The following is a 53753-nucleotide window of genomic DNA, read 5'->3' on the forward strand; positions in this document are numbered from 1 at the left end:
ATACATATGGAGCGCTTGGTTTGGAACTAATACGCACTCCGTCGGGGGACACGCGCGATTACCCGCGGCAAAACGCCATCGCTCGTTCGACCCGCTCTCGGAGCGTTTCGATCCGATCTAACAGCTCCGCGACGATGGAGATGACCGGATACTCGACGCCGATCCCCTGATAGAAGTACATCGTTACGTCGGGGACGTTCGACGGGAGCCGCTGAATCCGTCGTTGATCGAAGATCGATCCTTGTCGCCGATCGGATAGTTCTTCACAGCGCTTTCGCATGACTTGGAGGCGTGCACGGTAAGCGTCGAGCGCGCCGAACGTCTCGTCATCGAACGGAACGGCGTCGAGTTCGCCGAGTTCCTCGACCAGCGGGACCAGGTCGTCTCGGGCCGCCAGTATCGATTCGCGTTCACGATCGATCACGCCGAGCAGCGATTTCCTGGCCGATTGAGAGGTCGAAACCGCCGAGAGAACCGCCCGTTTACACCGGCCGTTGAATTCGGTGCCGTCGGTCAACGCAGATGCGATGTCCGGAGAGAACTCCTCCGCAAGGCTTTCAGCGTAGGTGTCGTCGTACTCCTCGATGTAATGTGGAACGCTCATAAGCGTCGATTCGTAGGCGTCTCGAACCTGCCGCAGCCCGGTCGTCGTGTTGGCGGTCGCGACGCCGGCGAGTGGCTGCGATCGGACGGCGTTTTGCTCGGAATCGATGGAACGAACCCGATCCTCGAAGCCTCGGAGCGCCTCGAGTTCGTCGGCCGTCCGTCGTCGCTCCCGTCGAAGTTCGTCTATCGCCTCGTCCAATCGCTCGTCGGGACCGGTCGAACCCGCACACGTGGCCATATCAGTCGATTGGACCGTCGAACGGGTCATAAGCGATTGTAATAGGAATATCTACCCGACAACGTAACTATATACGTGTATGTACCGGGTGAAACCGACGGAGAGGTGTTCTCTCTCGCTCGTGATTCTACGATCCACATCCACCTGCACTCTATTGTGACATATATAGAGTTTGGGTGCTACATAGATAGATATAAATGATTCTACAGACCTCATAGCATCTCATTTATACCTACCATCGATAGTGACCGGCAATGGCCCACGGCACACCGGAACCGACAGCCCGACAGCCGGCCTCGGACCTCGAGGCCGGGCGAGGCGTTTCCATACGGGTCGACGAACAACTCGAGCACGGGATCGATCGTCCGGATCGTGGTTCCATCTGTCGGCGATCGTATCGTAAACGAACGTATCTGACACAGTAACGTATGACACGGGTCGACTATCAAGAACAACTCTCGTCGCTCCGACGTGACGTCATCGCGATGAGTGCGCTCGTCCTCGATAGGTACGACATGGCTTTGACGGCGCTGGAGACCAAAGACGAGCCGACCGCCAGCGGGGTCATCGAGGGTGACGACGATGTCAACCGCCGGTATCTCGACCTCGAGGGGACGTGTATCGACCTCTTTGTGCTCCAACAGCCGGTCGCTGGGGACCTCCGGTTCATCGCGTCGTCGTTCAAGATAGTCACCGATCTCGAACGGATCGCCGATCTCGCGGCCAATCTCGCGGGATATGCGCTCGAAGCCGAGCGGGAACGGTATCCCGAGATCGATCTGATCCACATCGGAAACGAGACGGGGCGGATGGTCACGGAGGCCATCGACAGCTACGAACGCAATGATTCGGAACTCGCCAGAGAGGTCGCTGGACGGGACGAAGAGATCGATCGTCTCTGTGCCGACGCGAGCGAGGTCGTCGTCGAAGACCTACTTCGAACGGAGTACGGCGACGAGATAGAAGACGTGATGGACGACGTCTCCCGGCTTCTGTTGACCGTGCGAGACATCGAGCGCGTTGGCGATCACGCGGTCAACATCTGTGCGCGAACGGTGTACATGACAGATCACGACACGGAGTTGCTCTACTAACAATGGCACGAACGATTTCGAACGGCAACGGCCCGATAGAGCGGAAAGTACAGGTGACTGGCGGATCGACCTATACCGTATCGATCCCGAAAGCGTGGGCGAACGCCCGCGATATCGGCTCCGGTTCGCCGCTTCACCTGTACCCGTTCGACGACCGTCTGGTCGTCGCACAACCGGACGACGAGATTCCGATCCGGCGCGCGTCGATCAACGCGGATGCCGTCGGTAACGGGGCGCTTTCCAGGTGGATCGAAGCCGCCTACGCCGCCGGGAGCGACGAGATCGTCATCGAATCCGAGACCGGGTTCGATTCCTCGGAACGGCGCGTGGTAACCGATGCGGTCACCCGGCTCGTCGGCATAGAGATCTCGACGGAGCGCGATCGAGAAATCGTCGCGCGAAGCCTGCTCGATCCCGCCGAGATATCGCTGAACGGAACGATCGACCAACTCCGGCGCATCTCGCTGTCGATGCACGAGAACGCGGTCCGAGCGGTGCTCGGAAGCGACGATGAGAGCAAAGAGCTCGCACGACACGTCGTCTCACGGGATAACGACGCGGACCGACTCTTCGCGCTCGTCAGCCGGCAGTTCTATCGAGCGTTAACGGACGTGCGAGAGATCGACAAACTGCAGACCGACAGGAAAGTCGCATTTACACGGTTTCGAACGGCGAGGCAACTCGAACGGATCGGCGACCACGCCGAACGGATCGCAGACGTCGCCATTCGGCAGGACCGACCACCGGGGACCGACCTCCAGGCGCGCTTCGAAGCGATCGCCGAAGACGCCAGACAGGTGGTTCGAACGGCGATGGACGGCGAAGCGGAGAGGGCGCTCATCCAACTCGGCGACGTCGTCGAACGGGTCCAATCGCTCGATCGAGAGCTCTACCGGAAGAACGGAGACAACGCCTACCTCCATGGACAGGCCCTCGAAAGCGTTCGGCGGACGGGCGAATACGGCGGCAACATCGCCGAGATCGTCACGCTTGCGGAGATCGTATGACAGAACACATACCATCGGATACAGCTAACTGATACACAATATGACCGACACATTCAAACTCGGGTTCGTCTGCGTTCAGAACGCGGGACGGAGCCAGATGGCGACGGCGTTTGCGGAGCGCGAACGAACACACCGCGGCCTCGAAGACCACGTCGAGATCATAACCGGTGGCACGCACCCGGCGGAAAGCGTCCACGAGGTCGTCGTGGAGATCATGAACGAGCGGGGTATCGATCTGTCCGATCGCACGCCGCGAGAGGTCTCGGCCGAGGAGCTCGACGCGTGCGACGTCGTCGCAACGATGGGGTGTTCGACGCTCGAACTCGACGCCGACGTCGAGGTTCACGATTGGGCGCTCGACGACCCCGACGGAGCCGAGATAGACGAAGCTCGGCGGATCCGGGATACGATCCAGGGGCTCGTCGAGGAACTGTTCGACGAGGTTGAAGCGTCGCTCGAAGAATCGGCGTAGCGAACCTCCCTACAGCAGCTCCTGTTCTTCGAGTTGTTCCATGACGTCGTCGACGAAATCGTCCACGGAGTCGTAGGGGAATTCGCCACCGCCGAGTTTCGTGTTGAGTTCCATCGCAGTCATCGAGAAGTCACCGGATTCGAACTTCGTGCCCGGCCCCTGCGGAAGCGCTGGAACGAGATCCATCGGGCTGTTTATCGGGTAGTCGGCACCCTCGAACGCCTCGATCATCTGTTGGCGAAGGTCGTCGTTGTCCACCATGAGTCGTTTCGAAGGTGCGACAGATAGAAATAAAAATCATTCGACGGTTATCATCGACTATTGAACGATTAGGTGGCCGATCGACGGACGACTATATCGCCAACGTCGCTCGAATCATGTCCCGCGTTCCTGGACCGAGACCGACCGCGAGAATAGCGATGAGGAGTAGATATGCATACCGGGGACTCTCGTCGAATATTTCGTCGTTGAACACCCAGACGACGAAGATGGCTGCGGCAACCTTGATAAAGAGGAAGGGCCACGCAGTACCGATCGCTTCCGAGAGCCACGCGGGCTGGAGGCCATCGGTGATCCGGACCGTCGCTTCGTTGACAACGTGTTTCGATCCATACGTGACGCCGATTCCCAACTCGTCGGTCCAGTCGAGGCTCAACACGTTCGCGATGCCGTCGACGCTGTGACCCCAGACGATCAACGCGCCGAGGTAGCCGGTCCCCTCGTTTATCACGGGGGCGTAGCGCCCGCTCGCCCACCAGAAGACCGCGGCGATGAGCGTCGCGCCACCGAGCGTGATGATCGCAACTGCCGGAAAGAATCCGACGATATCCGACGTCGCAGAGATGTACAGCAACCAGCCGATCGTCCCCGCGAGAGCGACGGCGCCGATCCCAGCGAGATACGGCTCGTATTCGTCGAACACGCCGCGCCGCGACAGGACGACCACAGATACCAGCACAGCCAGTGTGAACGCGAACATCACGAAGTAGATGAAGGGGCTTATGATGAGCGCGACCGACGGGTAGGGGATCAACATCCCGAGGTCGGCACGGATGAATGCGACGTTCGTGTCTTCGACCACTCGAAGCGCGCCGCCGAGCAACATGTAGGGTAACAATGCAACGTAGAACTTCGGTGTCAACCGGACGTTCAACGTCCGGAGCAACAGCAACACGCCGACGAGCATAAAGACCAAGACGACGGCGTAACTGGCCGTGGACACGGTCGTATATCCGGGCGCTGCGACGACCCCGTCGGCGGCCGAACAGGCCCCCTGATTATAGAGGCGTTCCGTCGTTCCGCCGGCCCTCACGGCGCACGTCGCGCCGTGGGCGTCGGCATCGACCGGGCCCCAAAAATACCGCCACAGGAACCCGTCGTACACGCGACGGGGGAAGGCGACGGCCGCGGCGACGACGAGGGCGAGCCCGGCGAGAAACGCCGCGAGCCACGCGCGAGCCGGATCGATTCCATCGGGTAGCTCCATACGAGAGTTGCCGGCCCACCGCGGTTTCACGTTTCCGGTCGACGGCGGTCGCCATGCACTATCGGACGACCGTCTCCGGCAGCCGGGCAGCCTCGAGGACGACGTCGTGTGCCGCACCGTTGGAAGCGACCACTCCCTGGCTGTCGTGTCGCCACGGGTCCCCGTGAATGTCGGTGACGGTCCCCCCCGCCGCCTCGATCAATCCGACGCCGACGATCGTATCCCACGGATGCCCGCGAACGCTCGTCACGACGGCATCGACGGCACCGCTCGCACACAGCGCGAGTTCGAACTGCGCCGAGCCGAATCGGCGCATGTCCCCGAAGCGTTCGACGATCCCGCGGCAGGCGGCCGCGTACTCCTCGCGGCGATCGAACGACCACCACAGCGTCGGGACGACGACGAACGCCTCAGGGTCGGTTCGATCGCTGACCGAGATACGCTCGCCGTTGCGGAACGCGTTCCCAGAATCGAGCACGAACGTGTCCCCCAACGAGGGACAGACGGTCGCCCCGGCGACCGGACCGCCGTCGACCGTGGCCGCGACGCTCGTCGTCCACACCTGGATCCCGCGGACGAAGTTCGTCGTCCCGTCGATCGGATCGATGATCCACGCCGGCCCGTCGTCCGGAACCGAGTTCCGCGTTTCGTCCTCCTCGCCGATGATCGGCTCGCCGGGGAAGCCCTCCCGGAGCACCTCCGTGACGCGCGTTTGGGCGTCCCGGTCGGCCTGCGTCACCACGTCAATCTTTTGCGATTTCGTTTCGACGGCGAGTTCCCCTCTGAACGACTCAGTTGCGAGGTCCGCCCCCGCCTCCGCAGCTCGAAGCGCAACGTCGGCGCGTGTGCCCGTGACCATAGTCGATGCGGTGTCCCCGGCAGCAAAGCGCCACCGATTTGTCCGCTCCACGTGTGCCCACCGGTATGCACACGCTTGCAAAGCGTATTCACAACATCACGCCCCGAAACGTGCGGCTCACCTTCGACGACGGGTCGACAGTCGTCCTCGAAATGCGCTCGGCGGAGTTCTTTCAGGAGGCCTTTCAGGCGGAGGGAACGGACGACGACGGAACGACGTATCGGCTCGTGACCGACGGAGAAGACGATCCGCTCGTCGCGGGCAAAGAGACGGGCGACGGATGGGAGACCGCCGGTGTGGTCGTCGACGTCGAACGGGCCGCCGAATAGACGCCGCGGGGCAACCATTTATATACGATGACGGGGCCATCCCGTCTCGATGCGCTACGTACTCGCCGGTGTTCTCCTCGCTGTCGTACTCGTGCTGTTCGTCGCCCTGGTGGTCACGGACTCGAAGATGGATCGAACCGTCGTCGTGGATCGACTCGGCGACGACTACGCCGTGCTGCTCGTCGCGGAATCCGGAGAGACGACCGACCAACGCGTGGTCGATCCGAACGTCATTCCGAAAGCCGGTCGTCACGAGGGCGCCGTCCTGTACCTCGACGACGGCGACTACCGCTACGACGAGACGACGACGGCACGGAGGAAAAATACGCACTCGAGGCGGTTCGACGCACTCGTTGAGCGGCTGCCATAGCCGCCAGTGCCGGGATAGATCGGCGCCGCCACAGCGACGGCTCTCGAAAACGTGAGAAGTATGCGAGGGAAGGCCGCTCCGAGAGCGGTCTTCCGCATCGCGGGGCAGACCCCCGGCGATGCGCTTTACGGCTCACTTACGTTCGCCGTTTCGCATCCGAGGCGCTCCCTTCGATCGCGCCTCGCCATGCGAGGGGAGGGATTTGAAGCACGGTCAGAGCAAGACTCTTCCCTGATTCGAATCCCTCATGCATTCGCGCGCTGTGGCGCGCTCATGCGAGGGGAGGGATTTGAACCCACGGACCTCTACAGGAGCGGATCTTGAGTCCGCCGCCGTTTCCGGGCTTGGCTACCCTCGCACGCAGTTCACATAATACCCTCATCGGATTTAAGCCACCGGTTTCGATCGAAGTCTTGGGGCGACCGAATACCCCCGGACTCTCTGCCGACACATCCAAATCGGGGGCGCTCCTGGGAACGAATAATGGATGCGGAACGGTCATCGAGCGAGACGCCACCCGGACCACGCGGGCTGCCGATCGTCGGGGCCGATCCGGCGATGATTCTCGGCAGATTGGATTTCAGAACGCGAGTGGCTCGCGAGTACGGCGACTACGTTCACTGGCAGGGGATGCGCGGTCCGGTGTATCAGTTCAACCACCCGGACGACATCGAACACGTTCTCGTGCAGAACAATCAAAATTACGTGAAAGGAGAGAGCTTCCAACAGATCCTCGAGCCGCTCACCGGGAACGGTATTCTCAACAGTCACGGCGAGGAGTGGCGACGGAATCGACGGCTCATCCAGCCGGCGTTTCACCCCGAGCGCATCGAAGTGTACGCGGGGATGATGACCGGGTTCACGGAGGGGATGTGTCGGACGTGGTCGGACGGCGAGACGCGATTGATCCACGACGACATGATGGAACTGACGCTTCAGATCGTCGCGAAGGCGTTGTTCGGCGTCGACGTTGAGGATCATCTGGCGGAGATCGGCGCGGCGCTCGATGCATACCTTCCGGCCTCGTCCAGCCTCGCGAACGTTATCCTTCCGAAGGCGATTCCCCTTCCATCGAGGCGGAAGATGCGCGATGCTCGGGATACGCTCGACGGGATCGTCGACGAGATCATTCAGGAGCGCCGACGGAATCCTGGAGACGACGTCGTCTCGAAACTCCTTTTCGCGGAGGACGGCGGCCATGAACTCAGCGAGCAACAGATACACGACGAGGTCATCACACTTCTCACGGCCGGTCACGAGACGACAGCAGTCTCGATGACGTATACGATATACCTCCTCTCACAGCATCCGCGGGTCGAACGGCAACTCGTGGCTGAACTCGATGAGGTTCTCGGCGAGCGAACACCGGAGATGGGGGACCTTCCCGGGTTGTCGTACACCGAACGGGTTATCAAAGAATCCATGCGCCTGTTCCCGCCGGTTCCGATCATCGTTCGAGAAGCGGTCGAACCGGATACGATCGGTGGATACTCCGTCCCCGCCGGAGCGACGGTCTACGCCAGCCAGTGGGTGGTCCACCGCGACTCGCGGTGGTACGACGACGCGCTCGCGTTCCGGCCCGAGCGCTGGACGGACGAGTTGGAGGCGTCGCTTCCCCGCTTGGCGTATTTCCCCTTTGCCGCCGGGCCTAGACGGTGTATCGGGGACCGCTTTGCGATGCTCGAGGCCCGTCTCATACTCGCCACGATGTATCAAAACTATCACCTCGAACTGCGCTCGGATCGCAACATAGAGGTGATACCGACCGTGACGTCGCGTCCGAAAGAAGACGTGGTGATGGCGGTACACGAACGGTAAGCCTCGGGCGACAGCGAGACGACGAAACGGATCAACAAAGTGTTCGGCCGACCAAACGCGGGTATGATCGATCACCCGCGTTTCACGCGGACCGACGGTGACGAACCGGCGCTCGAAGTCACTACAGAGCCGTCGGGCGGATACAACTTCTCCGAACCGACCCGCGAGACGTACGTCCTCTCGACGCGGGCTATCGGACTCGTCGTCGACGAGCTCGATTACAGCGAGCGCGAGGAGGTCGCACCGGTGACCACAAAAATACTGTTTCTCACCGGCGGCGCGTACGTTCCGGACGAAACGCTCGACGTCGTCGAGACCGTCCAACGACTCCGCTTTCCGGACGGGGGAAAGCATCCGACCGACGCTGAGGTAGAGCGTGTCGCGGCGCATCTCAAACGTGCGGAAATCGAGCAAGGCGCCCGGTGGATCGTCGAGAAACTCGTCGAGAACGGTCGGTTAGCTGACGTGATGGGCGTCGACGAAATACGCACGCAACGCGAACGAATGAACGGACTTCGGGGAATCGCCAAGGATCTATAGGCAAAATAGAACCCGATCGCCTACTCGAGGCCGTCTGCGTACTCGTAATGGACATCCCGTGCAGTCGGTTGCGCCTCGTCGAGTGTGATCGACCAGTTGTCGATGACCGTCGGGTCCTGAAGCGCGTTCGTGAGCTTCGTTCGAACGTCCAACAGATCGACGCCGTAGAACGTCGCCGGAACGCCGTGAAGGTACTGCAACGCCGTCTCGAACAGCGACCGCATTCCGTCGTCGTTTTCGAAGTCGACGTGCTTGTACGCCCCGGCGGCGACCTGAACCATCCCGTGGAGAAAGGCGCTTTCGGTCGTCCCGCGGCCGTAGTTGTACCACTCCGCCTCGAAACAATCGTGGGCCGGGTGATACGCCCCGGAGTTGTACAGCCGAACCCCGTTGATGGTCGCCCGGCGGAGGGTACCGTGTTCCCAGCGTTTCACATCGGGTAGCCAACCGGCTGGTTCCCCGACGCTAGGTGGCCCGACGGTATCGTCACGTGTGTGCTCGTCCATACGTTCGATGTTCACTCACGCCACCTAAACGGCGTCGGCTGTGTCGCTCCATCGGTCAGCCGCGACCGTGCCTCTGTGGGTTTCGAGTGTACCGACCGCCGACAACCCTTTTATACAAGCCGGAGAAGCCGGACGTATGCGGGAACTCGACGAGACCGACCGGGAACTGCTCCGGCTCCTGCTTGACGACGGTCGGGCATCCTACAAAGATCTCGCAGCCGCCGTCGACCTCTCATCCCCGGCGGTGAGCGATCGCGTCGACAGGCTTCGAGAATTGGGTATCATCGAGCGGTTCACGGTGAACGTCGATCGATCGCGACTTCGGGAGGGCGTTCGTGTCCTTGTGACGCTCGATTTAAGCCCCGGTGAGACGACGACCGCCAGGAAAGCGCTGGGCGACGTCTCGGGTGTCGAACACGTGTTCGCGACTGCCGACAGTCAACTGTTCGTCGTGGCCACCTTCGCGAACAACGGTCTCGAGTCGGCGTTGGCCCCGGTGTTCGGAACGGACGTCGTCGAAAGGGTCCACGTGGCACCGCTCGTCGCGTCCGACTGGCATCCCGCCTTGGGCGAGGCGACGCTCGGGCTCGAGTGCGTTGAGTGCGGCAACAGCGTCACTGCCGAAGGCGTTAGCGCCACCATCGACGGTGAACGATACGAGTTCTGCTGTGGGTCCTGTCGGGCACGCTTCGAGGAGCGGTACGACGAACTCAAAGAAGGCGCGTGAGTCTCGGCGCTATGCAGTCGCTTCGTAGCCCGCCTCGTCTATGGCCGAAACCAGCGCGTCGACATCTGCGTCGCCCTCGACGGTAACGTGCCCCGCTTCGTGGTCCGCCTCGACCCGCTCTACCCCCGGAACCGCTTCGATCGCCTCCTCGACGTTTCGTTCACAGCCGTCACAGGCCATCCCGCTGACGGTTAGTGTCGTGGACATACCGAACCGTACGCGGTGGACGGTTTAGTCGATTTTGCTTTCGATACTACAGTCAATGTTCAAATCGAGTTTGAAAGATAAAATATCGATTGAGTATTTCTCCGAAAATAAAGGGCAAACCCAATCAACGTGGGGACCGTATCCGTATCTATGACCAGACGCGAGCGCATCGGGGTCGGCGGGATGCACTGTTCGACGTGTTCGGAAACCGTTGCGGGAGCGGTCGAATCGCTCGACGGGGTCGTCGACGCGTCGGGGAACTACGCGACCGACGAGGCGACCGTCGAGTACGACCCCGAGCGGGTGACGCTTTCGGAGATTTACACGGCGATCGAGGAGTCGGGGTACGACCCACGACGCGAAACGCGAACGATCGCTATCTCTGGTATGCACTGTTCGACGTGCTCGAAAACGGTGTCCGATGCCCTCTCAGAACTCCCCGGTGTGCTCCGCGCCGACGTCAACTACGCTACCGACGAGGCGACCGTCGAGTACAATCCGGAGTTGTTCTCGCTCGACGACGCGTACGACGCGATCGAGGAATCGGGGTACGAACCGATGAGTCGAGGCGAAGGCGAAACCAGCGACTCCGAAGGCGAGACTGCAGCCGAGCGTGAGCTGCGAAAACAACGACGGCTCGTCGTCGGGGGCGGACTGCTCGCGCTTCCGTTCATCTATTTGATGGCGGCGATGTTCAGCCCGCTTCCGCATCCCGATACGGTCGGCGGCGTCTCCTTCGATTGGATCCAGTTCCTCCTCGCGACGGTTCTGATGGCGACACTCGGTCGGGAGTTCCTCGGCGGCGCGTACAAAGCCGCGAAGAATCGGACGGCAAACATGGACACGCTCGTGGCCATCGGAACGAGCTCCGGCTATCTGTTCAGCACGGCGGTCGTCCTCGGGCTGATCACCGGTGATCTCTACTTCGAGGCCGTCGCGTTCATCCTCTGGTTTATCACGGTCGGAAACTGGCTTGAGGCCCGCTCGAAGGCACGAGCGTCCGATGCGCTTCGGGAACTGCTCCGGATGGAAGCCGACGAAGCGGTCGTCATCCGCGGCGGCGAGGAGCGGGCGATTCCGCTCTCCGAGGTCGAGGTCGGCGACGTGATGAGAATCCGTCCCGGAGAGCGGATCCCGACGGACGGGGTAGTCACGGAGGGCGAATCAGCGGTCGACGAATCGATGCTCACCGGGGAGTCCGTCCCGGTCGAGAAGTCGCCCGGCGATGAAGTCGTCGGGTCGACGGTGAACGAAAACGGCGTGTTACTCGTCGAAGCGACGAAAGTCGGATCTGACACCGCGATCCAACAGATCGTTCGTCGGGTCAAAGAGGCCCAATCGCGTCAACCGGACATCCAACGACTCGTCGATCGCGTCAGCGGCTACTTCGTTCCGGCAGTTATCCTCAACGCGATCGTCTGGAGCGTGCTCTGGTATTTCTTCCCGAGTCAGTTGTACTCGATCGTCGGACAGTTGCCGGTCGGACAGGTCGGTGGCGGACCAATCGTCGGCGGCGTTCCCATCCTCGAGTTCTCGATGATCGTCTTCGCGTCGGCCGTCCTGATCGCGTGTCCCTGCGCGCTGGGACTCGCGACGCCAGCCGCGACGATGGTCGGATCGACGATCTCGGCGAAAAACGGTGTCCTGTTCAAGGGCGGAGACATACTGGAACGGGTCCGCGAAACCGACGCCGTCGTCTTCGATAAGACGGGAACGCTCACCGAGGGAGAGATGCAGTTGACCGACGTCGAACCCGTCGAACGTGGCGTGCGAGCCGACGGGGGTGCGGTCGCGGCACAAGAACTCGACGAATCGTTCGTGTTGGCGGTCGCGGCCAGCGCCGAAGCCGGGTCCGAACACCCGCTCGGAGAGGCAATCGTGCGCGGTGCCGAAGAACGCGGTCTCGACCTCGCATCCGTCGAGGCGTTCGAAAACGTCCCCGGTAAAGGAGTCGAAGCGACCACCGACCACGGCGACGTGCTCGTCGGAAATCGGGCATTGCTCGAGGCAGACGGCGTCGACGCGGAGCCCGCAGCGGAGCTCATGGAGCGCCTCGAGCGCGAGGGAAAAACGGCCATGCTCGTCGCCCTCAACGGGGATGTGATCGGGGTCGTCGCGACGGCGGATACCGTTCGAGAAAGTGCAAAATCGACAGTCTCGACGCTCCACGATCGAGGGTACGACGTGTACATGCTGACGGGCGACAACGACCGAACCGCGTCGGCCGTCGCTTCGGAGGTCGGTATTCCGACCGGTCACGTTCGATCAGAGGTGCTGCCGGACGAGAAGGCGGACGCGATCGAGTCGATACAATCCGACGGAATCCAAGCGATGATGATCGGGGACGGCGTCAACGACGCGCCCGCGCTGACGACGGCTCACATCGGCGTCGCCATCGGCTCGGGAACCGACGTGGCGATGGAGGCCGCCGATGTAACGTTGATGCGCTCGGATCCCGCCGACGTGCTGAAGGCGATCCGGATTTCGGAAGCGACGATCTCGAAGGTGCGCCAAAACCTCTTTTGGGCGCTCGCCTACAATACGACGCTCATTCCGATCGCGTCGCTCGGACTTCTCAACCCGGCGCTTGCCGGCGCGGCAATGGCCGCATCGAGCGTCTCCGTCATGTCAAACAGTCTCGCGTTCGCGGCGTACGACCCGAACGACGAGTACGTTCCGCTCCCGCTTCGCCCTCTCGTGGCGCTGGGACGGTAAATCGGAGCGGAGCACTCAGAGCACCGTCGCCACAGCGATTAATACACCGCGACCGAAGGCATTCACATGGGAGACTCGACAGCGGCCTCGCCGACGGATATCTCGGCAGATAAGTTGAAGCGGCTCATCGACGACGGGGAGACGTTCTGGCTCGTCGACACCCGTGACGACGAGAGCTTCGAGGGGTGGCGACTGGCAGACGCGATGCAGTTCGTGTACAAACCGGACCACGAGTTCGACGCCGAGGCGTTCAGCGCCGCGACCGGTCTCGACCGCGACGATCCGATCGTGACGATCTGCGCGAAGGGAGAGTCGTCTCGCTTCCTCGCCGACGAACTCATCGACGCGGGGTTCACCGACATCCGACACGTCGACGGTGGCATGCGCGCGTGGAGTGCCGTGTACGATGTGGTCGAGGTCGAAAGCGACGCCAACGTCGATATCGTTCAGTTGCAGCGTCGCGCGAAGGGATGTATGGGATATCTGATCGCCGATCCGGACACCGGGGCAGCAGCGGCGATCGATCCGACCCGCCACACGGAAGAATTTCGAGACGCGGCGGCCGCACGCGGCCTTCGCATCGAGCGCGTCCTCGATACGCACATTCACGCCGATCATATAAGTGGCGGTCGCCGCCTCGCCGAAGGACTCGATGTCCCGTACCACCTCGGTGAACGTGTCGACGAGCGCGATCCGGGATTCGAGTACGAACCGCTTGGGCGAAACGAGGTCGTCACCGTCGGCGATGTCGAGATAAAAGCGGTGTTCACGCCCGGTCACACGTCCGGAATGGCGAGCTATCTGGTCGACGGGATGGCGATTTTGACCGGCGATACCGTGTTCGTCGATAGCGTCGGGCGGACGGAACTCCAGTTCGGGGACGCGGACGCGGCCTCGGGGGCGGAGCTTCTGTACGATTCGCTCCACGGGAGCGTCCTCGCCGAGCCGGATCCGATCACCGTCCTCCCCGGACACTTCTCCGTGACGGACGACGGAAAGTACGGCGTCGAGCCCGGGACGGAGGTTTCGACGACGATCCGAGCGCTTCGGACCGAACTGCCGCTCCTTCGTCGCGACCGCGACGGCTTCGTCGAATACATCCTCGAGACGGCACCGGAAAAGCCGCCGAACTACGAGCGAATCATCGCGATCAACCGCGGTCGATCGACCGCCGAGGAGGGCGAAGCGATCGAGTTGGAACTCGGACCGAATCGCTGTGCGGCCGAATAGCGTCTATCGCTGTCGGCGGTGCGCGAGTCTGGCGACGTACGTAAGACTCTCGCGGTGGTCGTCAACATCGAGCGTCCGTCCGGTAGCCTGTGGCGCGGTCAGTCCGGCGACGACGTTCTCCAGTTCCCCCCGGCTTTGCTCGGAGAGCCACCCGATCGATTCGTAGTACGCGAGGGCCGACAGAGTCCCATCGTGGCCGGAGGCCGCGAGCATCCATTCGAGCCACTCGAAGATCTGGAGTTGGGCCGTGTACGCGTCCGGAAGCCGATCGAGATACGGCTTCGAAACCGCCGGCCCCGAGAGTTCGGCCAACAACGTCGCGGCGTTCGGGGGTCGTCGTTCGGACCCGAGTCCGACTTCGACGTGTTCGCGTTCCGCCGTCCGCTCACTCCCGCGGACCGCGGGGGGGTCTGTCGTGTGGACGCCACTCCGTTCGGGAGCGTGTGGGTCGGCCCGACGTTGGTGACGTGAGCGGAGATACGACTCGACGTCGTCGGCCGTCCGGGAGCGCTCTCGATCAGATCCCGTGTCGGCGCTCCGTTCCGGCGTCTCATCGGACCGCGGATCGAACGGTTGCTCGGCATCGCGGGCATTCGCCCCGCTCCGTGCAGCATCGGCAGTGGAAGTCGGAGAATCGGACGACACACCTCGGTCACCGATCGTATCTTTGATCCGTTCGACCGGAACCGCTCGATCCCGATCCTCGATCCTCGGTCCGCCGCGGTGAGCACCGACGGAATCGCCGTCGAGTTCCGGCGCGTCTTCGCCGACCGCACGCTCGTGTGGTGGCCCTCGAACCGCGTCTCGAAGCTCACCCAGATCGTATCGGCGGGGGTTCATCCGGCCCGTCATGCTGCGCTGGTTTGTAGACAGCGTATATAACTACGGGGTCGGTTTCGAGCGGTGTATTCAGTCGATTTCAGCGCTCGAAACAGATTCAAACATCGTGAGTACCGTTTTTAAATGCGGTGTCGAACGACCCGATATGGCAACGCAGGACGCCCGGTCGACGACGCTCCGGGATTTCGATGTCGACCCGGCTGTTGTCGCCCGTGGCCACACGCCCTCTCTGTATTCGCGCGAGCGCTTCGTTCGGTGTGAGTCCTGTGGCGTGACCGTCCCATACTCGGTTACGGCGGAAGGACCGGTCCGACGGGCGTTGGACGAACTCGCATCGATCCCGTGCGGACGGTACGAACTACCTGACGTCTCCGTCGGCGACCACATCCCGACGGTCACTCCGGAGCATCCGACGAAGGGCCGAAGCGTCGTCTGTGAGTCCTGCGGTCGGAGCGCGAGACTCGGCGAAAACCGGCGACGGGTACTGAAAGAACTCGCCACGATTCCGTGTGCCCCGGGACTTACTGGGGTCGAACTGGTCGATCTCGTGTTCTCCCCGACTGCGTTTACGCCTCTGCTGTCGGACCTCGGTATCGACCGATGGTACGGACGGTTCGGCGGTAGTCATGATGAGGAGATCGTTCGGCAGTTCCGCCACGAACGGTTCCAGTACACCGCCTACGTGCGTGTAAAGTCCGACGGAACGCACGCCGTAGCCCTCTCGATCTCCCCGAACGGCGCCGTCGAACCGCTCGACAAACATCGGTTTCCGAGCGCAGATTCGACCGATCCGGCCGCGAGGAGAGCCGCAGTCACGTTCGTGACGTTCCTCTCGGCGACCGATCCGCTTACCGCCGGGGAGTTCGAAACGCTACACTCCGCATACGAGGACGCGTACCGAAACCACAGGGAGCGCTGGATCGGAGACGCCTACGATGACGCACGGGACGCGTTCGAGAATCGGTTCGGCGACACGCCGGAAGCGTTCACCGACGCTTTCGCGGACAGTTCGGCCGGGATCGACGAAGTACTGCGTCGAATGATCGGCTCCGGCGGATTCTCCGACCAGTCCGAGGTCGCGTTCGCGGCCGAGACCCTCGGCCACGAACACGAGTTCCCCGGGTTCATCGATTTCGTCGCCGAGCGTCACGGGTGGTCGCCGCCGATTTCAGATGAATAGACGGTTCACTCGGCGCCGTCGTCGACCCGACCGACGAAACGGTCGGGCGCGTCAGACGGCTCGAAGCGCTCGATACACGGAACTTCGTAGGGGCGCAACGCATCGACTCCCGGCGCGAGAGCCGCGTACCGATCCGCGGTCGTTTTGATCAAAAGACGACTTCCTCATTTTCGACGACCTCGCCGTCTCACCGGTACGTTGTGTGACACGTAAATCGGTTGGCGCAAGCCGAGAGTCGCTCTTCGACCAGCGTCTCGGCGAGTTCGGAGGCGGACCCGGATGGGGCGGTCACGCATACCGTCGTAATCGCGTCCATGATGAATCGGTGATATTTCCGGCTGTTCGGTGAGACGTTCGATCACCCGTAGAGCCGTCGCATGGAACCCCGCCGGTTGAATTTAGTTTCCCAGTTCAAGTGTCGTCAGATTGTCCGGTAACAGGATTGTATCGACCGTTGATGTCCCACTCGTGTATGCAGTGAATGTTTCCGACCAGACGGTCCCCGTTTTCCTCGGTGATAACCCAGTTATCCGTCTCCTCATTCCACTCGTCCGTCCGACCGCATCGTTCACAGCTCCGCCGCGTCGGCGGAACGATTTTTACGCTCATACTCACCCGATCGTTCCCCATCGTATTCAACCATGCGCCGTCGAATCGCGGACGGCTAGAAGTCGGGGAGATCGTCCGGCGCCTCGTACTCGGCTTCCCAATCGATGTACTCCTCTTTGAGCGTCCGACTCACCATCTCGCCGAACTCGGCCATCGCGGCGTTAATCCCGGAAACCGTGTTCCACGACGTGAGTTCCGGATGGAGGTCCCGTTCCTTCCAATCTTCGGGAATCCCGGGAGCGTGGTAGCCGACGCGGTCCGCGAAGTCGTCCCAGAAGAAATCGAACGCGTCGAACATACCGAGGTCCTCGGCGATCGCGAACTCCTCGGCGTCGAGATCGGTCTCCTCGGTCCACGCCTCGAACGCCTCGACCCAAGCCCCCTCTTCGAGAAACGCTTCCAGTTCCGCACGGCGGTAGTCCGTGCCGTGAACCTCTACATCGTCGTACTCGTCCGCGTCGTGGCGCGGGAGCTTCGGTGGATCCGTTGGATCGACGTTCAGTGTCATACCGAAACGTATCCACCCCGGAGATAAAACCCCTCACGTTGTGCGCGTCGCCTCGTCGAACCAGTCTGGCCGACCGACATCCGTGTTCCCGACGTCCGAATACGAGATCCTACGGGTTACGACGACCGGTTCGCCGTCCAACTGCCCGCGGTATTCGAGTTGGAGGTGTCGAACCAACCCGGTTCCATCGACCTCCGCGGTGAGCGCGACATCACTGGCCGGATCAGCATCCGAAAAGGAGAGATTGGAGGCCTCCGATTCGGTTCCTGACAGTCGATATTGCGGGACACCGGCTTCCGTCCGTCGTTCGTCGATTCGCGTTGGGATCGCATCGAAACTCGATTCGATCATGACGCCCGCATTCATTCGGGAATCGAACGCCCCCGATCCCGCCCAAAAGTACCACGTCCCCACGCCCGAGGAGGTCGGGGAGAACTCGTTGTACTGCGGTTCGTTCTCCCCGAACGCCCGAAGATACGTCTCTCGATCGGACCAAAACTCCGCGTACGCGGGCGGTTCACCCATCAGCTTCGGTCCGTCGATGCCGCCGGTGCGGACGGTGGCGTGGTACGTCCGGTTTTCCGCGAGGCGGAGCTGAACCGTATACTGGGAGAGCACGGTTCCGTTCTCGTGGCGAATGGTTTGATTCGAAACGAAGGTGTAGGACCGATCCGCGAGCCACTGATTGTGCGCGCGGGCGAGCGCCCCCGGATCGCTAATGCCGTCGTCGTCGATTCCCGATGACCGAAGCGTAGCGGGATCCGCCTCCGGCACCGGAACGGGCGTGACCGTCTCGGCTGACTCGCTCGTCGGATTACCGGTGTCGACTCCGAGACCCGAACAACCGGCGAGAACGACGAGAAGAATCACACACGTCCTGTACACGTGCCACCGTACGTTCCCTGTTCGCATAAAATAGCGGACTGTTTTGGGTAAAAGCGTAACTGCGACGCTCGGAGTACCACATCCCGGGACTGGCTGTAACACTTAAACGGATAGCGAAACATCGTGACCCATGCGAATACTGGTTCCCTACGATGGCTCCGAACAGGCCGACGCGGCGCTGCAGTACGCGGCAACCCGGCACGCCGACGGCGAGTTCGTTCTGTTACACGTACTCGACTTCGTCGAGGCCGGATACAGTGCGGCACCGGAGGCTGCACTCGCCGGCTACTGGGAGGAGTGGTACGAGCAAGCGGAATCGTCCGCGGAGGAGATGCTCGAAAACGCAAGCGCGACACTCGAAGCGGACATCGATATCGAAACGGAAATCATCACCGGGCCGCCCGCCAAGGCGATCGTCGAATACGTCGAAACGGAGGATATCGACGCGATCGTCATCGGGAGCCACGGGCGCGATGGCCTCTCGCGTATCCTTCTCGGCAGCGTCGCCGAGACGGTCGTCCGTCGCTCTCCGGTTCCGGTGACAGTCGTCAGATAGACCGACCGATACGGACTATCGTGACTCGCCGATCCGATCCGTGACTTGTTGAAGCTGTTCGTGACGAGCTTCGATCGCTTCTTCACGGAGTTCCGTTTCGGTCTCCGTCGGACATTCGAGGTCCGGAACGGGCGTCGGCTTCCCCTCCGAATCGAGCGCGACGAACGTGAAGAAGGAGGTCGTCGCCAAGCGTCGGTTCCGGGCGATCGGATCCTCGGCGTGAACGTCGACGCGGACGTCGATACTCGTCCGCCCGGTGCCGAACACGTACCCCTCGATAACGGCGACTTCACCCAGATCGATCGGAGTAACGAAATCGACGTGATCCATCGACGCCGTCACGCACTGGTGGCCCGCAAATCGCATGCTCGCGACGGCCGCACAGATGTCCATCCAGTGGAGAACCGTTCCCCCGAGCGCTCGACCGAGGGTGTTCGTCTCGTTCGGGAGCAGTATCTCCGTCATTTCCGTCTTGGAGTCAGCCAACGTTGCCATAGATCCCACGTGACCGCCGGAGGCCAATATTCTTCGGTCGCCAATACCCGGGACGCGTCCCGATACACGTAAACCGCTCGCCCGACTCGTGCCGACAATGAGTAACGACGCCGAGTCGGGAACAGTGCGGGTCGTCGGGACGGCGCACGTTTCGTCGGCCAGCGTCGAGGAGGTCGAATCGGTGATCGAGGCCGAGCGGCCGGACATCGTCGCCGTCGAACTCGACGAGGGGCGGTACCGTCAGATCCGCGGCGAGGCTCCCGAAGATCTGGACGCAGGCGATCTGCTGAAGGGTAACACCGTCTATCAGTTCCTCGCGTATTGGATGCTCTCATACGTTCAGGCACGTCTCGGTGATCGGTTCGATATCGAACCGGGGGCGGACATGAAAGCCGCGATAGACAAGGCGGAGGGCCTCGGTCTCAACGTCGCGTTGGTCGATCGCGATATACAAGTCACGATTCAGCGATTCTGGGCGCGGCTCTCGTTCATCGAGAAAATCAAGCTCGCCGCGAGCCTCGCCGTCGGACTGGGCGATCCCCGCGAGATAGGCATGGGCGTCGGCCTCGGTATCGGTCTCGTTCTCTCGATACTCGCCGGCGCGGTCGCAGGCCCGTTCGTCGTACCCGACGCGCTCGGCACTGGGTTTTTGATCGGGATCGTCGATACCCTCATCGTCGCGTTGACGCTCGGTCTACTGATCGGCGGGGCGATCGTCCTCGCGCTGGAGTGGCTCGCCCCCGCAGACGACGACCTCCAAGAGATCGATATCGAACGGATGACCGACACCGACGTCGTGGGCGCGATGATGGAGGAGTTCCGGCGATTCTCCCCCGGCGGTGCGGAAGCGCTCATCGACGAGCGCGACGCCTACATCGCCCACCGACTCGTCTCGCTCCGGGATCAGGGATACGACGTCGTCGCGGTTGTGGGCGCTGGGCACCGAGATGGTATCGAACGGTACCTGGAAACGCCGTCGCTGTTGCCCCCGATAGAATCGATTACGGGACGTTCCTCCGGGAGCCGAATCTCGTTGTACAAGGTGTTCGGCTACCTGTTTACCCTCGGGTTTCTCGCGTTCTTCGTGTTGTTGGCGATTGCGACGTACACTGGCGTCGAAGGGGCATCCAGCGAACTGCTCTTCAGACTGTTCGCCGCGTGGTTCCTGATAAACGGCATTCTCGCCTTCGGCCTCGCTAAACTCGCCGGCGCACACTGGCGCTCGGCGGGCGTCGGGGGGGCGATCGCCTGGTTGACGAGCGTCAATCCGCTCTTGGCCCCAGGGTGGTTCGCCGGATACGTCGAGTTGCGCTATCTAGACGTCAACGTGAGCGATATCGCCACGCTCAACGAGATCATGTCCGACGAGGAAGCGCCACTGCGAAAGTTGTGGAGAGACCTCACCGCCGTTCCGCTGTTCAAACTCATCATGATCGTCGCGTTGACCAACGTGGGGAGTTTCATCGGAAGCGTCGTATTCGCGACGGTGTTGTTGCCGTACCTCTTCGCAGGCTCCGGGATCGAGGGGGCCGGGGGCGTCGCTCGTCTCATGATCGAAGCCGCACGAAACAGCATCGAGATCATCGCGGAGGCGCTTCGATGAGTTCGATTCGAATAGACGGGATCAGATTTTATCCCGACGAGATTCGGGACCTAGCAGTTGCGTGGATCGCCCTCGGAATCGCGTTCGGCGTGTTCATTCTCGTCTCGACCGGACGAAGCGTGTTTCCGAATATCGTCGGAGCGATGCTCACTCCACTTTTCGCCCGCGTATTCGTCGTCAGTATGTTGACCGTCGGCGTCGGATTCTTGCTCCACGAACTCGCTCACAAGATCGTAGCGGTTCGATTCGGCCAAGTCGCCTCGTTCAAAGCCGACTACAAGATGCTTGCACTCTGCATCGGCGCCGCATTCGCCGGATTTCTGTTTGCCGCGCCGGGAGCGGTGTACCACCGAGGACGGATCACGCGCCGACAGAGCGGGTTAGTCTCGATTGCCGGACCACTGGCGAACGTCGCTCTCGTCGCGGTGTTTCTCCCGTTGATCGTTTTCCACGGATTTCTCGGGCAGGTCGGGCAACTCGGCGTGATAATCAACGCCTTCCTCGCGGCGTTCAACATGCTTCCGTTCGGGCCGCTGGACGGGAAATCAGTCATGTCGTGGAGCAAGCCGGTTTTCGCAGTCACGTTCGTTGGATCGGCGCTCATAGCGATCGGATCGATCCTCGTTATCGGCTTTCCGAGCTTTTGATCATCGGGGTACCAACCGACGCGTTTTTGCCCCGTTCGGCCACCGGATGAGATATGAGCGACGATGACCCCGAAGAGGGGCTAACCTACGCCGAGACCGGCGTCGACATCGACGAGAGCGAGGCCGCGACTACGGCGCTGATCGGCGCGATCGGCGAATTCGAAGGGGACTACGCCGGACTCATCGACATCGGCGACCGATATCTGGCGCTCGCGACCGATGGAGTCGGGACGAAGTTGCTCGTTGCGGAGGCGCTCGGCGACTACTCGACTATCGGCATCGACTGCATCGCCATGAACGCGAACGACCTCATCGCGGCCGGCGTGACGCCGGTTGCGTTCGTCGACTACTTGGCGGTCGAAACGCCCGACGACGTGACCGCGGAGCGAGTCGGCGACGGTCTCGCTATCGGTGCCGAACGCGCCGAAGTCGCGCTCGTCGGCGGCGAAACGGCCGTCATGCCCGAGGTAATCCGCGGGTTAGATCTCGCGGGAGCCTGCGCCGGATTGGCCACCGGAGCCGAGCTATTCGACGGCGAAGCCGAGGATGGCGACCGCCTAGTCGGGATTCCGTCGTCAGGGATCCACTCGAACGGATTGACGCTCGCACGGGAGGCGGCGACGCGAAATCACGAGTACACGGATCCGTTCCCGTACGATGAGGGTCGGACGATCGGAGAAGTGTTGCTCGAACCCACGCGGATCTACCGGGACGTACTCGGTCCGCTCCACGCGGTCGATACACACGCGACTGCACACATCACCGGCGGCGGCTGGACGAACCTAGAGCGGTTGGGTGAGCACCGCTACGTCATCGAAGAGGCCTTCGAGCCTCACCCGGTGTTCGACTTTATTCAGGAAGAGGGCAGCGTCACCGACGAGGAGATGCACCGCACGTTCAACATGGGCACCGGATTTGTCGCCGCGCTCCCCGAAGCGGACGCCGAATCCGTCGTCGGCGAACTCGACGATGCGCGACTCATCGGTCGGGTCGAATCAGGTATCGGGGTCTCGATCCGCGGACTGGAACTGTAGCGAACAGACGGGGCGTCGGGTCGGTCGACCCTCCCCCGTACTCCCGTCTCGGGGGCCGACCGCAGTTCGTCACGTCACGGGACGTCTGGCCCCGGAATAGTTTATAAACGTACGGTCGGGGGAAGGCTTTTATATAACTCAAAGTAATCCCCAGACATGGGAATGGACCTGCCGACGCCCGCCGATCTCAAGGAGCGTCGGACGGATTTGGAGTTGACGCAGAGCGAGCTAGCCGATCGCGCGGACGTGTCCCAGCCGCTCATCGCCCGCATCGAAGGTGGGGACGTGGATCCGAGACTCTCGACGCTTCGACGCATCGTCAATGCTCTCGACGAGGCCGAAAGCGCGGTGATACACGTCGGTGACATCATGCACGAGGGCGTAATCGACGTGGCACCGGACGACAGCGTCCGGGAGGCGATCGACGTGATGATAAAAGAAGGATACTCGCAACTGCCAGTCGTTCGGGACGGCCGACCGCAGGGAATAATCTCCAATTCGGATATTCGACAACTCGATCGGGATAACGCCGGAGAACTACCGGTCGCCGACGCCATGCGAGAGGCGATCACGACCGTCGAACCGGACGCGACGTTGGACGAAGTGAACGCTCATCTCAACCATCAGGATGCGGTGATGGTCGTCGCCGACGGTCAGTTACGGGGCATTATCACCGAAGCCGACGTCGCTGCACACGTGTCGTGAGAACAGTCGTCTGTTTTACGCGTCTACGTCCTCGTCTCCGTCCCCGGTTTCGAACGTCTGGATGACTTTCAAGGGGATGTCTCGCAACGCACCGCCGATCTCGCTCTTTGCGATCCGCGAGGCGTGCTGTTCGCTGTCAGCGTTGAACACCTTCATTTCGAGTCCCAACCCGACGAGCGCCGTATCGGCGGCGATAAACGCCGAATCGAACGGTTCACCGCAGGCCGGACACGGCGTCGAACCGACCTCGACTTCAACGTAGTCCATATCGGCCTGATTGAGTCGCTTACCGGCCTCACTTACTGCGACCCCGATCGCATCGTCGATCGCTTCGACATCACGGACCAACCACGCGGCTTCCATCGCAACGAGATAGTTACTCATGTTCCAACGAAGCGAAGCGCAACGGATATCCCTATTGTTTCCGCGTTGCCGTGTGGGAGCGTCGCAGAGCGTATCGAGGAGCCAGGCCGCGCACGTGATCACCATTATCCCCATAACTTATCAGTATCGACGCCGGGACGTACCGGCGTAATTCGGGATCCTATCGTCGGATCCAAGACTGGTTTGTACGAATTACAACTAAATGCGGAATTGGCGTTACAGGGCCCATACTGACACATAGTTGGATAATTGTGTCCCTCCTCTCGAACAAAAGGTATATATACCACCGCTCGCTTCCAACGCGGTACGATGGCAGCAAGCCTGTACCGGGCATCGGTGTTCGCTCTGTATCAATTCAGCATCGTCCTCGGCATAGCTCTCCTACCGGTCGCTATCGTGGCGAACCGCGCCGGAGTCCCGCTCCCAGTCGGGAGGCTCGTCGACCGGTTCGACGAGGCCTATCAGCGAGCGTCCGAGAAGTAACCGGAAGGTTTTATCAGCGTCGGTCTGTACGATAGGACAATGCGTCAACCCGATTCCTCCCTGCCACGTACCGGACAGGATCATACGCTCTCGCCGTACGAGCCCGAACTCGGAGAAGTGCCCTCGAACGACCTCTCGGTCGACGACCTCGACACCGTCAACAAGACGGGGACGACGACCATCGGCATTTCGACCTCTGAAGGCGTCGTCATCGCGACCGACATGCGCGCGTCCCTGGGGGGCCGATTCGTCTCCAACAAGGACGTACAGAAGGTCGAACAGATCCACCCCACCGGTGCGTTGACGCTTGTCGGTAGCGTCGGCGGTGCCCAATCGTTCATCCGCTCGCTCCGCGCGGAGGTTAACCTGTACGAGGCCCGACGTGGCGAGGACATCTCGATCAGCGCGCTCGCGACGCTCGCGGGGAACTTCGCCCGGGGCGGCCCGTTCTTCGCGATTAACCCGATCCTGGGTGGCGTCGACGAGGAGGGGCACCACGTCTACTCGATCGACCCCGCTGGCGGCGTGATGAAAGACGATTACACGATCACCGGATCAGGGCTCACGGTCGCGTACGGAACGCTCGAACGGGAGTACGAGGACGACATGACCAACGAGGAGGCGAAGCGGGTCGCTGCCTCTGGTATCAAGGCAGCCGTCGAACGGGACACCGGCTCCGGCAACGGCGTTTTCCTCGCGACGATCACGGACGAGGGCGTCGACATCAAGGGTCACAAGGACTTCGACGACGTACTGTAACGCCTGGCGTCCGGCACTCGATTCGCATCATTTAATCACGGGCTATCGGTATCAAACAGACATGACCATGGAGTTCGCGGAGTTCGCCGACCGGGCCGCAGCGATCGAGGCGGAGTCGGCGGATCTGGAGACCGTCGAACTCGTGGCCGATCTTTTCGAGCAGGCGGGGGAATCACTCGGCGTCGCGACGCGGTTCATACAGGGTCGGGTGTTTCCCGCCAACGATGGGACGAAACTCGACATCGGGCCGTCTCTTTGTTATGCGGCGCTCGCGAAGGGTGCGGGACCGAACGTGACCACCGACGATATCGAATCGCGACTGGCGACCGTCGGCGAAATCGGGGCGGTCGCGGAGGACGTAGACTTGGGTGGCCAACAGGGGTTGGCGGCGTTCGGCAGTGGCGGCGGCGGCACGTTAACCGTCGAACGCGTCGATGCGGGCCTGCGGAGCCTCGCGGCTGTCGAGGGAAGCGGCAGTACCGACACCAAACTCGACACCCTGTTCGGCCTCTTCAACCGTTGTAATCCGATCGAAGCTCGCTTTCTCGCTCGTCTCGTGTTGGGCGACATGCGGATCGGCGTCGGCGAGGGGATGGTACGCGATGGAATCGCCGCGGCCTTCGACGTGCCGGCCGAGACCGTCGAGCGCGCACTGCAGGTTTCGAACGACTGTGGGCTCGTGGCCGAGAACGCGCGCGATCGCGGTGCGGACGGACTGGACGAGATTCGGCTGGTCGTCGGCCGCCCTGTCAAGGCGATGCTGGCACAGGCCGGCACCGCCGTCGATGCCCTCGACGAATGGGAGCAAGCGGCCGTCGAGACGAAGTTCGACGGAGCGCGGGTACAAGTCCACTACGACGGCGAGACGGTTCGGCTGTTCTCGCGGAATCTGGAAGACGTCACGGAACCACTCCCCGAGGTCGTCCGAGCCGTCGAACGGGGACTCTCGGCGCCGGCGATCCTCGACGGTGAAGTCGTGGCGATCGACGACAACGGGACTCCGAGACCGTTTCAGGACGTCCTCCGACGGTTTCGACGCAAATACGATATCCAGGCGGCGCGCGAGAAGGTGACCGTCGAACTCCGGGCGTTCGATTGTCTACACGCGGACGGCGAGGATCTACTCGACGCACCGCTCGTCGATCGCCGCGAGCGGCTTCGAGAGGGCTTCGATGGCGGTATCTCGTCGCTGCGAGTGACCGACGATCCCGAAACGATCGCTGATCTCGAAACGTCCTCCCTGGAAGCCGGCCACGAGGGGATCATGCTGAAGAATCCGAATTCGACGTACACGCCCGGAAACCGCGGGAGGAACTGGCTGAAGCGAAAGCCCGACGTCGAAACGCTCGACGTCGTCGTCACAGGGGCGGAGTGGGGAGAGGGACGTCGGGCGAACCTCCTGGGGACGTTCTTGCTCTCGGTTCGTGACGACGGGGCGTACCGAACGATCGGCAAGGTCGCGACGGGAATCACGGACGAAGAACTCGAGGAACTCCACGGACGGTTCGAACCGTACGTTCGCTCCGAGACCGGAACCGAGGTCGACATCGAACCGGCGCTCGTCTTCGAGGTCGGCTACGAGGAGATACAGCGCTCCCCGACGTACTCCTCCGGGTACGCGCTTCGATTCCCGCGCTTCGTGAGCGTCCGGGAGGACAAAGACCCCGCGGACGCGGACAGCCTCGAACGGATCGAGCGGCTCGCGGAGTGACCGGCGGATTTGTACCGAGCGCGGATTTATATCTGGTATGATCGAGTACGACGGGATCACGATCGAGTGGCTCGGCCACGCGACGCTTCGAGTCGCATCGGACGAGATCGTCGTGTACACCGACCCGGGGCGGTACGGCGTTTTGGACGGCCACGACGGAACTGACGGCGACGTCGTCTGCATCACGCACGATCACCACTACGACACGAACGGTGTCCGGACCGTCGCCGCCGCCGACGCCACGGTCGTCGCATTCGACGGGATCAATCCTCACCGAATCGACCGCGACGTCGAACGCTTGGCCGACCTGCCGTACGACGTTCGGCGCGTCGACGTCGACTCCGATATCGCGGTCGACGAGGCGATCGTCAGGACGACTGCCGCGTACAACGAGCCGGATGGCCCACACGTTCGCGAGAACGGCGAGCCGTATCACCCGAAGGGGCTGGGCTGTGGGTTCCACCTCACCATCGACGGTGTGTCGGTCTACTGCCCGGGCGATACCGACGTGTTGGACGGACACGATCGACTCGACGTCGACGTCTTCTGTCCGCCGATCGGCGGCACGTTCACCATGGACCGTCACGAGGCGGCCGGCCTCGCGGCGGCGCTCGATCCAGGACTCGCTGTCCCGATTCACTACGACACGTTCGAGGCGATCGAGACCGACGCCGAGGCGTTCGCCGAGGAACTCGAAGAGCGCGGCATCGACGTTCACCTCGATTGAGTGGGTTTAAAAGCGGTCAGCGCGGCCCCTCGGTCCCCCACACGTCGAGCGCCGTTTGGAGTTCCGGAACCGATTTCGCTCGCGACTGCAGGGACTCCCCGTCGCAGTACGCCTCGACGCTCGCTCGGAGCGCGCGTGCGCCTGCCTCGGTGCCGTCGGGGTGGCCGTGAATGCCGCCGCCGGCTTGGACCATGATATCCGAACCGAGCGCGTCGAGTAGCTGATCGACGACGCCGGGATGCAGTCCGCCCGAGGCGACCGGAAGCACGTCATTGAGCCCGTAGAGATCCGATCGAAGCCAGGCGTTGATCCCCGCCGTGTCCTCGTTTTCGAGTTTCCCGAGCCCGGCGGTTCCAGTGTGGATGTGATCGACGCCCGCTAGACGGGCGAACTGGGCCAGACAACGCATCGAAACGCCGTGTTGCGGCAGTCGGTCGAAGGCCGCATGCATCGCGCGATGCGCGTGAATCGCCACGCCGAGATCCTCGGTTCGACGACGGACCGTCTGCAGGGCGCTCCAGCCGGCCGTGACGATGTCGACCATCACGAACGAGCCGTCGTGGTCGGCGACGAACTCGGCGCGCCGAACCATCTCGTCCGTCTCGGCGGTGATGTTTATCAGATACTCCTTTCGCTCGCCGGTTTCGGCCTCAGCACGGTCCCTCGCTTCGAGCGATTCGACGACCCGCTGTTCGAAGGGATTGAACGACTGGTCGGTGAGGTTCTCGTCGTCCTTCAGGAGATCGACCCCCCCGAGCCACGCCTCGTGGCCGACCCGGGCGTGTTCGGCGCTCGAGAGACCGACTTTCGGCTTCGGAACGGTCGCGACCGGCGGTCTGTCGACCGCATCGAGCAGTTCGCTCCGGACGTCGGAACCGAACTGCGGACCGGGGAACGATCGAACGAGCGCTCCGGGCCACTCACAGTCGAGGAGCCGAATCGTCTCGACCGCCTTCATGCCCAAGATGTTGCCGGCGATACAGGAGAGTATCTGTGGAAGGCTTCCCTCCTCGAACAGTTCGAACGGGTACGCGACGCGGACGTCGAACCCGTGCTCGCCGACACCGGAGATATCGAACGCGATCGCGGAATATCGTCGCACGTCCGATTCGGGCGAAAGCGCTGCCCACGTCCCGTTCGAACTCTCCGATGCGACTCGCGCCGCCGCGTCGGCCGCCGTTAACCCCTCACCCGGAACCAGACGGAACGCGCACACGAGGTCGTCCTCTGTCGGTTCGTACGACTCGTTGAGGAAGTCGTCGTACTCCATAAGGAAGGTGTTCGTCGCGCTATCCCTTAAATTCGCCCCGGCCGTCGGTGGCGACCGAAACGGGGACCGGCGTTCGGCCGGCCCGCATCGTCACTTCGTCTCGATCTTCGCGTAACTCCTGTAGCTCATCGTCGCCCCATCGACGATAACCATGTCCGCACCGTGTTGCTGTTCGTGCGGGGGGTTCTCACCGATGGCCCCCAGTTCGACATCTCCGTACTCGTAGGGTGTGTGATGTTCCACCATGACTAGTGGTGGGACGGCATGGAATATAAATCCTTGCTAGAGAGTAACACTCAATCTCGGTCGGTTCGAGAGAACAGTTCGGTCAGTGAGAGATACGTTTCGGAGAGTCCGCCGTCTGGGAGGGGTGCGAATCGACGAAGTGCTTCGCTATCGCTCCCTCGGCTCTGTGGAGATGACCGCTACGGATCGACTCCCCAACGCCGAGTTCCGCCCGGGTGCAACCGCGCGGTGTATCCTAATACCCGAAGTCGACACCGGCGGGGAACAACTTCCGTTGCGTATCGGCGAGCACCCCGTTGGGCTCTCGGTGTCGCTGGAGCTATTCGATCTCGTATTTCACCCCTTCTCGCTCTCAAGGTGATTGTTGATAACCATCGGGAGAACCGCTGCTGTAAAAACCAGGACGGTCGTCGACACGAGTGGCGGAGCGTCTAACCCGTCATCAACCAACGTGGCAAGGACAATTCCCACGATGAGACACACGAACACGATCTCATTTTTTCGGGAGATCATATAATGTCGGGATTTTTTTCAGATATAATATTTTTTGCGAAGTAAATAGAATAGCGGTCGAGCAGGACACCAGTTCCACCATCTGTATTGACCGATACCGGGTCTCACTCCAGAGCGGTCCACATTCAACTCTACGCTCTCTCTATGCAGCAGTACCGCTGAGATCTATCACGTGGTGAGAATTTCAGTAGAGTCAGAGATTCGTGATTTCCGGTGAGTATGGCGAGGGGGGTGATGAATGCAGCGCGCGTATCTCCTGGATGTAATTATTGTCCGGTACCGGTATTCGCGGCGACAATGCCGCCGATAGCGCCGAAGACGGCAGGGAACACGATCCCGGCCAAAAGAATCGCTGGTAGGGGTTCTGGTTGGCCACTGAAGCTGCTGCCGAGCGCCTCCGTCGAGACGCGGAACACCACCGTGCCAACGGCTGAGAGCACCAGGTACGGCGGGAGTACGAACACGCCGGCTACCGCGCCGTCAGCTGTCTCGGTGACACCTTGCGACCGACCGACCGCCAGCCCGGAACCGACCAACAACGCCACAGGAATCAGGTACAAAAGCGGCGTGAACCCGTCACCACCGATGAACGACACCGTGGACGACCCACCGAATCCGAGGACGTCAGCCTCGAGGACGGTATCGACGAGGTGACTGTTGAAGAACACCCATCCGACGAAGTCGATGCCGCTGCCACCGTCGCCGACATTTTCAGAGATCTCGCCCAGTTCGGAATTCTCGATCTGGGCGAGAACGACTACGGCTGTGAGTAAGTAGCTGGCTATCCAAGCGACGGCGCCAGCGATGGCACCTTCTATGAGCGGGAAGTCGTCGGCGTCGAGTGACGATGAGATAGTAATTCACCTCGCGCATAGTAAAAGACGCTTTCGACACGCCGATCGTACCTCGGCGTCGCTTCGATATCGATTACACGGCTACCGGATGGTGTCTCGTGTACCCAGCCGAGTGATTCTTCGTAGCCATTTGGCCGGTCCGGAGCCGTATCCGCGTCAACTCTCGCCCCACCCATCTCGTCGGCGACACCGTATCGGCCTCTGGAAGTCCAGTTCCGTATGTCGGTAATACACAACTCGTCCTCTGTGTTCAGCGGGCGATACCTAGCAGCTGTTGAGGATCTCAACAGAGCCAACCCTCCGTACCGCTAGTGGAATCCGCGCCCCACGTCGTCGTCGATGAGGTCGTCGAGTTCCTTCGACAGGAGCGTTTCGGCCTCCTCGAAGGTGTCGGAGAGTTCTTCGAGCGCGTCGGGGCGGTCGTACATGTCGTACTCCATCGGCCCGAACGCCGGGCTATCGAGGGCGTTCATCACGTCCTCGAAGAGGGCATCGCCGGTCGTCGGTGCGTCCGCGTGGGTCTCGAGGACGGTTTCGAGACGTTTGGCGCGCGCTTTCGCCTCGTCGGAGTCCTCGACGCCCTGGTTGACGCCGAAGCGGCCGGCGCTGTCGGATTCGGGGAACAGGGGTTCGAGTTCGTCGTCGAGCTTTCGGGCCACGCGGGTGCCGACTCCCTGTGTCTCGTAGGGGTTCTTCGCGAACGTCTTGAGGTGGAAGACGCCGACCGAAGGGTGTCCGATGAAAAGATCTTCGCCGATACCACCGCGTCGGTCCCCGGACACGGCCCGCCAGTCGCTCGATTCGGCGCCCGATTCTACGACGTCTCCGAGTATGTCCTGCCAGTCGCGGACGCGCATAACCACAAGTTGGGGGAACGCGGAAAAGAAACTATCGGCTCCGTCGTCCGTCGCGTCCCGACCGATAGCGGTGACCGACAGCGTTTTTCCCCCGAAGACGGAGGAGTAGGTGTGAACCTACGCGGACCGGTGGTCGAGGTCGGAGCGCCCCGAACGGTCGAGACGAGCCGTGGTAGCAGCGACCTCGCCGAGATCACGCTCCGCCCCGACCGGGGTGCGGGTGACCCGACACAGCTGACGCTGTGGGGTAAGTGGACCGAGACGGCGACGAACATCGAAGCGGGGATGGAACTGCTCGCCACGGACCTGAAAGAGCGGGAGTTCAACGGCGAGACGCAGTACTCGACGACCGGCGCGTCCGCGGTCGTCGTCGAGCCCGACTTCCTCGTCGACGTGACGGACATTCGCGGATGGGTCCAGTGTCCCCGGATCTACTATCTGAACAAGATCACGGGACTGCCGTTGAAGTACCCCGTCGTCAAGGGGACGGTCGTCCACGACGTGTTCGGCGACCTGCTTCGCGGCCGCGATATCGACGACAGCATCGACGAACGCGTGGCGGAGGCAGCGTTGGACCTCGGATTGCTCGGCGAGACGGCCGAGGGTGTCGCCGACGACGTCAGACAGAACGCCGCGGCGATCGAGGGGTGGCTCCAGCAGGGCCGATTCGGGGAGGATTCGTGGCGATCCGAACAGACGCTAATCTCCGAGCGCTTCGGCATCAAGGGCCGGGCCGACGCGGTCCGTCGGGGGATGCCGGTCGAGTTGAAGACCGGCAAGAACCTCAAACGCGATCCTCGCTTTCAGGACAAGGTGCAGGCGACCTGTTATGCCCTGCTGTTGGCTGATACCATCGAGGGCGCGCCGGATACGGGAACGCTCCTGTATACGAAAAACACCGCGTTGGATCGAAGCGACGCGTCGGGCGATCTCTCGCCCGCCAAGGAGTTCTCGATCAGCCCCGGATTTTTGAAGTACGTCCTTCGGATTAGAAACGAAATCGCCGCCGCCGAGCACGATCTGTCGGTCCCGACCGGATTCGAAGCCGGAGCGAACTGCGAGTACTGCTTCGAACGGGACACGTGTATGGTCGTCGCCGGACGGCTCAATCAGGAGTCGAAAGCAGGGCGGCTGGGCGAACCGCTACCGGAAGGCGAACGGGCGTACTTCGAGCGCTTCTACCGTGCGATCGAGGAGGAGCGACGCGAGGTCCACGCCCAGTATCGAAAGCTCTGGGAGCAATCCGCCGCCGAGCGAGCCGACGACGACCGGGCGCTGATCGATCTCGAGGCGGTCGATAAGACGCCGATTTCGGGCGGCCGCTGGGAGCTTCGCGCTCGCCAAACCACCGATGCGGTTTCGAAGCTTCGGGAGGGTGATCGGGTACTCGCGAGCGATGGTCATCCGACGCGGGGAAGGGCGGAACTCGCGACGATCACCGAACTCGGCGGGGAGATCGTCGTCGTCGCCGACGAGCCGATCGAACTCGAACGGCTCGATCAGTATCCCTCCGAGATCGGCGTCGATCGCCAACTGACCGCGTTACACGACGCCATTCTCCAGGGGAGCAGTGAGAGAAAAGACGTCCTCTTCGGTCGCCGCGAACCGGCGTTTTCCGGCGAGCGATGCGAGTACATCGACAACAACGAAGCCCAAAACGACGCGGTGAACGCCGCGCTCACCGCCGACGATTTCGCGCTGATTCACGGACCGCCCGGAACCGGAAAAACGTATACACTCGCACGGACCGTTCGAGCCCTCGTCGAGCGCGGCGATCGGGTGCTCCTTTCGGCGTTTACCAATCGCGCCGTCGACAACGCCATCGAAGCGCTCGAATCGCAGGGATTCACCGACCTGGTCCGATGGGGATCGGAAACGGGCGTCCGCGACGACATGCTGAACTATCGGCTCGAGCGGAGCGGCGATCCAGAGGAACGTGCGGCAACGCTCTCGAACGCGACGGTGATCGCGGCGACGACCGCCGCCTGTGGCTCGCGGGTGCTCAAATCGCAGTCGTTCGACGTCGCGGTCGTCGATGAAGCGGGCCAACTTACCGAGCCGGGAACCTACCTGCCAGCGACACTCGCCGATCGCTTCGTCCTCGTCGGAGATCACCAACAGCTCCCACCGGTCGTCAGGGCCGAAAACGCCCTCCAGCGGTCGCTGTTCGAGCGCTTGATCGAGCAGGCACCGGAGGCGGCGGTGATGCTCGATCGGCAGTACCGGATGAGCCAGCGGATTCAGTACTTTTCCAGCCAGGAGTTCTACGACGGGAAACTGCGACCCGCGAACGCCGAGGTCGCCGCCCAGCGGCTCGACGATCTCGACGGCGTCGACGCGTATTCGCTCCCGACGGAACTGTCGAACGGTGTCGCCTTCGTCGATCCGGACGGAACCGCGACGGGGAACACCAACGCGATCGAGGCCGACCGCGTCGCCTCGATCGTCGAATCGTTCGTCGCTTCAGGCGTCGACCGCGACGACATCGGCGTCATCGCCCCGTTCCGGGCGCAAGTCGCCGAGATCTCCAGACGCCTGTCGGACGTCGCCGTCGACACCGTCGATCGGTTTCAGGGATCCGCGAAGGAGGTCATCGTCGTCTCGTTCGTGTCGACGGGCGAGCTATCGAGTCCGATCTTCGAGGATCACCGTCGAGTTAACGTCGCGCTCACCCGGGCGAAGAAATCGCTCGTTCTCGTGGGTGACCGACGCGCCCTGGAAAGCGTTCCGTTTTATCGACGGATGCTCGAGTGGGCAGAGTGAGCCGAGAGAGCGTCCCCATCCCGATCGAAACGACTCGGGTCACTTCCCGGTACGACCCGTCCACGCCGGCGTTGAATCGTCGAGGAACGCCCCGATTCCGGCTTCTGCATCGTCGCTCATCGAGGTGATCGTGACGACCTCGTACACGTATTCGAGCGCCCCCCGAAAGCCCATTTCGCCTGATTGTGGAACGGTTCCTTGCCGAGCGCGATCAACGCTGGTGAGGGAGTGGTGAGATCGTCGACGATCGAATCGAGGCCGTCCTCGAACCGGGAATCGGGGACGAAATCCGTGACGAAGCCGATATCGTGGGCGGTCGCCGCGTCGATTTGCTCGCCCGTAAACAGCAGTCTGAGCGCCCGCTTCTCCGTGACGGTTCGCATCATCGGAACGAGTGCCTGCGCCGGAAACAGTCCGATCTCGAAGCCGCCGTGCCGAACGTGGCGTCCTCGCTCGCAACGATCACGTCGCAGGCCGCCGCGAGCCCCGCTCCACCGGTGAGACAGCAGCCCTGGATAGCTGCGACGCTCAACGCCGCAGTGTCGGTCGGTCCCTCGATCAGTCGTTTCATCCCACCGAGCTCCCGTCGATGTGCCCGCGACCCCTCGCCGGTCGCGCTCGCGATGGGTTCGATATCGCCGCCTGCGCAAAAGACGCCGTCCGTCCCGCGAACGACGACGACCCGGACGAGCCCATCGTCGGCGAACTCGAACCCCGAGAGCAGTCCGTCGATCACCTGCTCGCTCAGCGCGTTTCGCCGCTCGGGGCGGTCGATTCGCGCTCGGACGACGAGGTCGTCGGGGGCGATTCGAACGTCGAGGTGATCGTTCGAGAGTCCCGCGTGTCGCTCCATACGGCCACCGCTTCGGGGTTAGATAGCACCGTTAGGGACACTGCAACGGTGCAACGAAACCAGAACTCGAAACAACCGAAGACGCGTGAACCAAGCCTTTTGTCACCGTACCGCAAACTCCGATCATGAGCGCTGATCCAATCGAGTACGGCGAACTGGAGCAAGGGCGCGACTGTAACTACTGGGAACTGGATCCGACGTTACAGTTCGAGGCGCGGCGCGTCTACCCTGACGACGAGTTCGAGTGGGCCGAGACCGTGCTCTCGGGGTACGGCGAGGCGCTCGGTAACCGGATGGCGGACAACGCCGACCGGATCGACAAAGAGGGCCACGAACTACGCTCGTTCGGCAAGTACGGCGAGCGCTGCAACGAGGTGGTCTACCACCCGTTGATCGAGGAGCAAGAGCGGATCACCTACGAGGAGTTCGGCCTCACGCACGACGCGTTTCACGCGCCGCCCGGTCGAGACGACCCCGTCGGCCTCGCACACACGCTGATGATGCAGGCGCTCCTCTCGTACGTCGACAGCGGCTTCTGTTGTCCCGTCTCGATGACGACCGGTGCGGCGATCGTCCTCGACAAGTTCGACGACGGGGCACTAGAGGAGTACTTCCAGGGGTTGACCGCACGGGATCTGGACGACCACATCGAGGGGGCGATGTTCCTGACTGAGGAGCAGGGCGGTTCGGACGTCGGCGCGAACGAGGTCCGAGCCGAACGAACCGACGAGGGGGACGTCTACGAACTCTACGGCGAGAAGTGGTTCTGCTCGAACATCGACGCGCAGGGCGCGCTGGCGTTGGCCCGAACCCCGAACGCCCCCGACGGCGTCGAGGGACTCTCGCTGTTTCTCGTCCCGCGGGTCAAACCCGACGGCGAGATCAACGAGTCGCACTTTCGACGACTGAAGGACAAACTCGGCACGATCGCGGTCCCGACGGGCGAGATCGAGTTCCAGGGCGCGGAGGCGTATCTGGTCGGGGAGGAGGAGCGCGGGTTTAAGTATATGGCCGAGATGATGAACTTCGAACGGCTGACGAACGCGACCGGCTCCGTGGGCGTGATGGGACGCGCGCTGCTCGAAGCGAAGATCCGCGCCGCACGTCGGGAAGCGTTCGGGGACACCATCGACCAGTATCCGCTCATGCGCCGTGATCTGGTGGATATGTCGGTCGATTACGAAGCCGCAGCGACCTTCTCGTTCGAAGGAGCGCGACTGCTGGACGAGCGCGAACGCGTCGGCGACGACTCGGATGCCTACACACTGATGCGACTGTTGATTCCCGTCGCGAAGTACAAGACCGCCCGAATGGCCGTCGAGACGGCGTCGTACGCGATGGAGGTTCTCGGCGGCAACGGCTACGTCCGCGAGCACGTGACCCACCGACTCCTCCGCGATGCACAGGTATTACCGATCTGGGAGGGCCCCTCGAACATCCTCTCGTTGGACGTGCTGCGCGTGTTCGAGCGCGAGAACGCGCACGAAGCGCTCATTCCGTATGTGGACGAGATGCTCGACGGAATCGAACACCCGGCGCTCGAAGGCCCCGCGAACGAGACCGACTCACGGTTTCGGGAGCTTCAGACGGCGCTCGGGACGCTCGCGACCGAAGACGGCGACTACGCGCAGTACCACGCGAAACGGCTCACCGATCTCGTCTTCGACGTGGTGACGGCGGCGCTGTTACTGGAGGAAGCCCAGTGGGCCATCGACGAGGAGAACGACGGTCGGAAGGCGCTCGTCGCGATGCGGTTCGTCGATACTCGTTTCGGCGACGGGGAGGCCTACGGCGTCACCTCCGGTGACCGGTTCGCGATGGAGGGCGAGATCTTCGATTCGATCGCAAGGTACGCCAGCGTCGATCCCGACGCTCTCGTCGAAGCCGTACCTGTGGCCGACTGATGGGGAGTATGGTAGCTACTCGGGGATGATAACGCCTGCTTTTCGGCGATGTCTCCCGATTCGTCGTCGACCCGTCGAGCATCTATCGACTCCTACGGCAATCCGCATGAGTGCGCTCGACGGTCTCCGCCACCCAGTAGCGGTAAGTTCGAGCGCCTCGAAGCCGGGGTATGGACGCCGAGACGACCGTCAGGGCATACTACGATGCGCTTCGTGCCGGCGAGCCACTCGACCCGTTTTTCGCCCGCGACGAGTCGGTCGTGAAGTTCGGGATCGGCGAGCGGCTGACCGGCTACTCGGAGATACGGGAGGGTCTCACGGCACAGACCGAGACGACGGCGGACTGGCACGTCGGGAGCGAGCGACTCGCCGTGACCGAGCGCGGTGACCACGCGTGGTTCTCCGACGACGTGTTCATCGCGTGGACAGATCTGGAACGGCAAATCGATTACGAGTTCGAGAGCCGGTGGAGCGGGACCCTCGAACGCCAACCGGACGCTGGTTCGAGAATCGATGGGATCGACACTCCGTGGCGATTCGTCGGGATGCACGTTTCGGCTCCAGGAGGGACTCGATAGTGGTCGATCCGATCACGAACGACGACCGGAAACGGACGCTCAGATGGGCGAAACTCGCGACCGTCTGTCTCGTCGGCCTGTCGGCAGGGCTCATTTCGATCCAGGGTGAAGCAGCGGTTGAACTCGTTGCAGGCTCCGTCCTCGCAGGGCTGCTCGTCGGCACGGGCCTGGTCTGGTACCTGTTCCCGGGCGCTGACGAACTCGCTCCGGGGGCGGGGCAACGCTACCGGAAGTGACCGGCGCGAATCTCGATTTGAGGCGTTCGAATCCGTGCCGATTATAACCGCGGATGTCCACGTGTACACATGGCACGAGCAGCCGTGGTTGGCGCCGGCATGACGAAGTTCGGCGTCCACGACACACCGATGCAAGAACTCTTCGACGAGGCCGCGTTCGCGGCGCTCGACGACGCGGGCGTTTCTTCGCCGGATATCGACGCCCTGTACTTCGGCAACGCGATGGGCGGCTCCACCGAGAACGAGACCCACCTCGGGCCGAAGATCGCCGCTCACGTCGGCATGTCCGGAATCCCGGTCCAGCGATTCGAGGACGCGTGTGCGACCTCCTCGAACGCGTTTAAGAACGCCGTCGAGGCCGTCGAAGCGGGCGTCCACGACGTCGTTCTCGTCGGCGGGACGGAGCGATGCACCCCCAAAACCGGAAAGGATACCCCGGAGATGACCCGAATCTTCGGCTCCGCCTCCCATAGACAGTACGAACAGCCGACGGGACTCACCTTCCCCGGCGTCTTCGCGCTGTTGACGAAGCGGCACATGCACGTCCACGGGACGACGGAGGAACAACTCGCTCACATCGCGGTGAAAAACCACGGCAACGGCGCGTTGAACCCAAACGCCCACTTCGGTAAAGAGGTGACCGTCGAGGACGCCCTCGACAGCCCCGTGATCGCCGACCCGTTCCGGCTCATGGACTGCTGTCCGTTCTCCGACGGTGCGAGCGCAGTCGTCGTCGTCTCGGACGACGCCGCGACGTCCTACGACGCGCCCGTCGACGTTTCGGGCGTCGGTCATGCGACCGACGTGATCCCGATCGGCGACAAGGCGGAGATCGGCGTCACGCAGGCGGCCCGCGACGCGGCCGCGCAGGCGTACGAGCAGGCCGGCACGACCGCCGACGCGATGGAGTTCGCCGAGGTCCACGACTGCTTCACCGGAGCGGAGATCCTCGCGAGCGAGGCGCTCGGCCTCGTCGAGGACGGCCAGGGCGGTGTCGCCGCCGAGGAGGGCCGGACGGCCCGCGACGGCGACATCCCGATCAATCCGTCGGGCGGCCTGAAGGCGAAGGGTCACCCGATCGGCGCGACCGGGACCGCTCAGATCGTCGAACTCACCGAACAGATCCGCGGCGACGCGGGCGAGCGCCAGTTGGACGGCGTCGAGCGCGGCGTCGCACACAACCTCGGCGGCGATTCGGCGACGACCGTCGTCAGCGTCATGGAGGCACGACAATGAGCGATCTGACACACGCGGCCTGGAGCGACGCGCTCGAAAACGGGGAACTGCTCGGACAGACATGTGGCGGGTGCGACGCGACGCTCGGCACGCCGAAGGCGGCGTGTCCGCACTGCGGATCGAGGGACCTCGAAACGGTCGAGTTGCCGACGAGCGGCACCGTCTACACCGAGACGACGATCAACGTCCCGCCGATCGGGGTCGACCAGCGCGGCTACCAGGTCGCGGTCGTCCAGTTGGGCGACGCCCGGGTGATGGGTCGGCTCGTCGATCAGGACGTCGAGATCGGCTCGCGCGTCAGACTCGCCGGATACGACGAGGACGACGACGGTTACATCACGCCGCACTTCGAGGCCGAGTGATCGGTTCGCGCAGTATAAGATCGTATCTTTATCCGACCCGGCGAAGCCACACGTCGGGATCGTCCAACTCCTCGTTGGTCGGCAGATTCTCTTGGCGTTCCCAGACGGCGGCGGCCCCGGCGACGCCGCGCTCGTCGGCGACCGCGTCGAAGAAAGCCTTGCCGCGCTCGTACTGACGGCGTTTCATTCCGAACCCGAGCAGTCGGCGAATGAGTTGCGAGACGGGACCGACGTTTCGCCGCCGTTCGTCGAGTTTCTCGCGGAGGTCGGCGTACTCCTCGTCGAACGCCCGGTCCATGACGAGCTCGGCGTACCCCTCTACGGCGGTCATGGTGACGTTGAGATCGTCGAGTGCTCCGCGATCGAACCGACCCGCGGCGAGCTCCGAGACGGCGTGTTCCATGCTCGATTCGAGATGCGATGCGAGCCACGGCGCGCTGTCGAACTCCGCCGCGTGTGCCACCTCGTGGAAGGCGATCCATCGCCGGAATCGATCGCGGTCGACATCCAACGCTTCCGCGACCGCGACGATGTTCGGATGAACGAAGTACAGTCCGTGGTCGTGCTCGCCCTCGCCGAGCAGCAGGGGATCGTACTGACCGAGGACGTTGTTGGACAAAAATCCGAGCGTCACGGCCATCGAGCCGGTGTTCGCGGTTCGGGCCAGCGAGGGAACGAGCGTCGCTTGCCCCTCGAGGGGTGCGAGTAACCGCCGGAACGTCTCGACGTTCGCGTCGATCCAGTGGTGGCGGTTCTGGACCTCGATCGTGTCGGGGAGGTCGAAACCGACGCCCGCCGCGTCCCGGATACCGGCCCTCGCATCCGAGACGTCGTCCGCGTAGCCGTCGCGTTCGGCCAGCGAGAGCGACAGGTCGCCGGGGTCGGTCGCGGCGTGGGCTGCGGCTCCGACGGCGGTCCAATCGACCGGACCGTCGCCGTCAGATCCGGCGACGGCGCGGGCAGCGCGAAACAGATTCACAATCGGAGTAGCCGACCGCGGGTGAAAGCTCTTCCGGCGCTCGAAGTTAGCGTCGACTCGACTCACGGCGGGAGATCGAGGGGACGTACGCCTACGCAGGAATCACTTCATCCTCGTCGTCCTCCTCGCCCGCGAGTACACGCTTTCGGACGACGTACGCGACGGCGATGCTGAAAGACAGTCCGACCAAGACCGCGAGTATCGCTCCCTTCTTCGACCCCGAGCCGGCCTCGTCGGCGGCCGGTTCGTCGCTCGCGTCCACGTCCTTTTCGCCGTGGCTGTAGGGGGCATTCGCGGTCAGATCCGAGTCCTCGAAGTGGAGTTCGAGGAATGTGAACTCGACCATACGGCGCGTTCGTCCCGGAGCGTGTTATATGAATCGACGGTTCTCGGCGCGTGGGGGCGAACGTCGGGACGTTCATGTATCCGGCCACCGATCCTTCGGCATGGACGAAATGCAGCGGTCGTTTTTGACGGATCTTCTTTCGGTATCGACTCCCTCGGGGTTCGAAACTGCGGGCCAACGGCGCTGGTTGTCGTACGTCGACGAGCACGCCGACGAGACGCGTACCGACGCCTACGGGAACGCCGTCGCGATCCACGAGGGACCGGAGGAATCGCCGAGCATCGCGATCACGGGCCATGGCGACGAGATCGGGATGATGATCAGAGCGATCACCGACGAGGGGTACCTGCAGCTCTCGCGGATCGGCGGCTCGGATCGAACCGTCACTCGTGGCCAACACGTAACCGTACACACCGACGACGGCCCTGTCGACGGCGTCATCGGGCAGGTCGCGATCCACCTCCGGGATTCCGAGGACGAAACGTATGACGAGATCGCCGAACAACACGTCGACATCGGCGTCGAGGAGGGCGACGACGCCCGGGAACTCGTCGATATCGGTGATCCGGTGACGCTCGCCACCGAGATCACGGATCTCGCCGACGGTCGTCTCGCGGCGCGCGGGATGGACAACCGGGTCGGCATCTGGACGGCCGCGGAGGCGTTTCGCCGGGCAGTCGAGTCCGATCCGGACGTGACGATCTACGCGGTTTCGACCGTTCAAGAGGAACTCGGCCTCCGCGGAGCGGAGATGGTCGGCTTCGAGTTGGATCCGGACGCCGTCGTCGCGATCGACGTCACCCACGCGACCGATCACCCGGACACACCGAGCATTCGGGGAAGCGACGTCGAGTTGGGGAGCGGACCGGTCGTCGCCCGTGGGAGTGCGAACCACCCGTCACTCGTCGACGCCGTTCGGACGGTCGCCGCCGAGTCGGAATTCGACCTCCAGTTGGCGGCCGCGGGCAGTCGAACCGGAACCGACGCCGACGCCTTTTATACGGCCCGCGGTGGAATCCCGTCGCTCAACGTGGGGATTCCGAACCGGTACATGCACACGCCCGTCGAGGTGATCGATCGATCCGACCTCGACTCCGCGGCGGCGTTGCTCGCGGCGACGGCGATTCGGCTCGACGAGTTCGCACCGTTCGGTGTCGATCTGTAACTGGCGTAATCGTCCAGGACGGGTCGGTGCGTTTATACGGTTCGCGCGTGCCGGGATTTGTATGACAAGCCGTCCGCTCGACGTTCTCGAAGAGACGCTCGGAGACGACGTACGCGTCACGCTGAAGGGCGACACCGTGTACGAAGGCGTGCTCTCGGGCTACGATCAGCACATGAACCTCGTCCTCGAGGAGGACGACAACGTAACCATTATCCGCGGCGATAACGTCGTCTCGATACAACCATGACTGGCGCCGGGACCCCAAGCCAAGGGAAGAAGAACAAGACGACGCACGTCAAGTGTCGACGCTGCGGCGAGAAGTCCTACCACTCGAGAAAGAAGGTCTGTGCGTCCTGCGGATTCGGCAAGACCGCCAAACGCCGCGGGTACGCCTGGCAGTCCAAACAGGGCGAATAACGCTTCTGCCGTCGGACTTCGCGCTCGATCTCTGATCGAAGCGTGGAAGCGCTGTCGATCGGTTTCGAACAGTATGCACATATGTGCATAAACAAGCGTATTTCGAGCGCGGCATCACGCACGATGGAGTGGGTTTTTGTCGTTGGGACTCCCAGCGCTAGGTATGCCAGACGGGCGGCACTCGGATGGGCCGACGGAGAAATGCGGCGTGGTCGGCGTCTCGTTGGACGGGCGAGACGCGGCCCAGCCGCTGTACTACGCGCTGTATGCGCTGCAACATCGGGGCCAAGAATCCGCGGGAATCGTCACCCACGACGGGTTCCAACAGCACAGCCACGTCGAGATGGGGCTCGTCGGCGACGCCTTCGGGGAGGCGGATCTCGAGTCGCTGAAGGGTTCGACCGGCGTCGGACACGTCCGATACCCGACAGCGGGTAGCGTCAACGCCAGTTGCGCACAGCCGTTTTCGGTGTCGTTCAAATCCGGATCGCTCGGGTTGAGCCACAACGGCAACCTCGTCAACACGGACGAACTGCGCGACGAACTCGCCGCGAACGGTCACGCGTTCACGAGCGACGGGGACACGGAGGTCATCGCACACGACCTCGCGCGGAACTTGCTCGAAGCCGATCTCATCCGGGCTGTCAAGCGGACGATGGACCGAATCCACGGCTCGTACGCGCTCACGATCGCCCACGACGATACGGTTCTCGGCGTCCGCGATCCGCAGGGCAATCGGCCGCTCTGCATCGGCGAACTCGACGACGGTTACATCCTCGCCTCCGAATCGGCCGCGATCGACGTTCTCGACGGCGAACTGGTCCGCGACGTTCGCCCCGGCGAACTCGTCGTCTTGGAGGAAGACGGCGCAGGCTTCGACTCCTACCAACTCGTCGAACGGGAGAACACCGCCCACTGTTTCTTCGAACACGTCTACTTCGCCCGGCCGGACTCGCGCATCGACGGAAGTCTCGTCTACGACGTTCGCCGCGAACTCGGGCGTAAGCTCTGGGAGGAATCGGGCGTCGAAAGCGACGTCGTGTTACCGGTCCCCGACTCGGGACGGGCGTTCGCGTCGGGATACGCCGAAGCCGCCCAAAGCGAGGGCGCGGACGTGGAGTTCGCCGAGGGGCTGATGAAGAACAGGTACGTGGGCCGGACGTTCATCATGCCGACACAGGACGCTCGCGAGCGTGCCGTCCGCCTCAAACTCAATCCGATCAAAGACGTCGTCGAGGGACGGACCGTAACCGTCATCGACGACTCGATCGTCCGCGGCACGACCTCGACGCAGCTGGTCGATCTGCTCAACGACGAGGGGGCCGAGGAGGTCCACATGCGGATTGGCGCGCCCGCGATCGTCGCCCCCTGTTATATGGGCATCGACATGGCCTCCCGCGATGAGCTGATCGCCGCCGGACAGGACACCGAGGCGATACGCGAGACCGTCTCGGCCGATTCGCTCGCGTACCTCTCAATCGACGCCATCGCCGAGGCGTTAGACGAGTCGCGGGCCAATCTCTGTCTCGGCTGCGTTACCGGCGAGTACCCGTACGATATAGAGGGTGAATCGACGGATCGAGACGTCGTTCGCCCCGAGATCGGCGACGTACGAGCCGGCGTCGCCGACGATTGATCGGGTCGGAGAAGCGCCGTCCCGACCCCCGATCAGATCGCCCAAACGGTGTCGTTTCGCATGTCGAAGACGAGTTCGCCGTCGACCGTCGCGGTTCGACGGGTCGTGACCACGCCTCGACCGTCGTTTCGGACGGACGTTCGCTTATCCAGTACGTCGAGCGAGACGGCGAGCGTCTCGCCGGGGCGAACCGGGGCCGGAAACCGGAGTTCCTCGAGGTGGCCGGCCGCGACCAGATCCGAATTCCCGTAGAAGTGCTCGACGACCGGGGGTTGCGTCAACGCGAACGTGTGGATTCCACTGGCGATGACGTCGCCGAACGGTGACTCGGCAGCCGAATCCGGATCTGTGTGGATGTCCAGCGGGTCATACCGCGCGCCGAACTCGATGATCTCCTCTCGGGTGACGGAGGCCGCCCCGCAGTCGATGGTGTCGCCGACCGTCACGTCGGCGAACGTTCGATGACTCATAGGCATCGTCAGGGAACCGGTTCGAATAGCGGTTGTGGTCCGTGCGTCGAGGACACAGCTTATTAAGCGGCCGAGGCTACATGGCGTCGTATGGCCTTCCGACGACTTCTTCGATCGAGTGTCCCGGAGTCACAACTTTCGGCCGTCGCAGCGGAGGTCACCCGCCGCTTCGGGGAGCCCACAGAAGACGTCGAGTGGGAGCGGCTCGATGCGAACAACTGGCTGTCGGTTCCCTGCGTCGTGAACAGGCGGTGGTTCGTGAAGGTCATCACGGAACAGCACACGTTCGTCCACGCGCTGTTGACCGCCGGCCGAAACATCGGCGCGTTCTCTTCGGGGACAGAGGGATTTTTCGAACGCTTTTCCACGCCGATCGAAATGGCCGAGCACGAACTCGATGCCACGAAGCGGATCCGTGAACTCGGGATCGCCGCGCCCGAACCGATCGAGGCGTTCGAGTACGAAGGGGTCGGCGTGTTGGTGCTCGAGTATCTATCCGCGTTCCGGACGCTCGACGAGTTGCCGTCCGAGGAGATTCGTTCGTTCGCCCCAACGGTGTTTTCGAACCTCGCGTCGATGCACGCCGCCGGGCTCGCACACGGCGATCTACGCGCGGAAAACGTGTTGGTGGCCCCGGACGCCGAGGGCGTCGAAACGCTGTACTTCATCGACGCGACCCGCGTGCAGGATGGAACCATCGACGACGCGAAGGCCTACGACGTCGCCTGTGCACTCGCCTCCATGGAGCCACGTATCGGCGCGGGCTCCGCGACCGACGCCGCGCTCGAGTCCTACTCGATCGATGAGCTCCTCGCAGCACGCGATTTTCTGGATTTCGTCGGACTCCGGCCCGATCACGATTTCGACACTGCGGGTCTCAAAGGCGAGATCGAAAAAGTCGCATCCTGATCGGTGGGACCGGCGGCGGCGAACGATCGTCAAACGCCCACGAACCATCGCCAGTGCTGTTCGAGCGGACCCTCAATACCGTCGAGGAGGGATCGAGCCCGCTCGACACGCTCGTCCGTGTCGAGGCGCGGATAGAGTCGCGCTGCCATCGCGGGAATCGAGTGAAGGGATCGAAGCTCCTCGGCGGTCGTCTCGAACGTCCACCGACCACGCTCGACGGAAAAAGACGCACGAAGGGCGTCGCCGACCGCCTCAGCGCTCGTGGGCGATCGCGACTGACGGGCGAGCGATGCGAACACGTCGGTGCCGTCGGGCGTCATCCAGCCGATCGGGGCGACGGCACCGACGACGCCATCGGGACGAAGCACCCGACTCGCCTCGCTGGCGGCTCGATCCGGCTTAGGCGTCAAAAACAGCGACGCGGTGAACGCGACGGAGTCGAACGTGTCCGCCACGAACGGAAGGTGATCGAAATCACCCTGAACGCGGTCGTTGGCCCGGTTCTCCTCAAGCATCGATCGGCTTAGATCCAGCGCGATGGGAGTAACGCCGTGGGCTTGGAGCCGCCGGGTGCTAATTCCGGATCCGGCACCCGCGTCGAGACAGGTTTCGATCGGGAACGCACACCGATCGGACATCGCGCGGTACAGTCGATCGGCGAGCGTTCCGAACCGCCCGCTCATGCGTTCGTACGCCTCGTAGGCGTCCGGGCTCGCGTCGAAGTTGTTTCGGATGGCGTCTTTCATGCTTGGCTGGGATCCTACGCCGATACACACGGCCGAGGAAAAAGAGCGTATCCCCGAACCGGCGTCGGCCGCGGTTCGATCAGGGCCACAGGCCACGGGATTCGTGCGCCGCGACGATCCGCGAGAGCGCGACGATGTAGGTGGCCTCGCGCCACGTCACGTCGCGTTCTTCGAAGGTGTCCCGAATGGCGCGCCACGCCTCCAACATCTCGACCTCGAGTTCCTCGTTGACTCGTTCGAGCGACCACGAGCGACGATTGATGTCCTGGAGCCACTCGAAGTAACTGACCGTGACGCCACCCGCGTTCGCCAAGATGTCGGGGATCACCGCGACGTCCCGGTCGGCGAGTATCTCGTCGCCGCGCGAGGTGACCGGACCGTTCGCGCCCTCGACGACGATAGGAGCTTCTACCGCGTCGGCGTTTTCGGCGTCGATGACGTTGCCGATCGCGGCTGGGATCAACACATCCGCGTCGAGTTCGAGCAGTTCGTCGTTCGTGATGACGGTGTCGGCGTATCGCGTGACGGCCTCCGGCTCCTCGTCGTGTGACGGAACCGAGGCCACGTCGATCCCGTCGGGATCGTACATGGCCCCGTTCACGTCGCTTATCGCCACCACGGAGGCGTCCCACTCGTCCAGTTGGTGAGCGGCGTTCGCCCCGACGCTTCCGTAGCCCTGGATAGCGACGGTCGTCTCATCCAACGGCATGCCGTAGTATTCACACACCGCGCGGGTGACGATGGCGACGCTTCGTCCGGGAGCCTCCTCGCGACCTTCGCTTCCGCCGACGATCGGCGGCTTGCCGGTGACGACGCCCGGAATCGTCTCGGCCTCCTGCATCGAATAGGCGTCCATCAACCACGCCATCGTCTGTGCGTCTGTTCCCATGTCGGGAGCCGGTATGTCACGTGTCGGACCGATTACCCCTCGTATTTCGTTTGTAAACCGTCTCGTCAACCGTTCTTTCTCGCCGTCGGACAGTTGTTTCGGGTCGACCGCGATGCCGCCCTTGGCCCCACCGAACGGGAGGTCCATAACCGCGCACTTCCACGTCATCCACATCCCGAGGCCGACGCATTCGTCTCGGGTAACGTCTGGGTGATACCGCAGTCCGCCCTTGTAGGGACCCCTGACGCTGTCGTGTTGTGCGCGATACCCGGTAAAGACCTCGACAGTTCCGTCGTCGCGCTTGATGGGTACCGTCACCTCCTGGACCTTGGTCGGGTGGCGGAGTCGTTCGACCACGTTCGGGTCCAAATCGAGATGGTCAGCCGCTCCGTCGAGCTGTCGGCGAGCGGTTTCGAGCGCCGACTCCGGTTCCGCTCCGCGAGTGGATCCCGATTCGGACGTGGTGTCATCGCTCTTCGACCGCTCGGATCCGGTATGTGCGTCCATTGTTATTCGACCGTTATGAGATGGTTTCTCATCTCCCCACCACAGTTCGGACACGAGTCCGAGTTGTTCCGCGCTCCGAGTACCATTCCACACGTGAAACACTCGTATGGCCTCTCCGCGTTCGAGTCGTATTCAGGGTCTATCATGACTGTATCGAGCGCCCCGCTCCGCTGCACTCACTATATTGTAATAAGAATATTAAGAAATAGCTTGTGGTTACCCTTGCGGTGGTACAACGCGCTGAGGGGGGATCTTTGTCGATATGTCACGTCGTCTCGACAGAATGCGTCCTTTCGTAAGCACAAAGCTTTATACAATCATGTGTCATTATCACAAACAAAATGGATAGCCAACAAGTCAACGAAGGGGACGGTAATCGGGGGGACGCTGACCGACGAGCGACCGCCAGGGAGATGGCGATCGGGTTGGCCCACGTGTTCAGAGCGCACGACGAGGGGGAAAGACAGAGAGCGATCGACGCGTGTCGTCGGGTGGACGAACTGCAGTTTCCCCACCTCGACGACGAAGACGTCGAACTCGCTGCAACGGCACTCGTCGAAGCGCTCTGGGCGAAAGACGAAGTCGAGTTTCGGTGTCTGACCGGCGGCGAGATCGACGAGGAGCGGATATTGGACGCGGATTACAGTCGAGTTTCCTCACGCCTTCGACAGCGGGCGCTTCTCGTCGGAGCCGATCAACGATACGCGACGAACAAGGTCGAAGCGTGGCGACAGCACAAGGCCGGCGGGGACTACTGGACGCCGTATCAGCGCGCCCAGATGTACGAGATCCGCGCGGCGATACAGGACCCGGAGTACCCCAAAAAACAGCGAGGGGGACGATCGGGACCGGGGCCCGAACCGATGCGATACGTGCTCGCCTCGGAACTGCACGATATGAACACGAAACGCCACTGGGAACAGGGTATCGAGGTGTTGGTGCCGTACTACGACTTCATCCTGGGACGGACGAGGAAATGAAGAACGTATATAAAACGATGGAGGTTGACGGAAACGGCGTCGAGGACGAACTCACGCCCCTCATTATCGGGATCGGATCCGAAGTCGAGATCACGGTCCTCGTCATCGACGACGATCCGGATCTCCTCGATCTGACGGCCTCGTTCCTCAAGCGGGAACGTGACGAGTTCTCCGTCAAGTCCGAGCCGAACCCCGAAGACGCGCTCGAACGGCTGCGCGAGAACCCCGTCGACGTGATCGTCAGCGATTACGATATGCCAGGGATGAACGGCCTCGAATTCCTCGAAGCCGTCCGCGAGGAACACGAGGATATCCCCTTCATCCTCTTCACCGGGAAGGGATCGGAAGAGATCGCGAGCAAAGCGATCTCGAAGGGGGTGACGGATTACCTCCAGAAGGGGACCGATTCCAGCCAGTACTCGCTTCTCGCGAACCGCATCGCCAACGCGTTCGAGCAATACGAGTCGCGAAAGCGCCTCGTACAGTCCCAGCAGAAATTCAGCAAGCTGGTGATGAACTCGACGGACATGCTGGGTATCGTCAACGCGCAGGGCCGATTCGAGTATATTTCGCCGGTCTGCAAGGATATTCTCGGCTACGAGCAAGAAGAGCTCATCGGCGAATGCGCCTTCGATTATCAGCCGGTCGAAGATCGAAAGCACGTGATGGAGCTGTTCTTCGACGCCATCGAGGACCCGACCCAAGAGCCGGTCATCGAGCACCGCTTCAAAACGGCCGACGACGATTACGTACTTCTCGAGACCCGTGGGAAGAACATGTTCGACGACGATCTCATCGACGGATTCGTCGTCAACGCCCGGGACATCTCGGGGTTAAAAAAGCGCGAGCGCGAGCTCGAACAGCAAAACGAACAGCTCAAAGACATGCGGAAGGTCATCGCCCACGACATCAGAAACCCGCTCAGCCTCGCGGCAAACTCGATGGTCCTGTACGAGGAGACCGACGACGAGGAGCACTTAGAGCGAACCAAACGCGCCATCGAACGCATCGACTCGCTGGTCGATCGTGTGCTTATGATGGCAAAGCACGAGCGCACGGTCGAAGGAACCGAACAGGTACCGCTCAAAGATATCGCGGAGCGCGCCTGGGAGATGGTCGGAACGGAGACCGACCGGGCGGAGTTACACGTCGTCGATTCGCGCGAACTCGAAGCCGATCCGAACGCGCTTCAACAGGCGTTCGAGAACCTCTTTGCGAACGCGATCGAGCACACGAGCGGCGATTTGACGGTCCGGGTCGGGACGATGGAGGATGGCATTTACGTCGAGGACACGGGACAAGGCATTCCGAAGGATTCACGAGAGAGGGTGTTCGAATCGGGATACACCACGAACGCGAACAACACCGGCTTCGGATTGAACATCGTCAAACAGATCTTCGTGGGTCACGGCTGGGAAATCGACCTCACAGAGGGTGCGGACGGCGGCGCGCGCTTCGAAATCACGGGCATCACGTTCCGACCGACCGTCTACTGACACGGATCGTTCGTGGACTCGGTTAGTTCGACGCGATGACCGTCTCACCCGCGCGGACACGCTGACCTTTGTGGACCCGAACGTCGTCGGGATCGTACGACGGTGAGAGGAGAACGTCGGCTCGTGAGCCGAACGAGATGTGCCCGATCCGATCGCCGCGGTCGAGTTCGTCGCCCGGTTCGACATACGGATGAATACGGCGAGCGACCGCGCCCGCGATGAGCGTCACTTCGTACTCGCCGCAATCGATACGGACACGCTCGTTTCGCTCGGACTCCTTGCTGAACGCGGGAAGATGTCGTCCAGGGGTGTGTTCGACCGCTTCGACGGTGCCAGCGTCGGGGGCGCGGTTCACGTGCACGTCGGTCACGTTCATAAAGACCGCGACGCGGACCCGATCGTCCTCCCGGCGAACGACCGAGACCCGACCGTCGGCCGGTGCGACGACCCCGGCCGGCGGGGGCGAGCGTCGTGGGTCGCGGTGAAACCACAGTGTGATCGCCGCCGCGAGGAGACACGCGACGCCGAGCGGCGGAGTGACGACGAGAAGCGGGACGGCCGCGAGGAGCGGGACACGAGCGAGCCGCCACGCACCGGGGGCGACGGCCGGACGCGCCGTGATCGATGGAAGCGATAGGACCACTGTATACACACTCCGTGTGAATCATCAAGGCCGTTTTGGTCGCGCCGCTGTCTATCCGGCGGTTTGTTATCACTGTTCCAGCGATATTTAAGCTCCGAGGGCGCCTTAATACGGGCGAACAGCCATGAAACGAATGACCGTATTCGACGAGATGAACCGCCTGTTCGACGAGATGAGAGACACCATGTTCGATAGTCGCTTCGACGTCGGCTACGGACGCTCGGAGATCCCTGTCCGAACCGAGACCGACGACGACGGCTACGTCGTCCACGCCGACCTCCCGGGCTTTGAGAAGTCCGAGATCGAGCTCCGGTTCGACGAGGGCGCCCTGACGATCGACGCCCACCACGAGGGCTCCGACGGTGGCGAAACGTGGGCCCGAAGCGTTCACGAGGGGCTCAAACTCCCCGGCAACGTCGACGAGGAGGAAATCGAAGCCAGCTACCACAACGGGGTTCTCGAAGTTCGCCTCCCAGCCGAGGACGCGGCCGAGGAATCCGGCCGCAGGATCGATATCGAGTGAGTTCGACGGGAACCGTTTGTCAAACCAACCAATCGGTACTTAAATCCAAGAGTCGTGAAAGATAAACGACCGGCGGACTTGAGTATGCCGCGTTGAGCGAACGACGCGCTGACGATGGAGAAAGCGTAGGAATCAGTTTACAAGAGATGTCGGTCCACTATTTACGAACGCTACGCTGCTCCGGGGACGCACCTACTCGATCGTCAACTCGCCGCCACCGTCCGACCCGTCCTCGTCCCACTCGAGTTCGAATTCGATGCTCAGTTCTCCCGGGCGGTCGGTGGGCCCTTCCCGCTCGGCTTTGACCTCGAACGTCGGGCGGGCGGGCGGTTCCATCGTAACCGACTGCCCACCCGCCTTCAGGGTGATCTGTTCACCGGCATCGAGGGAGTCCGCGACGGTTCGCAGATAGGACGCGATCTCGGCGCGGGTCATCGTGCTTTCGGATTCGAATAGGACTTCCTCCGGCATGTTAGTGCGTACGACCGCCGAAAAAATAAGGGCTCCCCGTAACCCCCTCCGAGTTGGGGTCGATCGAAACACCCTATAGCGCTGCCGAAACCGTTGCATAAAAGCGGACAGAGGGCCCATATCCCGACAATGACGAAGTCTATCGTCGGCGAACTTCGGAGCCAAGAGATCCTCCGGGCCCGGGTCGAATCCGGTGTGGCTCCCGAGTGGGTTCGAGACCACTGGACCACCTTCCGCGAAGGGCTGTTGGGCGAGCGAAACGGATCGCCGTTCCCGTGCTTTTTCGGCGCCGAATCGGTCGCCAACGGCGATCCGCTGTACACCGCCGTCCCGTCGATGACCGACAAGGACGCGCTCCTCGATCTCGGCCGAACGCTCCTCGAATACCTCGATCGGTGGCAAGACCACAGCGAGCGGGCGTCGCTCGTGACCTTCTTCAAGCCGCCCGAACGTCCGCTCACGGAGTCCGAGTACCACGATTCGCTCTGGCACATCCTGCAGTTCCTCCACGTCCACGACCCGGAGCCGTGGCCCGAAGATATTCCGACCGATCCGGACGACTCCCGATGGGAGTTCTCCTTTGGCGGCGAGCCGATGTTTCCGACCTGTCGAGCGCCGTTTTATCGGACCCGCAAGAGCCGATACTGCCCGGTCGGCCTCGAAATCACGTTCCAACCGCGCAAACTCTTTGAGACGCTGAACGTGACCGCCGACACCGACGCCGGCCAACACGCCAGAGACGTCATTCAGGGCCGACTCGAGGAGTACGACGGCGTCTGCCCCCATGCCGACCTCGGCGATTGGGGTGTCGAAGGCGACCGCGAGTGGCCACAGTATATGCTTTCGGAAGACGAGTCACAGGCACCGGAGGAATGCCCGATCAACGTGACGCGTGAGCATCCGAAATCGGACCTCATTTCGGACGTTCGCCGACCGATACCGTCCGTCCGTCATGCCAGATAGGAATACGAACCGCGACCCCGACGAGAACCGGCCGGTTCTCGTCTTGATCGATTTTCAGAGCGGATTCGACGATCCGATCTGGGGTGAACGCAACAACCCTGACGCCGAATCGAACGCTAACGCACTCCTCACGGCGTGGCGCGACCGCGACCTCCCGATCGTTCACGTCAGACACGATTCGGTGGAAGCCGACTCGCCGCTTCGGGGCGACGAGCCGGGCTTCGAGTTCAAGCCCGCACTCCGGCCGACCGAGGACGAACCGGTGTTCGTCAAACGGGTCAACGGCGCGTTCGTCGACACCGACCTCGGGGCGTGGCTCCGCGAGTGGGGACACGACTCACTCGTCCTCTGTGGACTCACGACCGACCACTGCGTGTCTACGACGACGCGGATGGCCGAGAATCGGGGGTTCGACGTGACCGTCGTCGCCGACGGGACCGCGACCTTCCCACGAACGCTCGACGGGGAGACCTTCGACGCCTCGACGGTCCACAGGACCGCCTTGGCACACCTGAACGGCGAGTTCGCGACCATCGAAACGACCGGCGGAGTGCTCGACTCGATCGACTAACCGAGCGTCGTCTACCGAGTCGCCCCCTACCGTTCGTATAACCGGCTGCCGTCCCGTGGGCAGTACTCGAACGTCGGGTTGCGCGTGGCGAAATCGCATCGTGAACACTCCCTGATCGGTGGTCTCTCGCTCGCTGCGTCGTCCGAACCCCGACTCGCGAACAGAAACGGGACGAAGGGGACGAACAGGAAGAACAGAAACGAGCCGGTGTAGACGTAAAACAGGACGCTCACGGCGAGACTCGCGAGGAGACCGGCGAGCGCTGTCAGTGTTCGGGAGCCGACCATCGACGCTCGCTACGTCGCGAACGCCGTTGATCGTTTCGACCGAGACCGCAGCCGATCTATTTCCCCTCGAACTCCGGCTCTTCGTCGCTCATGAACGCCGTGATCCCCTCCATGAGGTCGTCGGTGTTCATCAGGTGACCGAACGCCTGCGCTTCGAGTTCGAGGCCGGCGTCGATATCCTCCCAGCCGTAGATCATCGCGCGTTTCGTGAGCTTTTGGGAGATCGGCGGCCCGGCTGCGATGTCGGCGGCGAACTCGTGGACGCGCTCCTCGAAGGAATCGTTCTCGACGACCTCCGTCACGACGCCGTAGTCGTACATCGTCTCGGGGTCGTATCGTTCGGCGGTGAAGACGATCTCCTTCGCGCGGCCGAAGCCGGCGATGCGCATCAGCCGCTGGGTGCCGCCCCACCCAGGCAACAGACCCAGATTGTGTTCGGGGGTGCCGAGTTCGGAGCGTTCGGAGGCGAGACGGAAGTCACAGGCGAGTGCCAGTTCGAAGCCGCCACCGAGTGCGTAGCCGTCGATCCCGGCGACGACCGGTACATCGCACTCTTCCAGTTTGCCGAACGTTTGTTGACCCTTCCGGGAGAGTTCGATCGCGTCTATCGGGTCGGCGTTTCCGGCCATCGACGTGACGTCGGCCCCGGCCGAGAACGCGCGGTCGCCCTTGCCCGTGATGAGGATAGATCGGACCCCATCGTCCGCTTCGAGCATATCGACGGCCGCCTCGAACTCGTCGAGCAGGTCGGCG

66 protein-coding genes, 1 tRNA gene and 1 pseudogene (1 of these 68 cut by a window edge) are annotated in these 53753 nt (G+C 62.6%); 37 read left to right on the top strand and 31 right to left on the bottom strand.

Features of this window, described 5'->3' with window-relative positions:
- Positions 1 to 58: 58 nt before the first annotated feature.
- Entirely contained in the window at positions 59 to 844 is a 786-nt protein-coding gene (locus R6U53_RS14720) for a hypothetical protein (protein ID WP_410323128.1), read from the bottom strand.
- A 428-nt stretch (positions 845 to 1272) separates the two neighbouring features.
- On the opposite strand from R6U53_RS14720, the gene phoU reads away from it, so the two are divergent.
- Genes phoU through R6U53_RS14735 form a run of 3 tightly spaced genes read left to right on the top strand, consistent with a single transcriptional unit; the run spans position 1273 to position 3417 of the window.
- Entirely contained in the window at positions 1273 to 1938 is a 666-nt protein-coding gene (phoU, locus tag R6U53_RS14725) for a phosphate signaling complex protein PhoU (protein WP_410323129.1), read from the top strand.
- Between the two features lie 2 nt (positions 1939 to 1940).
- A complete protein-coding gene (locus R6U53_RS14730; RefSeq protein ID WP_410323130.1) occupies positions 1941 to 2945 on the top strand; it encodes a PhoU domain-containing protein in 1005 nt (334 codons plus the stop codon).
- Between the two features lie 40 nt (positions 2946 to 2985).
- Positions 2986 to 3417: a low molecular weight phosphatase family protein gene (locus tag R6U53_RS14735; RefSeq protein ID WP_410323131.1), complete on the top strand. Its 432-nt coding sequence runs from the start codon at positions 2986 to 2988 to the stop codon at positions 3415 to 3417.
- Between the two features lie 9 nt (positions 3418 to 3426).
- Here R6U53_RS14735 and R6U53_RS14740 read toward each other — a convergent pair whose 3' ends face one another.
- The 3 genes from R6U53_RS14740 to R6U53_RS14750 all read right to left on the bottom strand — a co-directional run bounded on the left by R6U53_RS14740 (position 3427) and on the right by R6U53_RS14750 (position 5762).
- A complete protein-coding gene (locus R6U53_RS14740; RefSeq protein WP_410323132.1) occupies positions 3427 to 3678 on the bottom strand; it encodes an MTH865 family protein in 252 nt (83 codons plus the stop codon).
- A gap of 91 nt (positions 3679 to 3769) precedes the next feature.
- Positions 3770 to 4903, bottom strand: a complete 1134-nt coding sequence (locus R6U53_RS14745; protein WP_410323133.1) for a DUF63 family protein — start codon at positions 4901 to 4903, stop codon at positions 3770 to 3772.
- A 58-nt stretch (positions 4904 to 4961) separates the two neighbouring features.
- A complete protein-coding gene (locus R6U53_RS14750; RefSeq protein WP_410323134.1) occupies positions 4962 to 5762 on the bottom strand; it encodes an inositol monophosphatase family protein in 801 nt (266 codons plus the stop codon).
- A 65-nt stretch (positions 5763 to 5827) separates the two neighbouring features.
- Between R6U53_RS14750 and R6U53_RS14755 the strand changes: the two genes are divergently transcribed.
- Together R6U53_RS14755 and R6U53_RS14760 are read left to right on the top strand one after the other, a co-directional pair.
- Positions 5828 to 6091: a hypothetical protein gene (locus tag R6U53_RS14755; protein WP_410323135.1), complete on the top strand. Its 264-nt coding sequence runs from the start codon at positions 5828 to 5830 to the stop codon at positions 6089 to 6091.
- 49 nt (positions 6092 to 6140) lie between these two features.
- On the top strand, positions 6141 to 6461 hold the full coding sequence (locus R6U53_RS14760; RefSeq protein ID WP_410323136.1) for a DUF3006 domain-containing protein: 321 nt from the start codon (positions 6141 to 6143) through the stop codon (positions 6459 to 6461).
- Between the two features lie 274 nt (positions 6462 to 6735).
- Here R6U53_RS14760 and R6U53_RS14765 read toward each other — a convergent pair.
- Positions 6736 to 6819 (bottom strand) — tRNA-Leu (locus R6U53_RS14765).
- 125 nt (positions 6820 to 6944) lie between these two features.
- On the opposite strand from R6U53_RS14765, the gene R6U53_RS14770 reads away from it, so the two are divergent.
- The gene (locus R6U53_RS14770) at positions 6945 to 8279 is read left to right on the top strand and encodes a cytochrome P450 (protein WP_410323137.1); all 1335 of its coding nucleotides are present in this window, start codon (positions 6945 to 6947) and stop codon (positions 8277 to 8279) included.
- Between the two features lie 63 nt (positions 8280 to 8342).
- A complete protein-coding gene (locus R6U53_RS14775; RefSeq protein ID WP_410323138.1) occupies positions 8343 to 8819 on the top strand; it encodes a hypothetical protein in 477 nt (158 codons plus the stop codon).
- Between the two features lie 20 nt (positions 8820 to 8839).
- Here the strand turns inward: R6U53_RS14775 and R6U53_RS14780 are convergent, their stop codons facing one another.
- A complete protein-coding gene (locus R6U53_RS14780) occupies positions 8840 to 9325 on the bottom strand; it encodes a DUF309 domain-containing protein (protein ID WP_410323139.1) in 486 nt (161 codons plus the stop codon).
- A 136-nt stretch (positions 9326 to 9461) separates the two neighbouring features.
- Between R6U53_RS14780 and R6U53_RS14785 the strand changes: the two genes are divergently transcribed.
- Positions 9462 to 10052, top strand: coding sequence for a winged helix-turn-helix transcriptional regulator (locus R6U53_RS14785; RefSeq protein ID WP_410323140.1), 591 nt, complete (start codon positions 9462 to 9464; stop codon positions 10050 to 10052).
- A gap of 9 nt (positions 10053 to 10061) precedes the next feature.
- Here R6U53_RS14785 and R6U53_RS14790 read toward each other — a convergent pair whose 3' ends face one another.
- Positions 10062 to 10259, bottom strand: a complete 198-nt coding sequence (locus tag R6U53_RS14790) for a heavy-metal-associated domain-containing protein (RefSeq protein ID WP_410323141.1) — start codon at positions 10257 to 10259, stop codon at positions 10062 to 10064.
- Between the two features lie 150 nt (positions 10260 to 10409).
- On the opposite strand from R6U53_RS14790, the gene R6U53_RS14795 reads away from it, so the two are divergent.
- Positions 10410 to 12974 carry a heavy metal translocating P-type ATPase gene (locus tag R6U53_RS14795; protein ID WP_410323142.1) on the top strand — a complete coding sequence of 855 codons (2565 nt, stop codon included), beginning with the start codon at positions 10410 to 10412 and terminating at the stop codon, positions 12972 to 12974.
- 66 nt (positions 12975 to 13040) lie between these two features.
- The gene (locus tag R6U53_RS14800) at positions 13041 to 14204 is read left to right on the top strand and encodes an MBL fold metallo-hydrolase (protein WP_410323143.1); all 1164 of its coding nucleotides are present in this window, start codon (positions 13041 to 13043) and stop codon (positions 14202 to 14204) included.
- A 3-nt stretch (positions 14205 to 14207) separates the two neighbouring features.
- Here the strand turns inward: R6U53_RS14800 and R6U53_RS14805 are convergent, their stop codons facing one another.
- The gene (locus R6U53_RS14805; protein WP_410323144.1) at positions 14208 to 15056 is read right to left on the bottom strand and encodes a FlaD/FlaE family flagellar protein; all 849 of its coding nucleotides are present in this window, start codon (positions 15054 to 15056) and stop codon (positions 14208 to 14210) included.
- A 133-nt stretch (positions 15057 to 15189) separates the two neighbouring features.
- Between R6U53_RS14805 and R6U53_RS14810 the strand changes: the two genes are divergently transcribed.
- Positions 15190 to 16224: a hypothetical protein gene (locus tag R6U53_RS14810; RefSeq protein WP_410323145.1), complete on the top strand. Its 1035-nt coding sequence runs from the start codon at positions 15190 to 15192 to the stop codon at positions 16222 to 16224.
- Between the two features lie 5 nt (positions 16225 to 16229).
- Here R6U53_RS14810 and R6U53_RS14815 read toward each other — a convergent pair whose 3' ends face one another.
- From R6U53_RS14815 to R6U53_RS14835, 5 genes are all read right to left on the bottom strand, one after another.
- Positions 16230 to 16376, bottom strand: coding sequence for a hypothetical protein (locus R6U53_RS14815; protein ID WP_410323146.1), 147 nt, complete (start codon positions 16374 to 16376; stop codon positions 16230 to 16232).
- Positions 16377 to 16411: 35 nt separating this feature from the next.
- On the bottom strand, positions 16412 to 16540 hold the full coding sequence (gene cutA, locus R6U53_RS14820; protein WP_410323147.1) for a divalent cation tolerance protein CutA: 129 nt from the start codon (positions 16538 to 16540) through the stop codon (positions 16412 to 16414).
- 95 nt (positions 16541 to 16635) lie between these two features.
- Positions 16636 to 16854 (bottom strand): HEWD family protein, encoded by a 219-nt coding sequence (locus R6U53_RS14825; RefSeq protein WP_410323148.1) that lies wholly within the window; start codon positions 16852 to 16854, stop codon positions 16636 to 16638.
- Positions 16855 to 16888: 34 nt separating this feature from the next.
- Positions 16889 to 17341 carry a hypothetical protein gene (locus R6U53_RS14830; RefSeq protein WP_410323149.1) on the bottom strand — a complete coding sequence of 151 codons (453 nt, stop codon included), beginning with the start codon at positions 17339 to 17341 and terminating at the stop codon, positions 16889 to 16891.
- Positions 17342 to 17374: 33 nt separating this feature from the next.
- The gene (locus R6U53_RS14835; RefSeq protein WP_410323150.1) at positions 17375 to 18211 is read right to left on the bottom strand and encodes a hypothetical protein; all 837 of its coding nucleotides are present in this window, start codon (positions 18209 to 18211) and stop codon (positions 17375 to 17377) included.
- Between the two features lie 145 nt (positions 18212 to 18356).
- On the opposite strand from R6U53_RS14835, the gene R6U53_RS14840 reads away from it, so the two are divergent.
- Positions 18357 to 18782 carry a universal stress protein gene (locus R6U53_RS14840; RefSeq protein ID WP_410323151.1) on the top strand — a complete coding sequence of 142 codons (426 nt, stop codon included), beginning with the start codon at positions 18357 to 18359 and terminating at the stop codon, positions 18780 to 18782.
- Between the two features lie 15 nt (positions 18783 to 18797).
- On the opposite strand, the gene R6U53_RS14845 is transcribed toward R6U53_RS14840, so the two are convergent.
- Entirely contained in the window at positions 18798 to 19277 is a 480-nt protein-coding gene (locus R6U53_RS14845; protein WP_410323152.1) for an acyl-CoA thioesterase, read from the bottom strand.
- Between the two features lie 97 nt (positions 19278 to 19374).
- Between R6U53_RS14845 and R6U53_RS14850 the strand changes: the two genes are divergently transcribed.
- The 4 genes from R6U53_RS14850 (at position 19375) to R6U53_RS14865 (ending at position 23266) form a co-directional block, all read left to right on the top strand.
- Complete coding sequence (locus tag R6U53_RS14850; RefSeq protein WP_410323153.1) at positions 19375 to 20880, top strand: TraB/GumN family protein; 1506 nt, start codon at positions 19375 to 19377, stop codon at positions 20878 to 20880.
- On the top strand, positions 20877 to 21527 hold the full coding sequence (locus R6U53_RS14855; RefSeq protein WP_410323154.1) for a metalloprotease: 651 nt from the start codon (positions 20877 to 20879) through the stop codon (positions 21525 to 21527). Before R6U53_RS14850 ends, R6U53_RS14855 begins: the two co-directional genes overlap by 4 nt.
- A 53-nt stretch (positions 21528 to 21580) precedes the next feature.
- Entirely contained in the window at positions 21581 to 22561 is a 981-nt protein-coding gene (gene purM / locus R6U53_RS14860; RefSeq protein WP_410323155.1) for a phosphoribosylformylglycinamidine cyclo-ligase, read from the top strand.
- 162 nt (positions 22562 to 22723) lie between these two features.
- The gene (locus R6U53_RS14865) at positions 22724 to 23266 is read left to right on the top strand and encodes a CBS domain-containing protein (protein WP_410323197.1); all 543 of its coding nucleotides are present in this window, start codon (positions 22724 to 22726) and stop codon (positions 23264 to 23266) included.
- Between the two features lie 15 nt (positions 23267 to 23281).
- Here the strand turns inward: R6U53_RS14865 and R6U53_RS14870 are convergent, their stop codons facing one another.
- Positions 23282 to 23650, bottom strand: coding sequence for a DUF555 domain-containing protein (locus R6U53_RS14870; RefSeq protein ID WP_410323156.1), 369 nt, complete (start codon positions 23648 to 23650; stop codon positions 23282 to 23284).
- A gap of 309 nt (positions 23651 to 23959) precedes the next feature.
- Between R6U53_RS14870 and R6U53_RS14875 the strand changes: the two genes are divergently transcribed.
- The 4 genes from R6U53_RS14875 to R6U53_RS14890 all read left to right on the top strand — a co-directional run bounded on the left by R6U53_RS14875 (position 23960) and on the right by R6U53_RS14890 (position 27330).
- Positions 23960 to 24133 (top strand): hypothetical protein, encoded by a 174-nt coding sequence (locus R6U53_RS14875; RefSeq protein WP_410323157.1) that lies wholly within the window; start codon positions 23960 to 23962, stop codon positions 24131 to 24133.
- A 39-nt stretch (positions 24134 to 24172) separates the two neighbouring features.
- A complete protein-coding gene (gene psmB, locus R6U53_RS14880; RefSeq protein ID WP_410323158.1) occupies positions 24173 to 24892 on the top strand; it encodes an archaeal proteasome endopeptidase complex subunit beta in 720 nt (239 codons plus the stop codon).
- Between the two features lie 67 nt (positions 24893 to 24959).
- A complete protein-coding gene (gene ligA / locus R6U53_RS14885; protein WP_410323198.1) occupies positions 24960 to 26603 on the top strand; it encodes an ATP-dependent DNA ligase LigA in 1644 nt (547 codons plus the stop codon).
- A gap of 37 nt (positions 26604 to 26640) precedes the next feature.
- Positions 26641 to 27330, top strand: a complete 690-nt coding sequence (locus R6U53_RS14890) for an MBL fold metallo-hydrolase (RefSeq protein ID WP_410323159.1) — start codon at positions 26641 to 26643, stop codon at positions 27328 to 27330.
- Positions 27331 to 27346: 16 nt separating this feature from the next.
- Here R6U53_RS14890 and rbcL read toward each other — a convergent pair whose 3' ends face one another.
- From rbcL to R6U53_RS14910, 4 genes are all read right to left on the bottom strand, one after another.
- Positions 27347 to 28600 carry a type III ribulose-bisphosphate carboxylase gene (gene rbcL, locus R6U53_RS14895; RefSeq protein ID WP_410323160.1) on the bottom strand — a complete coding sequence of 418 codons (1254 nt, stop codon included), beginning with the start codon at positions 28598 to 28600 and terminating at the stop codon, positions 27347 to 27349.
- A gap of 90 nt (positions 28601 to 28690) precedes the next feature.
- Complete coding sequence (locus R6U53_RS14900) at positions 28691 to 28846, bottom strand: hypothetical protein (protein WP_410323161.1); 156 nt, start codon at positions 28844 to 28846, stop codon at positions 28691 to 28693.
- A gap of 336 nt (positions 28847 to 29182) precedes the next feature.
- Positions 29183 to 29359 carry a hypothetical protein gene (locus tag R6U53_RS14905; protein ID WP_410323162.1) on the bottom strand — a complete coding sequence of 59 codons (177 nt, stop codon included), beginning with the start codon at positions 29357 to 29359 and terminating at the stop codon, positions 29183 to 29185.
- A 266-nt stretch (positions 29360 to 29625) separates the two neighbouring features.
- The gene (locus R6U53_RS14910) at positions 29626 to 30027 is read right to left on the bottom strand and encodes a hypothetical protein (protein ID WP_410323163.1); all 402 of its coding nucleotides are present in this window, start codon (positions 30025 to 30027) and stop codon (positions 29626 to 29628) included.
- On the opposite strand from R6U53_RS14910, the gene R6U53_RS14915 reads away from it, so the two are divergent.
- Positions 30010 to 30132 carry a hypothetical protein gene (locus R6U53_RS14915; protein ID WP_410323164.1) on the top strand — a complete coding sequence of 41 codons (123 nt, stop codon included), beginning with the start codon at positions 30010 to 30012 and terminating at the stop codon, positions 30130 to 30132. The genes R6U53_RS14910 and R6U53_RS14915 overlap by 18 nt on opposite strands.
- A 389-nt stretch (positions 30133 to 30521) precedes the next feature.
- Here R6U53_RS14915 and R6U53_RS14920 read toward each other — a convergent pair whose 3' ends face one another.
- Positions 30522 to 31070 (bottom strand): hypothetical protein, encoded by a 549-nt coding sequence (locus R6U53_RS14920; RefSeq protein ID WP_410323165.1) that lies wholly within the window; start codon positions 31068 to 31070, stop codon positions 30522 to 30524.
- A 111-nt stretch (positions 31071 to 31181) separates the two neighbouring features.
- On the opposite strand from R6U53_RS14920, the gene R6U53_RS14925 reads away from it, so the two are divergent.
- The gene (locus R6U53_RS14925) at positions 31182 to 33833 is read left to right on the top strand and encodes an AAA domain-containing protein (protein ID WP_410323166.1); all 2652 of its coding nucleotides are present in this window, start codon (positions 31182 to 31184) and stop codon (positions 33831 to 33833) included.
- A gap of 116 nt (positions 33834 to 33949) precedes the next feature.
- Here R6U53_RS14925 and R6U53_RS14930 read toward each other — a convergent pair.
- Positions 33950 to 34686 (bottom strand): annotated as a pseudogene (locus R6U53_RS14930) (enoyl-CoA hydratase/isomerase family protein).
- Positions 34687 to 34811: 125 nt separating this feature from the next.
- On the opposite strand from R6U53_RS14930, the gene R6U53_RS14935 reads away from it, so the two are divergent.
- From R6U53_RS14935 to R6U53_RS14955, 5 genes are all read left to right on the top strand, one after another.
- Positions 34812 to 36590: an acyl-CoA dehydrogenase family protein gene (locus tag R6U53_RS14935; RefSeq protein ID WP_410323167.1), complete on the top strand. Its 1779-nt coding sequence runs from the start codon at positions 34812 to 34814 to the stop codon at positions 36588 to 36590.
- Positions 36591 to 36760: 170 nt separating this feature from the next.
- Complete coding sequence (locus R6U53_RS14940) at positions 36761 to 37168, top strand: nuclear transport factor 2 family protein (protein ID WP_410323168.1); 408 nt, start codon at positions 36761 to 36763, stop codon at positions 37166 to 37168.
- Entirely contained in the window at positions 37168 to 37404 is a 237-nt protein-coding gene (locus tag R6U53_RS14945; protein ID WP_410323169.1) for a hypothetical protein, read from the top strand. Before R6U53_RS14940 ends, R6U53_RS14945 begins: the two co-directional genes overlap by 1 nt.
- Positions 37405 to 37473: 69 nt before the next feature.
- Positions 37474 to 38640, top strand: coding sequence for a thiolase C-terminal domain-containing protein (locus R6U53_RS14950; RefSeq protein ID WP_410323170.1), 1167 nt, complete (start codon positions 37474 to 37476; stop codon positions 38638 to 38640).
- Positions 38637 to 39002, top strand: a complete 366-nt coding sequence (locus R6U53_RS14955; RefSeq protein ID WP_410323171.1) for a Zn-ribbon domain-containing OB-fold protein — start codon at positions 38637 to 38639, stop codon at positions 39000 to 39002. Before R6U53_RS14950 ends, R6U53_RS14955 begins: the two co-directional genes overlap by 4 nt.
- Before the next feature lie 28 nt (positions 39003 to 39030).
- Here the strand turns inward: R6U53_RS14955 and R6U53_RS14960 are convergent, their stop codons facing one another.
- Together R6U53_RS14960 and R6U53_RS14965 are read right to left on the bottom strand one after the other, a co-directional pair.
- Positions 39031 to 39981, bottom strand: coding sequence for a zinc-dependent metalloprotease (locus tag R6U53_RS14960; protein ID WP_410323172.1), 951 nt, complete (start codon positions 39979 to 39981; stop codon positions 39031 to 39033).
- 91 nt (positions 39982 to 40072) lie between these two features.
- Positions 40073 to 40327: a hypothetical protein gene (locus tag R6U53_RS14965; protein WP_410323173.1), complete on the bottom strand. Its 255-nt coding sequence runs from the start codon at positions 40325 to 40327 to the stop codon at positions 40073 to 40075.
- A gap of 100 nt (positions 40328 to 40427) precedes the next feature.
- Here R6U53_RS14965 and R6U53_RS14970 point away from each other — a divergent pair, with 100 nt between their 5' ends.
- The 4 genes from R6U53_RS14970 (at position 40428) to purF (ending at position 43545) form a co-directional block, all read left to right on the top strand.
- Positions 40428 to 41492 carry a M20/M25/M40 family metallo-hydrolase gene (locus tag R6U53_RS14970; protein ID WP_410323174.1) on the top strand — a complete coding sequence of 355 codons (1065 nt, stop codon included), beginning with the start codon at positions 40428 to 40430 and terminating at the stop codon, positions 41490 to 41492.
- 61 nt (positions 41493 to 41553) lie between these two features.
- Positions 41554 to 41739, top strand: coding sequence for an LSM domain-containing protein (locus tag R6U53_RS14975; protein WP_410323175.1), 186 nt, complete (start codon positions 41554 to 41556; stop codon positions 41737 to 41739).
- Entirely contained in the window at positions 41736 to 41909 is a 174-nt protein-coding gene (locus R6U53_RS14980; protein ID WP_137274881.1) for a 50S ribosomal protein L37e, read from the top strand. Before R6U53_RS14975 ends, R6U53_RS14980 begins: the two co-directional genes overlap by 4 nt.
- Before the next feature lie 163 nt (positions 41910 to 42072).
- Entirely contained in the window at positions 42073 to 43545 is a 1473-nt protein-coding gene (gene purF / locus R6U53_RS14985; protein WP_410323176.1) for an amidophosphoribosyltransferase, read from the top strand.
- Positions 43546 to 43577: 32 nt separating this feature from the next.
- Here purF and R6U53_RS14990 read toward each other — a convergent pair whose 3' ends face one another.
- Positions 43578 to 44015 (bottom strand): MaoC/PaaZ C-terminal domain-containing protein, encoded by a 438-nt coding sequence (locus R6U53_RS14990; RefSeq protein WP_410323177.1) that lies wholly within the window; start codon positions 44013 to 44015, stop codon positions 43578 to 43580.
- Between the two features lie 90 nt (positions 44016 to 44105).
- Between R6U53_RS14990 and R6U53_RS14995 the strand changes: the two genes are divergently transcribed.
- The gene (locus R6U53_RS14995) at positions 44106 to 44924 is read left to right on the top strand and encodes a lipopolysaccharide kinase InaA family protein (protein WP_410323178.1); all 819 of its coding nucleotides are present in this window, start codon (positions 44106 to 44108) and stop codon (positions 44922 to 44924) included.
- A 29-nt stretch (positions 44925 to 44953) separates the two neighbouring features.
- Here R6U53_RS14995 and R6U53_RS15000 read toward each other — a convergent pair whose 3' ends face one another.
- The 3 genes from R6U53_RS15000 to R6U53_RS15010 form a co-directional block, all read right to left on the bottom strand.
- Complete coding sequence (locus tag R6U53_RS15000; protein ID WP_410323179.1) at positions 44954 to 45670, bottom strand: class I SAM-dependent methyltransferase; 717 nt, start codon at positions 45668 to 45670, stop codon at positions 44954 to 44956.
- A 79-nt stretch (positions 45671 to 45749) separates the two neighbouring features.
- Positions 45750 to 47066 (bottom strand): glutamate dehydrogenase GdhB, encoded by a 1317-nt coding sequence (gdhB, locus tag R6U53_RS15005; protein ID WP_410323180.1) that lies wholly within the window; start codon positions 47064 to 47066, stop codon positions 45750 to 45752.
- A 2-nt stretch (positions 47067 to 47068) separates the two neighbouring features.
- Positions 47069 to 47212, bottom strand: a complete 144-nt coding sequence (locus R6U53_RS15010; RefSeq protein WP_410323199.1) for a rubrerythrin-like domain-containing protein — start codon at positions 47210 to 47212, stop codon at positions 47069 to 47071.
- A gap of 195 nt (positions 47213 to 47407) precedes the next feature.
- Here R6U53_RS15010 and R6U53_RS15015 point away from each other — a divergent pair, with 195 nt between their 5' ends.
- Positions 47408 to 48046 carry a hypothetical protein gene (locus R6U53_RS15015; protein ID WP_410323181.1) on the top strand — a complete coding sequence of 213 codons (639 nt, stop codon included), beginning with the start codon at positions 47408 to 47410 and terminating at the stop codon, positions 48044 to 48046.
- 17 nt (positions 48047 to 48063) lie between these two features.
- Positions 48064 to 49542 (top strand): response regulator, encoded by a 1479-nt coding sequence (locus R6U53_RS15020; RefSeq protein ID WP_410323182.1) that lies wholly within the window; start codon positions 48064 to 48066, stop codon positions 49540 to 49542.
- A 22-nt stretch (positions 49543 to 49564) separates the two neighbouring features.
- Here R6U53_RS15020 and R6U53_RS15025 read toward each other — a convergent pair whose 3' ends face one another.
- The gene (locus R6U53_RS15025; protein ID WP_410323183.1) at positions 49565 to 50185 is read right to left on the bottom strand and encodes a protein sorting system archaetidylserine decarboxylase; all 621 of its coding nucleotides are present in this window, start codon (positions 50183 to 50185) and stop codon (positions 49565 to 49567) included.
- Positions 50186 to 50318: 133 nt separating this feature from the next.
- Between R6U53_RS15025 and R6U53_RS15030 the strand changes: the two genes are divergently transcribed.
- Entirely contained in the window at positions 50319 to 50708 is a 390-nt protein-coding gene (locus R6U53_RS15030) for an Hsp20/alpha crystallin family protein (RefSeq protein WP_410323184.1), read from the top strand.
- A gap of 192 nt (positions 50709 to 50900) precedes the next feature.
- On the opposite strand, the gene R6U53_RS15035 is transcribed toward R6U53_RS15030, so the two are convergent.
- Positions 50901 to 51179, bottom strand: a complete 279-nt coding sequence (locus R6U53_RS15035) for an amphi-Trp domain-containing protein (RefSeq protein WP_410323185.1) — start codon at positions 51177 to 51179, stop codon at positions 50901 to 50903.
- A 129-nt stretch (positions 51180 to 51308) separates the two neighbouring features.
- On the opposite strand from R6U53_RS15035, the gene R6U53_RS15040 reads away from it, so the two are divergent.
- A complete protein-coding gene (locus R6U53_RS15040; protein ID WP_410323186.1) occupies positions 51309 to 52142 on the top strand; it encodes a YqcI/YcgG family protein in 834 nt (277 codons plus the stop codon).
- Entirely contained in the window at positions 52132 to 52713 is a 582-nt protein-coding gene (locus tag R6U53_RS15045) for a cysteine hydrolase family protein (protein ID WP_410323187.1), read from the top strand. Before R6U53_RS15040 ends, R6U53_RS15045 begins: the two co-directional genes overlap by 11 nt.
- A 26-nt stretch (positions 52714 to 52739) precedes the next feature.
- On the opposite strand, the gene R6U53_RS15050 is transcribed toward R6U53_RS15045, so the two are convergent.
- Both R6U53_RS15050 and R6U53_RS15055 read right to left on the bottom strand, forming a co-directional pair.
- On the bottom strand, positions 52740 to 53000 hold the full coding sequence (locus R6U53_RS15050; protein WP_410323188.1) for a hypothetical protein: 261 nt from the start codon (positions 52998 to 53000) through the stop codon (positions 52740 to 52742).
- A gap of 56 nt (positions 53001 to 53056) precedes the next feature.
- A protein-coding gene (locus tag R6U53_RS15055; protein ID WP_410323189.1) for a 3-hydroxyacyl-CoA dehydrogenase NAD-binding domain-containing protein crosses the window boundary here: on the bottom strand, positions 53057 to 53753 show its final stretch. It continues 1271 nt past the right edge of the window; the window shows 697 of its 1968 coding nt (coding positions 1272-1968); its start codon lies off the right edge, out of view; it ends in the stop codon at positions 53057 to 53059.

Origin of the sequence: Natronomonas sp. (assembly GCF_046483325.1) — an archaeon.
GTDB lineage: Archaea > Halobacteriota > Halobacteria > Halobacteriales > Haloarculaceae > Natronomonas.

Coding starts and splice junctions, on each gene's coding strand:
- R6U53_RS14720 (WP_410323128.1), bottom strand. CDS start 844: ATGGCCACGTGTGCGGGTTCGACCGGTCCCGACGAGCGATTGGACGAG.
- R6U53_RS14850 (WP_410323153.1), top strand. CDS start 19,375: ATGAGTAACGACGCCGAGTCGGGAACAGTGCGGGTCGTCGGGACGGCG.
- R6U53_RS14940 (WP_410323168.1), top strand. CDS start 36,761: ATGGACGCCGAGACGACCGTCAGGGCATACTACGATGCGCTTCGTGCC.
- ligA (WP_410323198.1), top strand. CDS start 24,960: ATGGAGTTCGCGGAGTTCGCCGACCGGGCCGCAGCGATCGAGGCGGAG.
- R6U53_RS14840 (WP_410323151.1), top strand. CDS start 18,357: ATGCGAATACTGGTTCCCTACGATGGCTCCGAACAGGCCGACGCGGCG.
- psmB (WP_410323158.1), top strand. CDS start 24,173: ATGCGTCAACCCGATTCCTCCCTGCCACGTACCGGACAGGATCATACG.
- R6U53_RS14875 (WP_410323157.1), top strand. CDS start 23,960: ATGGCAGCAAGCCTGTACCGGGCATCGGTGTTCGCTCTGTATCAATTC.
- gdhB (WP_410323180.1), bottom strand. CDS start 47,066: ATGGACGCACATACCGGATCCGAGCGGTCGAAGAGCGATGACACCACG.
- R6U53_RS14830 (WP_410323149.1), bottom strand. CDS start 17,341: ATGACACTGAACGTCGATCCAACGGATCCACCGAAGCTCCCGCGCCAC.
- R6U53_RS14990 (WP_410323177.1), bottom strand. CDS start 44,015: ATGAGTCATCGAACGTTCGCCGACGTGACGGTCGGCGACACCATCGAC.
- R6U53_RS14755 (WP_410323135.1), top strand. CDS start 5,828: ATGCACACGCTTGCAAAGCGTATTCACAACATCACGCCCCGAAACGTG.
- R6U53_RS14845 (WP_410323152.1), bottom strand. CDS start 19,277: ATGGCAACGTTGGCTGACTCCAAGACGGAAATGACGGAGATACTGCTC.
- R6U53_RS14955 (WP_410323171.1), top strand. CDS start 38,637: ATGAGCGATCTGACACACGCGGCCTGGAGCGACGCGCTCGAAAACGGG.
- cutA (WP_410323147.1), bottom strand. CDS start 16,540: ATGGACGCGATTACGACGGTATGCGTGACCGCCCCATCCGGGTCCGCC.
- R6U53_RS14810 (WP_410323145.1), top strand. CDS start 15,190: ATGGCAACGCAGGACGCCCGGTCGACGACGCTCCGGGATTTCGATGTC.
- R6U53_RS14745 (WP_410323133.1), bottom strand. CDS start 4,903: ATGGAGCTACCCGATGGAATCGATCCGGCTCGCGCGTGGCTCGCGGCG.
- R6U53_RS14735 (WP_410323131.1), top strand. CDS start 2,986: ATGACCGACACATTCAAACTCGGGTTCGTCTGCGTTCAGAACGCGGGA.
- R6U53_RS14775 (WP_410323138.1), top strand. CDS start 8,343: ATGATCGATCACCCGCGTTTCACGCGGACCGACGGTGACGAACCGGCG.
- R6U53_RS14790 (WP_410323141.1), bottom strand. CDS start 10,259: ATGTCCACGACACTAACCGTCAGCGGGATGGCCTGTGACGGCTGTGAA.
- R6U53_RS14900 (WP_410323161.1), bottom strand. CDS start 28,846: ATGGTGGAACATCACACACCCTACGAGTACGGAGATGTCGAACTGGGG.
- R6U53_RS14770 (WP_410323137.1), top strand. CDS start 6,945: ATGGATGCGGAACGGTCATCGAGCGAGACGCCACCCGGACCACGCGGG.
- R6U53_RS14760 (WP_410323136.1), top strand. CDS start 6,141: ATGCGCTACGTACTCGCCGGTGTTCTCCTCGCTGTCGTACTCGTGCTG.
- R6U53_RS15010 (WP_410323199.1), bottom strand. CDS start 47,212: ATGATAGACCCTGAATACGACTCGAACGCGGAGAGGCCATACGAGTGT.
- phoU (WP_410323129.1), top strand. CDS start 1,273: ATGACACGGGTCGACTATCAAGAACAACTCTCGTCGCTCCGACGTGAC.
- R6U53_RS14730 (WP_410323130.1), top strand. CDS start 1,941: ATGGCACGAACGATTTCGAACGGCAACGGCCCGATAGAGCGGAAAGTA.
- R6U53_RS14995 (WP_410323178.1), top strand. CDS start 44,106: ATGGCCTTCCGACGACTTCTTCGATCGAGTGTCCCGGAGTCACAACTT.
- R6U53_RS14740 (WP_410323132.1), bottom strand. CDS start 3,678: ATGGTGGACAACGACGACCTTCGCCAACAGATGATCGAGGCGTTCGAG.
- R6U53_RS14865 (WP_410323197.1), top strand. CDS start 22,724: ATGGACCTGCCGACGCCCGCCGATCTCAAGGAGCGTCGGACGGATTTG.
- R6U53_RS14825 (WP_410323148.1), bottom strand. CDS start 16,854: ATGGGGAACGATCGGGTGAGTATGAGCGTAAAAATCGTTCCGCCGACG.
- R6U53_RS14780 (WP_410323139.1), bottom strand. CDS start 9,325: ATGGACGAGCACACACGTGACGATACCGTCGGGCCACCTAGCGTCGGG.
- R6U53_RS14970 (WP_410323174.1), top strand. CDS start 40,428: ATGGACGAAATGCAGCGGTCGTTTTTGACGGATCTTCTTTCGGTATCG.
- R6U53_RS14975 (WP_410323175.1), top strand. CDS start 41,554: ATGACAAGCCGTCCGCTCGACGTTCTCGAAGAGACGCTCGGAGACGAC.
- R6U53_RS15040 (WP_410323186.1), top strand. CDS start 51,309: ATGACGAAGTCTATCGTCGGCGAACTTCGGAGCCAAGAGATCCTCCGG.
- R6U53_RS14935 (WP_410323167.1), top strand. CDS start 34,812: ATGAGCGCTGATCCAATCGAGTACGGCGAACTGGAGCAAGGGCGCGAC.
- purF (WP_410323176.1), top strand. CDS start 42,073: ATGCCAGACGGGCGGCACTCGGATGGGCCGACGGAGAAATGCGGCGTG.
- R6U53_RS14870 (WP_410323156.1), bottom strand. CDS start 23,650: ATGAGTAACTATCTCGTTGCGATGGAAGCCGCGTGGTTGGTCCGTGAT.
- R6U53_RS15030 (WP_410323184.1), top strand. CDS start 50,319: ATGACCGTATTCGACGAGATGAACCGCCTGTTCGACGAGATGAGAGAC.
- R6U53_RS15020 (WP_410323182.1), top strand. CDS start 48,064: ATGGAGGTTGACGGAAACGGCGTCGAGGACGAACTCACGCCCCTCATT.
- R6U53_RS15015 (WP_410323181.1), top strand. CDS start 47,408: ATGGATAGCCAACAAGTCAACGAAGGGGACGGTAATCGGGGGGACGCT.
- R6U53_RS14750 (WP_410323134.1), bottom strand. CDS start 5,762: ATGGTCACGGGCACACGCGCCGACGTTGCGCTTCGAGCTGCGGAGGCG.
- R6U53_RS14950 (WP_410323170.1), top strand. CDS start 37,474: ATGGCACGAGCAGCCGTGGTTGGCGCCGGCATGACGAAGTTCGGCGTC.
- R6U53_RS15045 (WP_410323187.1), top strand. CDS start 52,132: ATGCCAGATAGGAATACGAACCGCGACCCCGACGAGAACCGGCCGGTT.
- R6U53_RS14890 (WP_410323159.1), top strand. CDS start 26,641: ATGATCGAGTACGACGGGATCACGATCGAGTGGCTCGGCCACGCGACG.
- R6U53_RS14785 (WP_410323140.1), top strand. CDS start 9,462: ATGCGGGAACTCGACGAGACCGACCGGGAACTGCTCCGGCTCCTGCTT.
- R6U53_RS15000 (WP_410323179.1), bottom strand. CDS start 45,670: ATGAAAGACGCCATCCGAAACAACTTCGACGCGAGCCCGGACGCCTAC.
- R6U53_RS14980 (WP_137274881.1), top strand. CDS start 41,736: ATGACTGGCGCCGGGACCCCAAGCCAAGGGAAGAAGAACAAGACGACG.
- R6U53_RS14855 (WP_410323154.1), top strand. CDS start 20,877: ATGAGTTCGATTCGAATAGACGGGATCAGATTTTATCCCGACGAGATT.
- R6U53_RS14795 (WP_410323142.1), top strand. CDS start 10,410: ATGACCAGACGCGAGCGCATCGGGGTCGGCGGGATGCACTGTTCGACG.
- R6U53_RS14920 (WP_410323165.1), bottom strand. CDS start 31,070: ATGCGCGTCCGCGACTGGCAGGACATACTCGGAGACGTCGTAGAATCG.
- R6U53_RS15035 (WP_410323185.1), bottom strand. CDS start 51,179: ATGCCGGAGGAAGTCCTATTCGAATCCGAAAGCACGATGACCCGCGCC.
- R6U53_RS14805 (WP_410323144.1), bottom strand. CDS start 15,056: ATGACGGGCCGGATGAACCCCCGCCGATACGATCTGGGTGAGCTTCGA.
- R6U53_RS14800 (WP_410323143.1), top strand. CDS start 13,041: ATGGGAGACTCGACAGCGGCCTCGCCGACGGATATCTCGGCAGATAAG.
- R6U53_RS14905 (WP_410323162.1), bottom strand. CDS start 29,359: ATGATCTCCCGAAAAAATGAGATCGTGTTCGTGTGTCTCATCGTGGGA.
- purM (WP_410323155.1), top strand. CDS start 21,581: ATGAGCGACGATGACCCCGAAGAGGGGCTAACCTACGCCGAGACCGGC.
- R6U53_RS14965 (WP_410323173.1), bottom strand. CDS start 40,327: ATGGTCGAGTTCACATTCCTCGAACTCCACTTCGAGGACTCGGATCTG.
- R6U53_RS15050 (WP_410323188.1), bottom strand. CDS start 53,000: ATGGTCGGCTCCCGAACACTGACAGCGCTCGCCGGTCTCCTCGCGAGT.
- rbcL (WP_410323160.1), bottom strand. CDS start 28,600: ATGGAGTACGACGACTTCCTCAACGAGTCGTACGAACCGACAGAGGAC.